General features: G+C 43.1%; 50 protein-coding genes and 1 other annotated feature (2 of these 51 running past the window's edge). Of the genes, 32 read left to right on the forward strand and 18 right to left on the reverse strand.

Features of this window, described 5'->3' with window-relative positions; translation table 11 throughout:
- Window positions 1-307, forward strand: the 3' portion of a protein-coding gene (gene sltY / locus QS795_RS02765) for a murein transglycosylase (RefSeq protein WP_181477998.1). The gene continues 1,610 nt to the left of window position 1, outside the view; only the last 307 of its 1,917 coding nucleotides appear in the window; the start codon falls outside the window, past its left edge; the stop codon is at window positions 305-307.
- A gap of 130 nt (window positions 308-437) precedes the next feature.
- Window positions 438-755, forward strand: a complete 318-nt coding sequence (gene trpR, locus QS795_RS02770) for a trp operon repressor (RefSeq protein ID WP_036950344.1) — start codon at window positions 438-440, stop codon at window positions 753-755.
- Window positions 756-859: 104 nt separating this feature from the next.
- On the opposite strand, the gene yjjX is transcribed toward trpR, so the two are convergent.
- Window positions 860-1,396 carry an inosine/xanthosine triphosphatase gene (yjjX, locus tag QS795_RS02775; protein WP_006657125.1) on the reverse strand — a complete coding sequence of 179 codons (537 nt, stop codon included), beginning with the start codon at window positions 1,394-1,396 and terminating at the stop codon, window positions 860-862.
- Window positions 1,397-1,448: 52 nt separating this feature from the next.
- Between yjjX and gpmB the strand changes: the two genes are divergently transcribed.
- Window positions 1,449-2,096, forward strand: a complete 648-nt coding sequence (gene gpmB, locus QS795_RS02780; protein WP_286272445.1) for a 2,3-diphosphoglycerate-dependent phosphoglycerate mutase GpmB — start codon at window positions 1,449-1,451, stop codon at window positions 2,094-2,096.
- 65 nt (window positions 2,097-2,161) lie between these two features.
- On the opposite strand, the gene QS795_RS02785 is transcribed toward gpmB, so the two are convergent.
- Entirely contained in the window at window positions 2,162-2,566 is a 405-nt protein-coding gene (locus tag QS795_RS02785) for a RidA family protein (protein WP_286272446.1), read from the reverse strand.
- A 396-nt stretch (window positions 2,567-2,962) separates the two neighbouring features.
- Between QS795_RS02785 and QS795_RS02790 the strand changes: the two genes are divergently transcribed.
- Together QS795_RS02790 and QS795_RS02795 are read left to right on the forward strand one after the other, a co-directional pair.
- Window positions 2,963-4,131 (forward strand): IS3 family transposase gene (locus QS795_RS02790; protein ID WP_166685554.1). Its coding sequence is split into 2 segments (ribosomal slippage): window positions 2,963-3,212 and window positions 3,212-4,131, totalling 1,170 coding nucleotides; the frame shifts between segments, so codons are not numbered across the junction.
- Window positions 4,132-4,190: 59 nt separating this feature from the next.
- Entirely contained in the window at window positions 4,191-4,628 is a 438-nt protein-coding gene (locus QS795_RS02795; RefSeq protein ID WP_286272500.1) for a GNAT family N-acetyltransferase, read from the forward strand.
- 202 nt (window positions 4,629-4,830) lie between these two features.
- Here the strand turns inward: QS795_RS02795 and robA are convergent, their stop codons facing one another.
- Window positions 4,831-5,733, reverse strand: a complete 903-nt coding sequence (robA, locus tag QS795_RS02800) for an MDR efflux pump AcrAB transcriptional activator RobA (protein ID WP_154637957.1) — start codon at window positions 5,731-5,733, stop codon at window positions 4,831-4,833.
- A 182-nt stretch (window positions 5,734-5,915) separates the two neighbouring features.
- On the opposite strand from robA, the gene creA reads away from it, so the two are divergent.
- On the forward strand, window positions 5,916-6,422 hold the full coding sequence (gene creA / locus QS795_RS02805) for a protein CreA (RefSeq protein WP_318626826.1): 507 nt from the start codon (window positions 5,916-5,918) through the stop codon (window positions 6,420-6,422).
- Between the two features lie 79 nt (window positions 6,423-6,501).
- Here creA and QS795_RS02810 read toward each other — a convergent pair whose 3' ends face one another.
- Both QS795_RS02810 and arcA read right to left on the reverse strand, forming a co-directional pair.
- Entirely contained in the window at window positions 6,502-7,458 is a 957-nt protein-coding gene (locus QS795_RS02810; protein WP_286272497.1) for an Abi family protein, read from the reverse strand.
- Window positions 7,459-7,711: 253 nt separating this feature from the next.
- Window positions 7,712-8,428, reverse strand: coding sequence for a two-component system response regulator ArcA (gene arcA / locus QS795_RS02815; RefSeq protein ID WP_004905684.1), 717 nt, complete (start codon window positions 8,426-8,428; stop codon window positions 7,712-7,714).
- Between the two features lie 1,123 nt (window positions 8,429-9,551).
- Here arcA and thrL point away from each other — a divergent pair.
- From thrL to thrC, 4 genes are all read left to right on the forward strand, one after another.
- Window positions 9,552-9,620, forward strand: a complete 69-nt coding sequence (gene thrL, locus QS795_RS17485; protein ID WP_418055372.1) for a thr operon leader peptide — start codon at window positions 9,552-9,554, stop codon at window positions 9,618-9,620.
- Window positions 9,559-9,680, forward strand: a sequence feature (Thr leader region). Its footprint overlaps the gene before it by 62 nt.
- Before the next feature lie 24 nt (window positions 9,681-9,704).
- Window positions 9,705-12,164 carry a bifunctional aspartate kinase/homoserine dehydrogenase I gene (gene thrA / locus QS795_RS02820; RefSeq protein ID WP_286272494.1) on the forward strand — a complete coding sequence of 820 codons (2,460 nt, stop codon included), beginning with the start codon at window positions 9,705-9,707 and terminating at the stop codon, window positions 12,162-12,164.
- A gap of 3 nt (window positions 12,165-12,167) precedes the next feature.
- Window positions 12,168-13,097, forward strand: a complete 930-nt coding sequence (thrB, locus tag QS795_RS02825) for a homoserine kinase (protein ID WP_286272493.1) — start codon at window positions 12,168-12,170, stop codon at window positions 13,095-13,097.
- A gap of 3 nt (window positions 13,098-13,100) precedes the next feature.
- Window positions 13,101-14,396, forward strand: a complete 1,296-nt coding sequence (gene thrC, locus QS795_RS02830) for a threonine synthase (protein WP_154637959.1) — start codon at window positions 13,101-13,103, stop codon at window positions 14,394-14,396.
- A gap of 69 nt (window positions 14,397-14,465) precedes the next feature.
- On the opposite strand, the gene QS795_RS02835 is transcribed toward thrC, so the two are convergent.
- The 4 genes from QS795_RS02835 to yaaA form a co-directional block, all read right to left on the reverse strand.
- Entirely contained in the window at window positions 14,466-15,128 is a 663-nt protein-coding gene (locus QS795_RS02835) for a hypothetical protein (protein WP_286272490.1), read from the reverse strand.
- Window positions 15,129-15,187: 59 nt separating this feature from the next.
- On the reverse strand, window positions 15,188-15,406 hold the full coding sequence (locus QS795_RS02840) for a hypothetical protein (protein WP_154602774.1): 219 nt from the start codon (window positions 15,404-15,406) through the stop codon (window positions 15,188-15,190).
- A gap of 226 nt (window positions 15,407-15,632) precedes the next feature.
- Entirely contained in the window at window positions 15,633-16,628 is a 996-nt protein-coding gene (locus tag QS795_RS02845) for an aldo/keto reductase (protein WP_154628336.1), read from the reverse strand.
- Window positions 16,629-16,835: 207 nt separating this feature from the next.
- Window positions 16,836-17,612: a peroxide stress protein YaaA gene (yaaA, locus tag QS795_RS02850; protein ID WP_154602772.1), complete on the reverse strand. Its 777-nt coding sequence runs from the start codon at window positions 17,610-17,612 to the stop codon at window positions 16,836-16,838.
- Between the two features lie 372 nt (window positions 17,613-17,984).
- On the opposite strand from yaaA, the gene tal reads away from it, so the two are divergent.
- Both tal and mog read left to right on the forward strand, forming a co-directional pair.
- Window positions 17,985-18,938 (forward strand): transaldolase, encoded by a 954-nt coding sequence (gene tal / locus QS795_RS02855; protein WP_036950279.1) that lies wholly within the window; start codon window positions 17,985-17,987, stop codon window positions 18,936-18,938.
- A 221-nt stretch (window positions 18,939-19,159) separates the two neighbouring features.
- Window positions 19,160-19,744 (forward strand): molybdopterin adenylyltransferase, encoded by a 585-nt coding sequence (gene mog / locus QS795_RS02860; protein WP_036950281.1) that lies wholly within the window; start codon window positions 19,160-19,162, stop codon window positions 19,742-19,744.
- A 108-nt stretch (window positions 19,745-19,852) separates the two neighbouring features.
- Here the strand turns inward: mog and satP are convergent, their stop codons facing one another.
- A complete protein-coding gene (gene satP / locus QS795_RS02865; RefSeq protein ID WP_132496150.1) occupies window positions 19,853-20,419 on the reverse strand; it encodes an acetate uptake transporter in 567 nt (188 codons plus the stop codon).
- A 351-nt stretch (window positions 20,420-20,770) separates the two neighbouring features.
- On the opposite strand from satP, the gene dnaK reads away from it, so the two are divergent.
- Both dnaK and dnaJ read left to right on the forward strand, forming a co-directional pair.
- On the forward strand, window positions 20,771-22,684 hold the full coding sequence (gene dnaK, locus QS795_RS02870; RefSeq protein ID WP_036950286.1) for a molecular chaperone DnaK: 1,914 nt from the start codon (window positions 20,771-20,773) through the stop codon (window positions 22,682-22,684).
- Window positions 22,685-22,794: 110 nt separating this feature from the next.
- Window positions 22,795-23,943, forward strand: coding sequence for a molecular chaperone DnaJ (dnaJ, locus tag QS795_RS02875; RefSeq protein WP_036950288.1), 1,149 nt, complete (start codon window positions 22,795-22,797; stop codon window positions 23,941-23,943).
- Window positions 23,944-24,004: 61 nt separating this feature from the next.
- Here dnaJ and QS795_RS02880 read toward each other — a convergent pair whose 3' ends face one another.
- Window positions 24,005-25,372, reverse strand: coding sequence for an amidohydrolase (locus tag QS795_RS02880; RefSeq protein ID WP_418055373.1), 1,368 nt, complete (start codon window positions 25,370-25,372; stop codon window positions 24,005-24,007).
- Window positions 25,373-25,510: 138 nt separating this feature from the next.
- Window positions 25,511-26,359: an EamA family transporter gene (locus QS795_RS02885; protein WP_286272479.1), complete on the reverse strand. Its 849-nt coding sequence runs from the start codon at window positions 26,357-26,359 to the stop codon at window positions 25,511-25,513.
- Window positions 26,360-26,753: 394 nt separating this feature from the next.
- Here QS795_RS02885 and nhaA point away from each other — a divergent pair, with 394 nt between their 5' ends.
- Window positions 26,754-27,941: a Na+/H+ antiporter NhaA gene (gene nhaA / locus QS795_RS02890; protein ID WP_036950295.1), complete on the forward strand. Its 1,188-nt coding sequence runs from the start codon at window positions 26,754-26,756 to the stop codon at window positions 27,939-27,941.
- A gap of 206 nt (window positions 27,942-28,147) precedes the next feature.
- A complete protein-coding gene (gene nhaR / locus QS795_RS02895; RefSeq protein WP_286272475.1) occupies window positions 28,148-29,071 on the forward strand; it encodes a transcriptional activator NhaR in 924 nt (307 codons plus the stop codon).
- Between the two features lie 77 nt (window positions 29,072-29,148).
- On the opposite strand, the gene rpsT is transcribed toward nhaR, so the two are convergent.
- On the reverse strand, window positions 29,149-29,409 hold the full coding sequence (gene rpsT, locus QS795_RS02900) for a 30S ribosomal protein S20 (protein ID WP_036950300.1): 261 nt from the start codon (window positions 29,407-29,409) through the stop codon (window positions 29,149-29,151).
- A gap of 599 nt (window positions 29,410-30,008) precedes the next feature.
- On the opposite strand from rpsT, the gene ribF reads away from it, so the two are divergent.
- The 9 genes from ribF to QS795_RS02945 all read left to right on the forward strand — a co-directional run bounded on the left by ribF (window position 30,009) and on the right by QS795_RS02945 (window position 42,884).
- Entirely contained in the window at window positions 30,009-30,947 is a 939-nt protein-coding gene (gene ribF / locus QS795_RS02905; RefSeq protein ID WP_286272471.1) for a bifunctional riboflavin kinase/FAD synthetase, read from the forward strand.
- A 28-nt stretch (window positions 30,948-30,975) separates the two neighbouring features.
- Complete coding sequence (gene ileS, locus QS795_RS02910) at window positions 30,976-33,786, forward strand: isoleucine--tRNA ligase (RefSeq protein WP_286272469.1); 2,811 nt, start codon at window positions 30,976-30,978, stop codon at window positions 33,784-33,786.
- Window positions 33,786-34,289: a signal peptidase II gene (lspA, locus tag QS795_RS02915; protein WP_036950306.1), complete on the forward strand. Its 504-nt coding sequence runs from the start codon at window positions 33,786-33,788 to the stop codon at window positions 34,287-34,289. The genes ileS and lspA overlap by 1 nt, the downstream gene beginning before the upstream one ends.
- Window positions 34,290-34,391: 102 nt before the next feature.
- Entirely contained in the window at window positions 34,392-34,862 is a 471-nt protein-coding gene (gene fkpB, locus QS795_RS02920) for an FKBP-type peptidyl-prolyl cis-trans isomerase (RefSeq protein WP_036950308.1), read from the forward strand.
- Window positions 34,843-35,796, forward strand: a complete 954-nt coding sequence (ispH, locus tag QS795_RS02925) for a 4-hydroxy-3-methylbut-2-enyl diphosphate reductase (protein WP_132496157.1) — start codon at window positions 34,843-34,845, stop codon at window positions 35,794-35,796. Before fkpB ends, ispH begins: the two co-directional genes overlap by 20 nt.
- A gap of 223 nt (window positions 35,797-36,019) precedes the next feature.
- Window positions 36,020-36,841 carry a 4-hydroxy-tetrahydrodipicolinate reductase gene (gene dapB, locus QS795_RS02930; protein ID WP_286272464.1) on the forward strand — a complete coding sequence of 274 codons (822 nt, stop codon included), beginning with the start codon at window positions 36,020-36,022 and terminating at the stop codon, window positions 36,839-36,841.
- 448 nt (window positions 36,842-37,289) lie between these two features.
- Window positions 37,290-38,453 carry a glutamine-hydrolyzing carbamoyl-phosphate synthase small subunit gene (gene carA, locus QS795_RS02935; RefSeq protein WP_286272462.1) on the forward strand — a complete coding sequence of 388 codons (1,164 nt, stop codon included), beginning with the start codon at window positions 37,290-37,292 and terminating at the stop codon, window positions 38,451-38,453.
- A gap of 14 nt (window positions 38,454-38,467) precedes the next feature.
- Complete coding sequence (carB, locus tag QS795_RS02940; protein WP_108479232.1) at window positions 38,468-41,689, forward strand: carbamoyl-phosphate synthase large subunit; 3,222 nt, start codon at window positions 38,468-38,470, stop codon at window positions 41,687-41,689.
- A 166-nt stretch (window positions 41,690-41,855) separates the two neighbouring features.
- Window positions 41,856-42,884, forward strand: coding sequence for a MerR family transcriptional regulator (locus tag QS795_RS02945; protein WP_286272460.1), 1,029 nt, complete (start codon window positions 41,856-41,858; stop codon window positions 42,882-42,884).
- 83 nt (window positions 42,885-42,967) lie between these two features.
- Here the strand turns inward: QS795_RS02945 and QS795_RS02950 are convergent, their stop codons facing one another.
- From QS795_RS02950 to metC, 3 genes are all read right to left on the reverse strand, one after another.
- Window positions 42,968-43,867: a PhzF family phenazine biosynthesis protein gene (locus tag QS795_RS02950; protein WP_286272459.1), complete on the reverse strand. Its 900-nt coding sequence runs from the start codon at window positions 43,865-43,867 to the stop codon at window positions 42,968-42,970.
- 138 nt (window positions 43,868-44,005) lie between these two features.
- Window positions 44,006-44,680 (reverse strand): DedA family protein, encoded by a 675-nt coding sequence (locus QS795_RS02955; protein ID WP_154602763.1) that lies wholly within the window; start codon window positions 44,678-44,680, stop codon window positions 44,006-44,008.
- 137 nt (window positions 44,681-44,817) lie between these two features.
- A complete protein-coding gene (gene metC / locus QS795_RS02960) occupies window positions 44,818-46,002 on the reverse strand; it encodes a cystathionine beta-lyase (protein ID WP_286272456.1) in 1,185 nt (394 codons plus the stop codon).
- A gap of 363 nt (window positions 46,003-46,365) precedes the next feature.
- On the opposite strand from metC, the gene exbB reads away from it, so the two are divergent.
- From exbB to yedF, 4 genes are all read left to right on the forward strand, one after another.
- Window positions 46,366-47,307 carry a tonB-system energizer ExbB gene (gene exbB / locus QS795_RS02965; RefSeq protein ID WP_154602761.1) on the forward strand — a complete coding sequence of 314 codons (942 nt, stop codon included), beginning with the start codon at window positions 46,366-46,368 and terminating at the stop codon, window positions 47,305-47,307.
- A gap of 5 nt (window positions 47,308-47,312) precedes the next feature.
- Window positions 47,313-47,744, forward strand: coding sequence for a TonB system transport protein ExbD (exbD, locus tag QS795_RS02970; RefSeq protein ID WP_036950331.1), 432 nt, complete (start codon window positions 47,313-47,315; stop codon window positions 47,742-47,744).
- Window positions 47,745-49,117: 1,373 nt separating this feature from the next.
- Window positions 49,118-50,332, forward strand: a complete 1,215-nt coding sequence (yedE, locus tag QS795_RS02975) for a selenium metabolism membrane protein YedE/FdhT (RefSeq protein ID WP_154602760.1) — start codon at window positions 49,118-49,120, stop codon at window positions 50,330-50,332.
- Complete coding sequence (yedF, locus tag QS795_RS02980; RefSeq protein ID WP_006657165.1) at window positions 50,329-50,568, forward strand: sulfurtransferase-like selenium metabolism protein YedF; 240 nt, start codon at window positions 50,329-50,331, stop codon at window positions 50,566-50,568. The genes yedE and yedF overlap by 4 nt, the downstream gene beginning before the upstream one ends.
- A gap of 205 nt (window positions 50,569-50,773) precedes the next feature.
- On the opposite strand, the gene QS795_RS02985 is transcribed toward yedF, so the two are convergent.
- Both QS795_RS02985 and rdgC read right to left on the reverse strand, forming a co-directional pair.
- The gene (locus QS795_RS02985; protein WP_154602759.1) at window positions 50,774-51,283 is read right to left on the reverse strand and encodes a GNAT family N-acetyltransferase; all 510 of its coding nucleotides are present in this window, start codon (window positions 51,281-51,283) and stop codon (window positions 50,774-50,776) included.
- A 236-nt stretch (window positions 51,284-51,519) separates the two neighbouring features.
- Window positions 51,520-52,425 carry a recombination-associated protein RdgC gene (rdgC, locus tag QS795_RS02990; RefSeq protein ID WP_132496167.1) on the reverse strand — a complete coding sequence of 302 codons (906 nt, stop codon included), beginning with the start codon at window positions 52,423-52,425 and terminating at the stop codon, window positions 51,520-51,522.
- 175 nt (window positions 52,426-52,600) lie between these two features.
- Between rdgC and mak the strand changes: the two genes are divergently transcribed.
- The 3 genes from mak to QS795_RS03005 all read left to right on the forward strand — a co-directional run.
- Window positions 52,601-53,506: a fructokinase gene (mak, locus tag QS795_RS02995; RefSeq protein ID WP_286272452.1), complete on the forward strand. Its 906-nt coding sequence runs from the start codon at window positions 52,601-52,603 to the stop codon at window positions 53,504-53,506.
- A gap of 630 nt (window positions 53,507-54,136) precedes the next feature.
- On the forward strand, window positions 54,137-56,086 hold the full coding sequence (locus QS795_RS03000; protein WP_181478013.1) for a bifunctional 2',3'-cyclic-nucleotide 2'-phosphodiesterase/3'-nucleotidase: 1,950 nt from the start codon (window positions 54,137-54,139) through the stop codon (window positions 56,084-56,086).
- A 485-nt stretch (window positions 56,087-56,571) separates the two neighbouring features.
- Window positions 56,572-57,671 (forward strand): IS3 family transposase gene (locus QS795_RS03005; RefSeq protein WP_166685554.1). Its coding sequence is split into 2 segments (ribosomal slippage): window positions 56,572-56,821 and window positions 56,821-57,671, totalling 1,170 coding nucleotides (it continues 69 nt past the right edge of the window); the frame shifts between segments, so codons are not numbered across the junction.

Raw genomic sequence — 57,671 nt, forward strand, 5'->3', positions numbered from 1 at the left:
AGGGCAACTGACTAACCCTGTGATGAACATTGAGTTAGGTACCGCGTATCTTGACGATGTTTATCAGCAATTTGGCAATAACCGTATTTTAGCCAGTGCGGCGTATAATGCCGGTCCATCGCGAGTGACTCGCTGGTTAGGTAACAGCGCAGGGCGTATCGATGCCGTGGCTTTTGTGGAAAGTATTCCGTTTGCAGAAACCCGTGGTTATGTGAAGAATGTTCTCTCTTATGATTTGTTTTATAAACATTTCTTAGGTGAAAAAGGCAATGTATTATCCGCGAACGAATGGAATATGAAGTATTAATTTGTATGGGATTTCATCTTGTTGGTCGGTTTGGTTTACCTTCAACAAGATGAGTTCTGTATTTTTAACTATACGAGATAGTGTTCTGTGCTATTATTTGTACTAGTTTAATAGTATGGAAGGGTAGATGATGACTGTAGAATATAAACCAGACCCGGCGTTAACCGCCGATGAAAATGCGGATTGGCAACGCTTTGTGGAACTACTGCAAATGGCCTTTGAGCAAAATATACAGGATTCGATTCTTCAGCTATTACTCACACCGGATGAACGGACGGCTTTAGGAACTCGCGTTAGGATTGTTCAAGAATTAATGCGCGGTGAAATGAGCCAGCGTGAATTAAAAAATGAGCTCGGCGTAGGTATTGCCACTATTACTCGCGGCTCAAACAGTTTGAAGTCAGCCCCTATTCCGGTAAAAGAGTGGCTGGAATCTAAGCTACTGTAGTTTTTGATTATCTTTTATAGCAGCCAATGATTATTCTCGAAAAATAAAAGTGGGGCTCTTATTGCTAAGAGCCCCACATGCATTTTAAATCGTTTTGAGTATAATTAGTCTTCTATGTGATTTAGCTCTTTATAAATTTCGTGTTTAATAGGAACTAAAGCCAGTATTAGCGCTTGCTGATAAACGCTGGTGCGCGTCAACACGCCGTTGGTGAAAAAGCCAATCGCGCCGCCTTGTTGTTTGATATTATCAATACCAGTAAGGTCAGCCATTTCATCACCCAGCTCACGGCCTTCACGGATCCCCGCAAGGACTTTTTCTGGGATCATAATACTGGCGGAGCGTGATTCTCCACGGATTTGATGGTGCTCAATCACAATCCATGCAAATGTCATGTCATCTTCAACACCCGCCTCAATACCTACCCAAAAGTCAGCTTCTGGGCGTACTTGGCGTGATGCCATCACACGTTGTCTTGCTCCTGTACGGGTTTCATTATTACCGATAGGTTGCTGTGGAACACTGCTATCGACATTAATATCTTCAATTTGATAACTGCCAGGCCCAAAAACGGCATCGAAAGCAAGATGAATCGCTTTAATTTTGGCTGGATTCGTCGTTGCAGCTATAACTTGGTACATTAATTATTTTCCTTTGAACACATACTTTGTACAGTAATAACGGAACACATCTATGTTACAGGTTTATCTTGTTCGCCATGGCGAAACTGAATGGAACGTTGCTCGTCGCATACAGGGACAATCTGATAGCCCTTTGACTGCTTTAGGTCGTCAACAGGCAATGCAGGTCGCTCAACGGGTTAAATCCGAAGGTATTACCCATATTATCACTAGTGATATGGGACGCACACTTGAAACTGCACAAATTATTGCACAAGTGTGCGGGTGTGAAATTATCACAGAACCGCGTCTGCGTGAATTAAATATGGGTGTCTTGGAGCAACGAGAAATTGGCTCACTGTCTGAACAGGAAGAACAGTGGCGCCAAAGCCTGATAAATGGCGCTGAAGGCGGCCGAATTCCTGAAGGGGAATCGATGGACGAACTGTTCACGCGCATGTTTGCGGCGTTGAATCAGTGTCTTGAGCTCCCCGAGGGAAGCCGCCCATTATTAGTTAGCCATGGTTTAGCGCTTAGTACATTATTAAGTCGTATCTTGGGCGTTCCAGCCAATTCTCCGCGTCGCTTACGTCTGCGTAACTGTTCGCTGTCTCGCGTGGATTATCAAAACAGCCCATGGTTAGCCAATGGTTGGATTGTAGAAACGGCGGGGGAAGTTACTCACCTTTCTCAGCCAGCTCTTGATGAGCAACAAGGCTAAGAACTCAAACAGCGAAAAAGGCGTTTCAGTGTATGAAGCGCCTTTATTAGGGGTAGTCAATGTCTCTAGTCTAAAACTGCATGGGCCTCTACCTCTATCAACCATTCGGGTAATGAAAGCCCTGAGACGATTATCCAAGAGGACGCTGGTGGAAAATCACCAAATTTTTCTTTTAGTGCATTTGCAATATCAAGTTGCTCTTCATGGCTATTAAAACCATCCTTAATATAAATACGCAACATTGTTACGTTGGATAAATCACCGCCAGCTTCACGTAATACATGCTCAATATTAATCAACGATTGAACTGTTTGCTCATACATTCCACCTGCCACGGTTTCTTGTTGTGCATTAACACCAACCTGCCCAGAAAGGAACAATTGGCGTGTTCCTGTTGTTTCTATTGCTTGGCTAAAGCCATACTGTAACGAGTTAAATACAGAGGGAGGGTTTATTAATTTTTTAGTCATTGTATATTCTCGGAATAAAAATAGAGGATAAGCATAAGCCCACATAATTCTCTCTACTAGCGTCAACCCTCACACTCCAATGCATTCAATGTTTTTTGAGAGCTGGGCCAGTCATTGAGCCACTAAATAGGAATTTTTAGTTGGCGAATAAAAATGCATGACTGATTTTTTGCGTAAGTGAAGAGAATGTCTCTTATTTTAAGGTATATTCAAAGGCTGAGTTTTGCTTTTTAGTTGCAAAGTCCTTGTCTATTTGAATTGTGGCTAACGCGATCATTTTTATGTTGTTAGCTCCAAATGTGCTACTCCTACCGTTCACAATTGTGTAGTGGTTTAATAAATTTGGCCACCTGAACAGAGGTGATATGCTCACCTCAGAACAACACAGGTGCCTTAATGAAAAAACGAAATTTCAGTGCAGAATTCAGACGTGAATCAGCCCAGCTGGTTGTGGATCAGAACTATACAGTTGCAGATGCCGCGAAAGCCATGAATGTCGGGCTTTCCACCTTGACGCGGTGGGTAAAGCAATTACGGGACGAACGGGCAGGCAAAACACCGAAAGCATCCCCTATCACGCCGGAACAAATTGAGATACGTGAGCTGAAGAAAAAAATTCAACGTATTGAAATGGAAAACGAAATATTAAAAAAGGCTACCGCGCTCTTGATGTCAGACTCCCTGAACAGGTCTCGGTGATCGGGAAACTCAGAGCGCATTATCCTGTGGCCACTCTTTGCTGCGTGTTCGGAGTTCACCGCAGCAGCTATAGATACCGGGAAAACCGGCCTGACAATCCGGACGGCAGGAGAGCCGTATTACGTAGTCAGGTTCAGGAGCTGCACGGCCTCAGTCATGGCTCAGCAGGTGCAAGAAGTATCGCTGTAATGGCAACACACAGGGGCTTCCGGATGGGACGATGGCTTGCCGGACGGCTAATGAAGGAGATGGGGCTGGTGAGCTGTCAGCAGCCTGTTCACCGGTATAAACGTGGCGGTCATGAACACATTGCTATCCCGAACCACCTTGAGCGACAGTTCGCAGTGACAGAGCCCAATCAGGTATGGTGCGGCGACGTAACGTATATCTGGACCGGTAAACGCTGGGCATACCTGGCCGTTGTACTCGACCTGTTCGCAAGGAAACCCGTGGGCTGGGCAATGTCATTTTCTCCGGACAGCAAACTGACAACCAAAGCGCTGAAAATGGCATGGGAAATACGAAATAAGCCATCCGGGCTCATGTTCCACAGTGATCAGGGTAGCCACTATACAAGCAGGCAGTTCCGACAGTTACTGTGGCGATACCGGATAAAACAAAGTATGAGTAGGCGTGGTAACTGCTGGGATAACAGCCCGATGGAGCGCTTCTTCAGAAGTCTGAAAAATGAGTGGGTGCCGGTGACCGGCTACATCAGCTTCAGTGAAGCAGCCCATGCAATAACGGATTATATCGTCGGGTATTACAGCGAAGTCAGGCCGCATGAATATAACGGTGGATTACCACCAAACGAATCAGAAAACCAATACCGGAAAAACTCTAAAACCGTGGCCAATTTTAGTTGACCACTACATTGATCACCTTAAAACGGCTTGATAGAGTAAAGAATTTGAGGGAGATAACTATGCATATCCACCTAAAGCCTATAGATAAATCAAACTATGAATCTATTATCATGCTTGAAGTCACTGAAATCCAGGAAGATTTTGTTGCTTCTAATATGTTTTCTTTGGTAGAGGCGGCTTATGATGAAACCCTTACCGTTCGAGGCATCTACAATGGAGATATACCTGTTGGCTTTTTAATGTGGAAAAAGGCCTCAGATCTTAAAACAGAGATTTGGCGTTTCATGGTGGATAAATCACATCAGCAGCTTGGAATTGGGCGAAAGGCGTTAGAGTTAGCTTTAAATGAGATTAAACAAGATACATTGATAAATGAAATTGAAATCTGTTATGACCCATTAAACCCTATAGCGAAACCTTTTTATGCTTCTTTTGGATTCAAAGAAATTGGATTAGATGACGAGGGAGAAGAAATGCTCGCTGTTATTTTGTTTTAGCTTTCTTTTTCTTGTTAGGCTGTACACAACATCACATCAATTGTTGGGCTGACAAAAAGCAACAACAGCCTGTGTCATTTCTCCTCATGCCTCGACTGAGAGGGAGCTGAAGTAGCCTTCACGTTAATAAATCAAACAGCGAAAAAGAAAAAGGCGTTTCAGTGTATGAAGCGCCTTTGTTTTGGGTATTGGTTATGATTGTTTAGTTAGCTTCAGGCTTTTTGATTGGAACATAATAGCTGAATGCTTCAATATGAGTTCTTGGATCCGTATCCGTTATCTCATTGTGCGTTACATTCTTGATTTTGTAGTTTTCTACATCATAGCCTGGGCGGCGAGTGAGATTCAGTTTTGGCAAGTAGACCCCATAAACATGGTAAAGGAACTCTTGCATTCTTTCTCTCGTCGTTTCGCCACGATAATTAAATTTCACATATTCGCCTGCGGGGATCGTAACATGGCTATATTCGGTGTTACTAAAGCTCGCATCTTCCGGTTTCACCGCGGTGGTGTAAAACACCGTTTGCTCATCATCTTTCTCGGCACTATGAATCGCATGATGCAAACCAAATACTTCGGAAGCCACTTTGGTGGTGTGTTCTAAATAATAGCGCCAGAAAGATTGACGCATTTGCGAGCAAGCGGTTGACCACTCTTCAAGCACATAGGAACAACTTTGCTCCAAACCAACCAATGGCTGCTCGACCATCGTGACAAATTCATAATCTAATGGAGAATGTTCATCTAATACAATCGGCGGGCAGATACCAGTCGCGCACCACTCTTCAGTGCGACGATAAAACGCCGGCGTCAGATTGAACTGCTTTTTAAAAGCGCGAGTGAAAGTTTGTTGTGAATCAAATCGATACTGTAATGCAATATCAAGAATGGGACGGCTCGTTAAGCGCAGTGCAACCGCGGCACGAGATAGGCGTCTAGCGCGAATATAAGCACCAATTGCTTGGTCGGTCACATCCTTGAACATTCTCTGTAAATGCCACTTTGAATAACCCGCTCTTGCGGCAACATTATCTAATGATAATGGTTTATCAAGGTTATCATCTATCCAACGAAGAAGGTCGCGAATAATATTTGTTTGATCCATGGATATCCCCAGGCAATACGACTCATAGAACCGATATGAGTAATCAATGAGTGGCTATTCTATAACAAGTTACCTTTTTCGTTTATAGTAAATGAGTTGTATTTAAGAATTAGTTAATAAACAGAATTATTGCCGTTTAGGTTATTTAAAATTCAGATGTTAAGCTGAAAAGGGAATACTGTATGCGTTCTTCCAAATTTAAAAAAGGTATTGCGAAAGGTAATACGCTGAAAAACCTCATTTTAGGATCAATGTTGTCTACACTATCTTTTATGGCAGTCGCAGAAGAAATCGGCTCGGTGGATACGGTATTCAAGGTGCTTGGCCCTGACCATAAAATAGTCGTTGAAGCCTTTGATGACCCAGATGTGGACAATGTGACTTGCTACCTAAGCCGTTCAAAAACGGGCGGGATTAAAGGCGGGCTTGGATTAGCGGAAGATACCTCGGACGCGGCCATTTCCTGCCAACAAGTGGGTCCTATTGAGTTAAATGACCGAGTGAAACGTAATCCGAAAAAAGGGCAGGTAGTTTTCCAAAAGAGAACGTCACTGGTATTTAAAAAGCTCCAAGTGGTTCGTTTTTACGATCCAAAACGTAACGCGCTCGTCTATTTGACCTATTCCGATAAGATGATCGACGGCTCGCCTAAAAATGCGATAAGCGCCGTGCCGATTATGCCGTGGTGATGAGATAAGATGCCAGTAACATGCTTTACTGGCATCTTATTTAAAACGGTTCATGCTGATAATTAGTTCTCTTTTATGATTATGACCAGAAAGGATCTGCATGCCATTTTTCTGGAAATCCTGCGCTACCTAAATAGCTTTTTACGCAGTGGTATTTTCCTATTAAGGTTGTTAAATCATCGTATAAATTAATATCTTGTATATCTAAGGATAATAATATTCTGTGAGTCATTGCAAGTGAGGTATAGATGCGATTGTTATTCGTTGGTGAGGTATTAAGTAATGGAATGATACTTGAAGGTGCCCGTAAGTTTGCGTTCCATAATCGGCTATGGTGAGCACAACGATTTCTTATATCTCTAAGTGTTTTAGCCCAAGAGCAAAGGATTTTAAAACTAGGGGCTCCAAATTCTAATGCCATTGAATCTAATGGAGCACCAGAGCGTTGGTTGATAATCGGTGTGTTTAAGTTATCGTATATCTTTAATATTGTTCCAATACTGAGAAACTCACAGGCTATCCAAAATGGCGGTAAAAATTTAAAGTTATCATGGGTAGTATTGTAGTACTTTGATTTATAGTGAGAGGCATACTCTTCTTTTGTATTTGAAAATTCATTACTTATTTTGTTACGAATAGAGTCAATAGAGTAGGTATTATTATTTTTTATATTGAACCATTGATTATCAAGATACCAAAAAGGGGTACCACTAATAGAGGACATGACCTGATCTAAGCGGCTTCTTAATTTTATTTCAATTCTCGCAATAGCCTTGAAAAGAATAAATCTAATTTGTTCATCAAATCGATATATATCAACAGCATCTTCAAAATACTCACCTGGCCTATAGTTTTTCCCTATAGGGCAATTAGGATCTAACAAAGGGTGAAGGTAAATTTTAAAGTGGTAGTAGTTTATTTGAGATAATATTTTCTCTGCGATATTTTCATCAATAAAACTAAGCTGCTTTGTTTTTAGATCTGAAATGATGTCCGAAGGTGTTTTATACGGCTTTATATAAGGGGTATAAGGCATATTCTTGCGGTTCCATCGCGATTTTTATTAATAAAAAAGCTCATTACATTCCTAAAAAACGTATGAACGTTATGAAAGGAGCATAATGAGCGTTGTTAGCCTCAATTATGCTTATCTATTTTTTTGTGTCAATATTTTTTCTTATTACTAGATTGAGCTTTAAATTGTTTTATTAAAATTAACAAAAACAATTAATTGCTTTATTGAAACAAAAAAACCGGCTTGCGCCGGCTTTTTATTAATCAGAACAAAATCACTCGTCTAAATCACCGCAGAAACGGTAGCCTTCACCGTGGATGGTAGCAATGATTTCCGGGGTATCTGGTGTCGACTCGAAGTGTTTACGAATGCGACGGATAGTCACATCGACTGTTCTGTCATGAGGTTTTAACTCACGACCAGTCATTTTCTTCAGTAAGTCTGCACGAGTTTGGATTTTGCCTGGGTTTTCACAGAAGTGAAGCATTGCACGGAATTCACTACGTGGTAATTTGTAGTGCTCACCAGCAGGGCTCACTAATGAACGGCTATTAATGTCTAATTCCCAGCCATTGAACTTATAGCTCTCAACCAGACGGCGTTCTTCTGTACCACCCGCTAAATTCATAGTACGGGACAGTAAGTTACGTGCACGGATAGTCAATTCGCGTGGGTTGAATGGTTTGGTGATATAGTCATCAGCACCGATTTCAAGACCAAGAATCTTATCAACTTCGTTATCACGACCAGTTAAGAACATTAATGCGATACTTTCTTGCTCACGTAATTCACGAGCCAGCAGTAAGCCGTTTTTGCCTGGTAAGTTAATATCCATGATCACTAAGTTGATGTCATGTTCCGAAAGAACATTGTTCATCTCTTCACCATCGGTGGCTTCGTGAACAACATAACCTTCCGCTTCAAAGATACTTTTCAGCGTATTACGTGTGACAATCTCGTCTTCAACGATCAAAATGTGTGGGGTCTGCATATTTGCTACCTAAAGTATTAAAATAAAAATACTGAACCCATAGGCCGTTTCCAGTTAGGTGGTTGTTGGTATGGTTATCTGGAAAAACACGTCTATGAGTATAAATTTGTCTTTACATTTTTCAGTGACTTAACGTTGCCTATCCATTAGGCTGAAGGTCATAAAACTCACCAAAACTTAAGCACTTTCCCAATATTGGGCTGTTAACAGCAATATAACAGCTAATACTGCATTTACCACCTAAAAAACTAACTTTTGTTGATACATATCAAAATCAATTGTAGCACGTTAACAATGATTGTTAGGTAGATAATTATACCAAAATTATTTGTTATAGAGATATCGAATAGACGATAAAAATAAGAGAAAAAAGGAGAGATAATGCACGTTTTTCATTGTGATACCGTAAAGAAAGGTAGATGTGAATAGGGATCAAGATATTTGGATTTAACTTAAGCTAAGTCACGTAAGTGGTTTTTGCGTCTCCAGAACACCTTAAAATTGTCAGAGAGTAAAATTTCGTTTAGCACATCAAAATCGCGTAAAAAAAGTATTTTTGGTTTTTTATAAGAAAAACTAGGTGATTACACTTACTCGCTTTGCGTGAATCTATTTTGTTTTACAAAAAAATAACAAGACTCCTCAGAAATATCTGAATTAATATTTGCATGCTTATAATTAACGAGATGGCTATTCAGTTTATTATGTGCAATTTTGATCTGAAACTAAGTAGGATTTTTTAAGGTTGGCGCGAATATTGATCAAGATTAATGAAAGAGAGATAGATAGGACAGCAATGGCAATTTATTTCAAATTTACAGCTGAAAAATACGGTTAAAATATCACCATCAAATTTGAGATTTGATTGTTTTTTATGCAGATAGTGTGGTTGTTTTTTAAATAAAATTAAAATCTATTAATTTTAGAATGAATGAATTTTACAACTAGAATTTCAAGGCTGGCTCTCTTTTTATGAAGATATTTTTGACGAATGTAGTGGATCTCTGAGCTGAATTGCCGCTTATTTTGGGGGCATAAATGCAAATAAATTTGACATTATTGTGTGATTACTTTAACCGTATAGGGAGAAACCTAAATGTTCCCTACGAGATAAACAAATTTTATGCGTAACATCAGCCTGGCTACGATTATTACCACCACCACCGTGACCACAGGAAACGGGGCGGGCTGACGCATCCAAAAAATAAAAATGAAAAAGCCCGCATCCTAAAAAGATGTGGGCTTTTTTTTGGCGCTAATTCAGGAGAGAAATACCATGCGTGTGCTTAAATTTGGCGGTACTTCAGTCGCAAATGACGAACGGGTACTTAATGTTGCTGATATCGCGGAAAGCAAGTTGGCAGATGGGCAAGTTGCGTTGGTGCTATCTGCACCGGCGAAAATCACTAACCATTTGGTGGCGATGATTGAAAAAACGGCAGCAGGTCAGGATGTCATCACGCATGTGAGTGATGCAGAAATGATTTTTGCTAATCTCTTAAAGGGATTGAAAGAAAAGCAGCCCGGCTTTGAATATGACAAACTGAAAAAGCTGACTGAACACGAATTCGCGCAAATCAAACAAGTACTGCATGGTATTACTCTTCTAGGACAATGTCCTGATAGCATCAACGCCTCTATTATCTGCCGTGGTGAGAAGCTCTCTATCGCCATCATGGAATCTGTATTAAAAGCTCGCGGTCATAAAGTCACGGTGATTGATCCGGTGAAAAGCTTGCTGGCCAAAGGTCACTATCTTGAATCCACCGTCGATATCAATGAGTCTACTAAACGCATTGCGGAGCTGAACATTCCTAAAGACCATTTCGTATTGATGGCGGGCTTTACAGCTGGAAATGAGAAGGGTGAGCTGGTGGTGCTAGGCCGTAATGGTTCCGACTACTCGGCTGCGGTATTAGCGGCATGTTTACGTGCAGATTGTTGTGAAATTTGGACAGATGTTGATGGGGTTTATACTTGTGACCCGCGTTTAGTGCCTGATGCCCGTTTACTCAAAGGGATGTCATACCAAGAAGCGATGGAGCTTTCCTATTTTGGCGCGAAAGTTCTGCACCCTCGAACTATCGCCCCAATTGCACAATTCCAAATTCCTTGCCTGATCAAAAACACCACTAACCCAAGTGCGCCGGGTACGCTGATTGGTGATGGTCAAACGGATGCTAGCACGCCAGTGAAAGGGATCACTAACCTGAATAATATGGCGATGATCAACGTCTCAGGTCCGGGTATGAAAGGCATGGTCGGTATGGCCGCGCGTATTTTCTCGGTCATGTCCCGTAAAGGGATCTCTGTGGTGCTGATCACGCAATCATCGTCGGAGTACAGTATCAGCTTCTGTGTGCCGCAAAATGAGCTACAGCGTGCTCGCGGGGCATTAGAAGAAGAGTTTTATTTAGAGCTTAAAGATGGGGTATTAGACCCGTTAGATGTGATGGAGCAACTGGCTATCATCTCCGTTGTTGGGGATGGTATGCGTACATTAAAAGGCATCTCCGCACGTTTCTTCTCAGCATTAACTCGCGGCAATATCAACATCGTTGCTATCGCACAGGGCTCGTCTGAGCGTTCAATTTCTGCGGTGATCGCCAATGAGTCAGCCACTTCAGCGGTGCGTTTATGTCACCAAATGCTGTTTAATGCAGAGCAAGTGATTGAAGCCTTTATAGTCGGTGTAGGCGGTGTAGGTAATGCGTTGATCGAACAGATCCATCGCCAACAACAATGGCTGAAACAAAAACATATTGATCTACGTGTCTGTGGGATCGCTAACTCAAGAGCGATGCTGATCAATATGCAAGGCATTGATTTAGATAATTGGAAAACAGAATTAGCCGACGCCAAAGATGCGTTTAGCCTCAGTCGCCTGATCCGTTTAGAACGTGAATATCACTTTTTAAACCCAGTGATCATCGACTGTACGTCTAACCAAGAGATTGCTGAGCAATATGCTAGCTTCTTAAAAGACGGCTTTAACGTTGTTACGCCGAACAAAAAAGCCAACACATTGTCGATGGATTATTATCATCAACTTCGTGCCGCGGCTGAAAGTTCGAAACGTAAATTCCTTTATGATACCAACGTAGGGGCGGGTTTACCGGTTATCGAAAACCTACAAAACTTACTGAACGCTGGGGACGAATTAGTTCATTTCAGTGGAATTTTGTCAGGCTCCTTGTCATTTATTTTCGGTAAATTGGATGAAGGAATGTCCTTATCAGAAGCGACAACGTTAGCGAAGGAAAAAGGCTTCACAGAGCCAGACCCACGCGACGACTTATCCGGTATGGATGTGGCGCGTAAGTTACTGATTTTAGCTCGTGAGGCGGGTTATGAATTAGAACTTAGCGACATCAATATTGAATCTGTACTTCCTGCTGATTTCGACAGTTCAGGCAGTGTTGCCGAGTTTATGGCGCGTTTACCACAACTTGATGCCCAGTTTGCTGCGCGGATAAAAGCGGCAGAAGCAGAAGAAAAAGTGTTACGCTATGTGGGTCTTATTGAAGAAGGTCGCTGTCAGGTGAAAATGGTTGCTGTTGACGGAAATGACCCACTGTTTAAAGTAAAAAATGGCGAAAACGCACTGGCATTCTACACGCGCTACTATCAACCAATTCCTTTAGTTCTCAGAGGTTACGGTGCTGGTAATGATGTAACTGCGGCGGGTGTATTTGCGGATATGCTGCGTACCCTATCATGGAAATTGGGAGTTTAAGAAGTGATCAAAGTTTATGCACCCGCTTCAATTGGTAATGTGAGCGTTGGATTTGATGTGCTAGGCGCAGCAGTCTCTCCGGTTGATGGTTCACTGCTTGGTGACTGTGTCAGTATTGAAGCGGCAGAGACATTTTCATTAGAAAACCAAGGTCGATTTGTTTCTAAGCTACCGAAAAAAATGGAACACAACATTGTTTACCAATGCTGGGAACTGTTTTGCGAGCGTCTGGGTAAAAAACTGAACGTGGCGATGACCCTTGAAAAGAATATGCCAATTGGTTCGGGTTTAGGTTCAAGTGCTTGCTCCGTTGTCGCTGCGCTGATGGCGCTGAATGAGTTTGCGGATAAGCCATTTGACCAAACCGCACTGCTTGGCATGATGGGCGAGCTGGAAGGGCGTATTTCAGGCAGCATTCACTATGATAACGTCGCGCCTTGCTATTTGGGTGGTTTACAGTTGATCATCGAGCAAAATGGCATTATTTCTCAGCCTGTCCCTGCGTTTGAAAATTGGTATTGGGTGATGGCCTATCCGGGGATTAAAGTTTCCACCGCGGAAGCGCGAGCCATTTTACCCGATAGCTATTCTCGTCATGACATTGTGAATCACGGACGCTATTTATCGGGCTTTATCCATGCATGCCATACTAACCAGTCAACGCTCGCTGTCACGATGATCAAAGACGTCGTGGCAGAGCCATACCGTACTCAGTTGCTGCCGGGTTTTGCGAAGGCGCGTGAACATGCGAAGCAAATTGGTGCGCTGGCATGTGGCATTTCGGGGTCAGGACCAACAATTTTTACCATTTGCGATGATAAAAGAATTGCAGAAGAAATGGTGCAGTACCTACAACAACATTACATTCAAAATGATGAAGGCTTTGTGCATATCTGTCGTTTAGATATGGCGGGTGCAAGGACAATAGGGTAAACGATGAAACTGTATAATTTAAAAGATAACAATGAACAAGTCAGCTTCGCGCAAGCCGTGAAACAAGGGTTAGGTAAGCAACAAGGGTTATTTTTCCCTCAAGACTTACCTGAGTTTAGCGCCAGTGAAATTGATGAATTACTGAAGTTGGATTTTGTCACTCGTAGCAGCCGTATTTTAAGCGCGTTTATTGGAGATGAAATCCCTGCTGAGCAGCTAGCTGAACGTGTTAAAACCGCTTTTGCATTCCCAGCACCTGTTTCCAAAGTTGAAGATGATGTGGCTACGTTAGAGCTGTATCACGGCCCAACACTGGCATTTAAAGACTTTGGCGGCCGTTTTATGGCACAAGCGCTAGGTCAAGTGGCAGGCGGCGCGCCAGTCACTATCTTAACCGCAACGTCTGGTGATACCGGTGCAGCCGTAGCCCATGCATTCTATGGTTTGGATAATGTTCAAGTCGTTATCTTATACCCAGAAGGCAAAATCAGCCCACTGCAAGAAAAGCTATTCTGTACGCTGGGTAAAAACATCCATACTGTGGCTATCAAAGATGATTTCGATGCATGTCAGGCGATGGTTAAACACGCTTTTGATGATGAAGAACTGAAAAAAGCCCTGTATTTGAACTCTGCGAACTCCATCAATATTAGCCGTCTGTTAGCGCAGATTTGCTATTATTTTGAAGCGGTTGCTCAGATCCCAGCAGAAAAACGCGATCAACTGGTGATCTCTGTGCCAAGTGGTAACTTTGGGGATTTAACAGCGGGCTTACTGGCGAAATCTATGGGGTTACCAGTGAAACGCTTTATCGCTGCCACTAACGTTAATGACACTGTTCCGCGTTATTTAGTCGATGGAAAATGGGCGCCGCATCAAACCGTTGCGACGCTATCTAACGCAATGGATGTCAGCCAGCCAAATAACTGGCCGCGTATTGAAGAATTATTCCGCCGTAAAGGTTGGTCATTAAAAGAGCTGGGTTACGGTGCAGTGAGTGATGAAGTGACTCAAGAGACTGTACGTGAATTGGATAAAAAAGGTTATTTATCCGAGCCTCATGCGGCGGTTGCTTATCGTGTCCTGCGTGACCAACTGCAAGATGGCGAATATGGTCTGTTCTTAGGAACGGCTCATCCAGCGAAATTTAAAGAGAGCGTGGAAGCTATCTTAAATAAACAAATTTCACTGCCAAAAGAGCTGGCGGAACGTGCTGATTTACCACTGCTTTCTCACTTCTTACCATCTGATTTCGTTCAATTACGCGAATTTTTAATGAAGTTAGCACCGAAGCAGTAATTGAAGTTCACTGTTAAAGGAAATGTTAACAACGGAAGCTGAATTGGCTTCCGTTTTTTGATGAGGGAATTAATAACTAACACCATCCGCGCCATCTTGCCCGCCATCGGGTCCACCTTTGCCACCTTTACCTGCTTGTCCCCCAATACCTGCATTCCCACCATTCCCACCATTTCCACTACCGTCACCATCTCCTCCATTACCACCGTGGCCACCATGACTTCCTCCGTGTCCGCCATTGCCACCACTACCATTGACGGATCCATTTCCGCCGTTGCCCCCGTTACCTAGGCCATCTCCGTTGCCTCCGTGTCCACCGTCACCACCATGTACACCACCATTTCCGCCATTTCCTCCATTTCCATTACTGCCGGGAGTTGCGTGACCTCCGTGGTTGCCATGACCATGACTGCCGCCGTTGCCGCCATTTCCACCATGTTGACCATTACCTCCTCTGCCGCCATTGCCTCCAACTCCGCCATTACCACCGTTTCCGCCACTACCATGTTGTCCATGGGTGCCATTAACGCCATTCTCGGAATGATGAAAATAATAATTTCGGCAATAAAAAGGAATACAAAAATATGACTGTGAAATATTATCGATAATAATGGATTTATTTAAATGGAATGAATGAGGTTTATTAATATGAAGATTATTGGAGTGACTTAATATTGGTGTTGTTGTGAAAATTAAAATAGAGAAAAATTGAAATAGAGATTGATTAACCATTGTTTCCTCCATCCCCCTTCATGAATGAAGGGGGGAAATAATTAAATAATCGGGTTTATTTAATTTCCATTACCGCCGTTTCCACCATTGCCTCCATGCCCGCCGCTACCACCACTTCCCCCGTTACCACCATTGCCGCCATGTCCACCATTACCCCCATTACCGCCGTTACTCCATAGATATTCGGTGGCGGTTTGCTGAGAGTCGGTCGGTATAGTCATAGAAAGAGCGGATAAAGGGAATAATAAGGTGATTAAGAGAGTAGAGATTTTACGCATATAAATTCCTCGTTATAAAGTGAATTAATTAAACTGCAAATAAAGCTTAAATGACTCACTTAAATAATTAAAGAATGTTATCGGGTAATTAATAGATCAAATTTGGTTTGAATAAATATAAAATAATAAGCTGTGATTTTATTCGTTCGTTTGTATTTAAATTAAAGGTAATAAATAGAAAGCTATCCCTTAAATATATTTTAAGAGATAGCGATAGGGGAAGGGCTTAGATTGCGTCTTCGAGGATCAGCTCAATGGCTTTTAACTCATCTTGGCTAAAATCACGATTTTCCATCATGCCGAGAGCATCATCGATTTGGCTGATACGGCTTGCGCCAATAAGCACGGAAGTAATACGGTCATGGCGTAGCAACCAAGCTAATGACATTTGACTCAATTTTTGCCCACGATTTAAGGCTAATTCATTGAGTTTTTTCACTTTTGCTAAAATAGCGGATGTGAGCCTTTCTGGCGGTAATGATGGATTACCTGCTGCACGAGAATCAGCGGGAATACCATTGAGATAGCGATCCGTTAAAATCCCTCCGGCCAGTGGGGAGTAGGCAATCGAACCGACACCTTCTTCTTCGAGCAAATCGAGGAGACCTTCTTCAGGGGTACGTTCTAGCATGGAGTATTTAGGTTGGTGAATAAGGCAAGGGGTGCCCAGTTGATCAAGTATACGGATAGCTTCTTGCGCTGTTTCTGCGGGATAGTTCGAAATTCCCACATAAAGCGCTTTACCTTGTCGAACGATCAAATCAAGGGCTGCCATGGTCTCTTCTAACGGAGTTTGAGGATCGGGTCTGTGGTGATAGAAAATATCCACATAATCGACGCCGATTCTTTTTAAACTTTGATTGAGGCTGGCAACTAAATATTTTTTACTGCCCCAATCACCATAAGGCCCTTCCCACATGGTGTAACCTGCTTTGGAGGAGATCACCATTTCGTCGCGATAAGGACGAAAATCTTGTTGTAGGATGCGACCAAATTGCTGTTCAGCAGAGCCTGGAGGAGGTCCGTAATTATTGGCGAGATCAAAATGGGTGATCCCATGATCAAACGCATGCCTTAACATGGCTCGGCAGTTATCAATTGGCTTGTTGTCACCAAAATTATGCCAGAGTCCTAAAGAGACAAGGGGGAGCTTTAATCCACTCCGACCGCACTGACGATATTCCATATCTGTGTAACGATGTGACGCAGCAGAATATGGCATGGCTCACCTCCAAAATAAATGGCAAAGATTTACTCGAATTTTGGCATAACTCTGTCGAGCTCACTGGTGAAAGAATGCTATACAGCTTAAGAAATGATTATTTTATCGCCAGATTGTGACGGGGATTTGAAATAAGATATCGCATGTTGAGTATGAGGCTTATAGGGTGTGATGCATTCCCCATAAGCCAACAAAGTGAGCCTATGATTAGGCTTGTTCAGGGCGAGTAAAGACTAATTCATTCCCTTTCGACTGCGCTTTATCAAATTGGTAGCCTTCTAAATTAAAGTCAGATAGCTGTTCGGATTTAGTCAGTTTATTTTGAATAATAAAACGGCTCATTAATCCGCGAGCTTTCTTTGCATAAAAACTGATGACTTTATATTTACCATTTTTCTCATCTAAGAAAACGGGTTTAATAATTTCAGCGTCCAGCTTTTTGGTATTCACAGACTTAAAATATTCATCAGATGCTAAATTAACAAGGATATTATCCCCTTGCGCCGCCAGTGCTTTATTTAAATGCTGAGTGATGATATCTCCCCAGAATTCATATAAGTCTTTACCACGGCTGTTTTTAAGGCGAATTCCCATTTCCAAGCGATAAGGCTGCATTAAGTCTAATGGACGCAGCACACCATACAGGCCGGACAACATACGTAAATGTTGCTGAGCAAATTCAAAATCAGCGGGCGAAAACGTTTCGGCTTGCATGCCGGTATAGACGTCCCCTTTGAAGGCGAGGATGGCTTGGCGTGCATTTTCTGGGGTAAAGTTTGGCTGCCATTCACCAAAGCGTGCTGCATTCAGCCCTGCAAGTTTATCGCTAATTTTCATTAAGCTTGCGATATCTGCTGGCGTGAGTTTTCGGCATGTTTTAATCAGTTTTTCAGACTCAGCGAGGAGCTCGGGTTGAGTAAACGTGTCGATGGCGAGCGGGCTTTCGTAGTCTAATGTTTTGGCAGGTGAAATAGTAATCAGCATAACTTAACCCTTGTGATAGTAAATTTACCCACTACTTTAACAAAAAATCAGATGAAATGGCGAATCGCTGTAATAAGTCGCGATTATGATGGTTATCTGGTTTACTGATGAGATTATTCAACCTAGCTAAATGCATTCAGTCCCTAAGGATGCTGCGAAAACGATTGCTGATCAAATAGTTGCTTTCAAGGATATTTCCTCGCTTGCAGCAATGTAGATGCGTGATATTATCATGGGACGGTGCGGCGCTAGCCTCAATTCCTTAATAATACACAAAGTAGTTTAAGTTGCAGGTAGATGGCAAGGGTGAGTGAATGTAGTCAACACCCCTACAACTTGAAGTATGACGGGTATAACAACGAGATTAAAGAAATGACCGACAAACTAACCTCCTTACGTAGTCTGACAACTGTTGTTGCCGACACTGGCGACATCGAAGCGATGAAGCTGTACAAACCACAAGATGCGACGACTAACCCATCGCTGATTTTAAATGCTGCACAAATTCCTGAGTACCGTAAATTAATTGATGAAGCGGTAGAGTGGGCGCGTAAGCAAAGCAATAACCGTGAACAACAAGTTGTCGACGCATGTGACAAACTGGCTGTTAATATCGGTTTAGAAATTCTGAAATTAGTCCCTGGTCGTATTTCAACAGAAGTTGATGCGCGTCTTTCTTATGATGAAGAAGCGTGTATTACTAAAGCTCGCCGTCTGATGAAAATGTACAACGAAGCGGGTATCAGCAACGATCGTATTTTGATCAAATTAGCCTCTACTTGGCAGGGTATCCGCGCGGCGGAAAAACTGGAAAAAGAAGGCATCAACTGTAACTTAACGTTATTATTCTCTTTTGCTCAAGCGCGTGCTTGTGCGGAAGCTGGTGTTTACCTGATCTCTCCATTCGTAGGTCGCATCCTTGACTGGTACAAAGCAAACACAGATAAAAAAGAGTTTGCTGCACATGAAGATCCAGGCGTGGTTTCTGTGACTGAAATCTACAACTTCTATAAAGCACATGGTTATAAAACTGTCGTGATGGGCGCAAGCTTCCGTAACGTAGGTGAAATCATTGAGCTGGCAGGTTGTGACCGTTTGACTATCTCTCCAGCGCTGCTGAAAGAGCTGTCTGAATCACAAGGTGAATTGGTTTGTAAACTGAAAGATGAAGGTAAAACTCAAGAGCCAGGCGCTAAACTGACTGAAGCTGAGTTCTACTGGCAGCATAACCAAGATCCAATGGCGGTTGATAAACTGTCTGACGGTATCCGTAAGTTTGCTGTAGACCAAGAAAAACTGGAAAAAATGATCGCAGCTCTGCTGTAATTTCTTTTTTCTTAGAAAACCCAGTCAATCGGCTGGGTTTTTTTATGCTGTTTTTTCATTGATTAAACTCTCAATTCCACATTTCGACACAAACACGACGCTGTCAGGCATTCGACCTCATGGTATGATGCACCATGTTTATCATTATTGGCTTGGTATTAATTAAGTTAGTATTTTCTCGCCAAATGAACGAATTTAAATGATTAATTTTTGAGGTTTGTATGAATGAGTTGCGCATAGGTCTGGTGTCGGTTTCTGATCGTGCTTCAGGCGGTATCTACGAAGATAAAGGGATCCCAGCACTGGAGGAGTGGCTAACGAAAACCATTACCACCCCTTTTCGTTTAGAAACTCGTTTGATCCCTGATGAGCAAGTCATGATAGAACAAACGTTGTGTGAGCTGGTGGATGAATTTTCATGTCATTTAGTCCTGACCACTGGTGGTACGGGGCCTGCTCGCCGTGATGTCACTCCGGATGCAACGCTTGCGGTTGCCGATCGCGAAATGCCTGGCTTTGGTGAGCAGATGCGCCAAATTAGTCTAAAGTTCGTGCCAACAGCGATTTTATCTCGCCAAGTTGGCGTGATCCGCAATCAGTCACTGATTTTAAACTTACCAGGGCAACCAAAAGCGATCGCGGAAACCTTAGAAGGGCTGAAAGATAAAGAGGGAAATGTATTGGTGTCAGGTATTTTTGCGAGTGTGCCATACTGCATTCAATTACTTGATGGCCCTTATATTGAAACAGACGAAAGCATCGTTAAAGCTTTCCGTCCAAAATCTGCGATTCGTACTGCCGAGTAATTCCTTCTAAAAAATCAGGCAGAGCATGATGTCTGCCTGATAATTCTTGTTACAGTTTTCTTTCTGTCTATTTAGCTTAACAGTCTATCAACTTAGCCGTATATAAATTTAGCTGCGTTGACCAATTGGCAGGATCGTTCTGCCATATTGCTCATTTAAGATCTCAGCGACAGCCAGATAGAACGCGCTCGCTCCGCAGATAATTCCTTCATAGCCCGCATATTGAAGTAGCGTGGCATCGTTGGTCAAATTACCCACCGCTAACATTGCAAACAGTACGGTTAAGCTGCCGAAAATAAATTGCAGCACGAAATTTGCTTTGAAGGTGCCTAAGAACATAAAGAAAGTAAAGATCCCCCATAAAAGCAGGAACATCCCTAAAAACGCAGGGTCAGTTGCTTCGGCTAATCCCATGGTCGGTAAAAACAGCAGACCGACTAACGCAAGCCAAAAGAAGCCGTAAGAGGTAAATGCAGTCGCGCCGAACGTATTGCCTTTCTTATATTCAATAAGCCCAGCAATCACTTGCGCGATACCACCATAGAAAATTCCCATACTTAAAATCACAGATGAGAGAGGGAAAAAGCCTGCATTGTGAATATTCAGCAGGATTGTTGTCATACCAAAGCCCAATAAACCGAGTGGGCCTGGATTGGCAAGCGAACTAGATTGCATATAACCTCTGGTAAAGTGTTTAAAAATCAAATAGATACAATGAATATTTATATCCCCATAAGACGGGGAGGCGCATAATACGCAGTTTTAATTGTCGAAACAATGATCAAGAGACGGGTTTTTTTGCATTAAATGTAAAACTTTTTTAGTTTTCCCCCTTGATGAATGAATTTGTGACCCCATCTTTAAGACATCAACAGTTATCAATCTAAATTATTGCGAATTGCAAAAGATGTAAGGTTGCAAAAAAAATCAAGGTTGAAGTAAAAACTCCCTTGAAAATGAAATATTGAGCCTTATATAGATTGATATCGAAATTAAATGAAAAGAATTCCTTTGGAGGCGTTTTAAATGGGTAAAATTATTGGTATCGATTTAGGTACAACTAACTCATGCGTTGCAATTATGGATGGCACTACTGCGCGTGTTCTTGAGAACAGCGAGGGTGATAGAACTACTCCTTCCATCATTGCGTATACACAAGATGGTGAAATTTTAGTTGGTCAGCCAGCAAAACGTCAGGCTGTTACTAACCCAGAAAATACATTATTTGCGATCAAACGTTTGATCGGTCGTCGTTTCCAAGACGAAGAAGTTCAGCGCGACGTATCTATCATGCCATACAAAATTGTAGCGGCTGATAACGGTGATGCGTGGTTAGATGTGAAAGGCCAAAAAATGGCACCGCCACAAGTTTCTGCTGAAGTGCTGAAAAAAATGAAAAAAACAGCGGAAGACTATCTGGGTGAGCCAGTGACTGAAGCGGTTATCACTGTTCCAGCTTACTTTAACGATGCTCAGCGTCAAGCAACCAAAGATGCGGGTCGTATCGCTGGTTTAGAAGTAAAACGTATCATCAACGAACCAACAGCAGCAGCGCTGGCTTACGGTTTAGATAGAGAAGTTGGCAACCGTACTATCGCGGTTTACGACTTAGGTGGTGGTACATTCGACTTATCAATCATCGAAATCGATGAAGTTGATGGCGAAAAAACCTATGAAGTTCTGGCAACCAACGGTGACACTCACTTAGGTGGTGAAGATTTCGATACTCGTTTAATCAACTACTTAGTTGATGAGTTTAAGAAAGAACAAGGTGTTGATCTGCGTAACGATCCACTGGCAATGCAACGTCTGAAAGAGTCTGCTGAAAAAGCAAAAATTGAGCTGTCTTCTGCTCAACAAACTGACGTTAACCTGCCATACATCACTGCAGATGCCACAGGTCCAAAACACATGAACATCAAAGTGACTCGTGCAAAACTGGAGTCACTGGTAGAAGATTTAGTTAAACGTTCTATGGAGCCAGTTAAAGTTGCTCTGCAAGACGCTGGTTTAAGCGTAGGTGACATCAACGACGTTATCTTAGTTGGTGGTCAGACTCGTATGCCAATGGTTCAGAAAGTTGTTGCTGATTTCTTTGGTAAAGAGCCACGTAAAGATGTTAACCCAGACGAAGCCGTTGCAATGGGTGCAGCAGTACAAGGTGGTGTATTAGCGGGTGATGTTAAAGACGTTCTGTTACTTGACGTAACTCCACTGTCTTTAGGTATCGAAACCATGGGTGGCGTGATGACTTCGTTAATTTCGAAGAACACCACAATCCCAACTAAACACAGCCAAGTGTTCTCTACTGCAGAAGATAACCAAGCAGCCGTGACCATTCACGTACTGCAAGGTGAGCGTAAACGTGCGAGTGATAACAAATCACTGGGTCAGTTTAACTTAGATGGTATTCAAGCAGCGCCACGCGGTATGCCGCAAATCGAAGTGACTTTTGACATCGATGCGGATGGTATCCTGCATGTTTCTGCGAAAGACAAAAACAGCGGTCGCGAGCAAAACATCACCATTAAGGCATCTTCTGGTCTGAATGACGAGGAAATCGAAAAAATGGTACGTGATGCAGAAGCTAACGCTGAAGCAGACCGTAAATTTGAAGAGTTAGTACAGGTTCGCAACCAAGCAGACCAGCTGATTCACGGTACTCGTAAACAAATCGAAGAAGCAGGCGACAAATTACCAGCTGAAGATAAAGCGAACATCGAAAAAGCAACTTCAGAATTAGAAGTCGCTTCTAAAGGTGAAGATAAAGCTGAAATCGAAGCGAAAATCCAAGCGCTGGTAACGGCATCTGCGAAACTTCTGGAAATTGCACAGCAACAAGCTCAAGCGGGCGCTGCGGGTGCAGGTGCAGAAGCGAAGAAAGATGACGATGTTGTTGACGCTGAATTCGAAGAAGTTAACGACAAAGACAAAAAATAAGGCCCTTAGCGGGCGCAGTGACTATCGCAATAATGTTAAATAGTGACTGATACCGGACACGGGCGTTGAGGGAACTCTGCGCCCGTGTCTGCATGTTAAGGGAAAAATAAATGGCGAAAAGAGATTTTTATGAGGTTTTAGGCCTCGAAAAAAATGCTTCAGAGAAAGATATCAAGCGAGCGTACAAGCGCTTAGCAATGAAATACCATCCTGACCGTAATCAGGAAAACAAAGATGAATCTGAAGAGAAATTTAAAGAGATAAAAGAAGCTTACGAAGTCCTGTCCGATGAGCAAAAACGCGCCGCTTACGACCAATATGGTCATGCTGCGTTTGAGCAAGGCGGTATGGGTGGCGGCGGTGGATTCGGCGGCTTTGGTGGCGGCGATTTCAACAGTGATATTTTTGGTGACATCTTCGGTGACATTTTTGGTGGCGGTCGTCGTCAACAGCGCCCAAGCCGTGGTTCTGATCTGCAATACAACATGGAACTGACTCTTGAAGAAGCAGTCCGTGGAGTGACCAAAGAGATCCGTATTCCAACGCTTGAAAGCTGCGACGTGTGCCACGGTAGCGGTGCAAAACCAGGTACTAGTGCAGATACGTGCCAAACCTGTCACGGTATGGGCCAAGTACACATGCGCCAAGGTTTCTTCTCGGTACAACAACCTTGCCCAACCTGTCACGGTCGCGGAAAAGTCATCAAAGACCCATGCAACAAATGTCATGGTCAAGGTCGCGTTGAGAAATACAAAACCTTATCCGTTAAGATCCCTGCAGGGGTTGATACAGGTGACCGCGTTCGTTTATCCGGTGAAGGTGAAGCCGGTGCGAATGGTGCACCAGCAGGGGATTTATTCGTTCAAATGCATGTTTTACCTCACGATATTTTTGAGCGTGATGGTAATAACTTACATTGCGAAGTGCCAATCAACTTCGCAGCAGCAGCGCTGGGCGGCGAAATTGAAGTCCCAACCCTGGATGGTCGCGTTAAACTGAAAATTCCTGCGGAAACCCAAACGGGCAAAACATTCCGTATGAAAGGTAAGGGCGTGAAATCAGTACGTGGTGGTATGCAAGGTGACTTAATGTGTCACATTGTTGTCGAAACCCCAGTCAAACTGAATGAGAAACAAAAAGAGTTACTCAGAGAGTTTGGTGAGTCGTTAGGCGGTACGGGTGGCGAGAAAAATAGCCCACGTTCAAAACGCTTCTTAGATGGCGTGAAAAAATTCTTTGATGATTTAACCAATAAATAATGGTTGATCGCTAAGTTAAGAATCATGGCTGATCCAGTGAAATACTGAATCAGCCATTTTTTTATTTCACTGTTTCACCGCTAGCAACCACGGTTTTACGAACTTGATCAGCAAATTGCAGGGCTTCTTTCACAATCGCATTCTCATCAACGGTGAGCACTTTGCGGTCTTCCATTAATAGATTTCCGTCCACAATGGTATGGCGTACATTAGAAGCATTCGCCCCATAAACCAGTGCGGCATAAGGGCTATACATCGGTACCATATTTGGTGATTTTGTATCGACAACGATGATATCCGCCAATTTCCCCACCTCTAAAGAGCCTAACTTATCTTCCATGTGAATGGCTTTCGCGGAGCCTTTGGTCGCTAATTCAACCACGGTAATGGGCGGCATTGCAGCTCTATCTTTATTTTCGAGCTTATGAATTTTACCCACCAAATTTAGTTCGTTCATGGTCGTTAAGGTATTGCTGGACATCGGGCCATCGGTTCCTAAGCCTACACGTACCCCTTTCGCTAACATCGCAGTCACTGGAGCAACACCTTTAGCTGATTTGGTATTCGCACTGACATTATGAGCCACACCGACATCATACTGTTTGAGCAGGTCGATATCGGTTTCATCAACCATAATGGCATGAGCGGCAATCACTTTATTATTCAGGGCGCCGATATCTGCCATATATTGAACCGGGCTTTTGCCGCCAGTACGTTTGGAAATTTCTTCTTGTTCTCGATCGGTTTCTGCTAAGTGGATCATCACTGGAACATTAAGTTCTTGAGAAAGCTTAGCGATTTTTTGTAGATGCTCAGTGGTGTTGGTATAAGGTGCGTGAGGAGCAAAAGCTGGCGTAATGCGAGGGTGGTCTTTGTATTGGTTGATAAAACTCACGGCATAAGCGATACCTTCATCTGCATTTTTAGCATCAGCAACAGGGAATTTGATCACAGATTCCCCAAGGATCGCACGCATACCAATTTTATCGACGGTTTTTGCCACCTCGTCTTCGAAATAGTACATATCCACGTAAGTCGTGACACCACCTTTGACCATCTCGACGTTGGCTAAGTTAGCGCCTACTCGCACCATTTCACGGGAAACCATCTTGCTCTCTAATGGAAAAATATAACGGTGTAAACGGTCGGGAACATCATCGGCGAGGGAACGAAATACGGTCATGGATGCGTGAGTATGGGTGTTGATTAACCCGGGCATGACAATATCGCCATCAACATTTAGCTGTTTTTTTGCGGTATATTGCGTGGCAAGCTCAGGGCCACCGACTGCGATAATTTTATTTTTATCAATAACAACGGTTCCATTTTCAATAACTTGATTATTGGCATCCATCGTCAAAACGGTACCATCAACAATCATTAAATCCGCTGGAGTGGTGGCAAGTGCCGCGATAGGTGCTGCCATCATAGATATAGCAACGAGAGATCGGAGTAATGTCATTCTTACCTCATGACTCAATGAAAAATAGGGCTAAAAGGTTATTGGTATCAAACATTATGGATATCAAATATAGGATGTAAAACTCATATTCTAAGCCCCACTATCTTAACTGGATAGTTTCGCCAGTAACACCCCAAGTAAGATGACAATACAGGCGAGGACTCGCATTCCATTAAATTTCTCTTTAAGAAATACAATGGAAAGAAACATAGCGAAAAGGACGCTAGTTTCGCGAATAGCAGCAACGAGTACGATTGGCGCTTGGCTCATTGCCCAGATTGCAATGCCGTAACTAATTAGCTGCATTAACCCACCAAGCAAACCTGAGCGCCAATATTGTCCAAATCCGTGCAGTAGCGAACGTTTGTATTTCATCACACCGGGAATGGCGAGTACTGCGCCATTTAATAAAAACAGCCATAGGGTATAAACAACAGGATCTTGGCTGGCTCTCGCGCCATATCCATCCGAGAGGGTATAACAGGCGGTAAAGAAGGCGGTACACAGCGCAAAGATAAGGGCTTTACCTTTGATGTTCAAAGAGAATTTTCGACCTGCAAACGCGATGGCTACCACCCCTGAAATAATAAAAATAATCCCTACAAAACTCATAAATGGTAAGGATTCATTAAATAAAACAATACTTAATAACGCAGTGATTAAAGGGGCTGAGCCGCGAGAAATAGGGTAAATCTGGCTGAGATCACCATGGTTGTATGCTTGGCTGAGAAAATAGATATAACCGATGTGAAATAGTACTGACAAAGCTAACCATGGGACGGCATCAGGAGACGGTAGCCCAAACCAAAAGAGGGCTGGAATAGTTAAAACCCCAGAAAAAATGGCAATCATCACCAAACCAAAGAAGCGGTCATTACCAAATTTCACCAGAGCATTCCAACTGGCATGGCAAAACGCGGCAAACAGCACAGAAAGCAGAACGTATAGGGACATAATATAGAGAGATAGTGATTGCCTAAGGGTGGCTCGAGTATCACATAAAGCGTCTTTTTTATGAAGCGGCACGCAAGAAAGAGAGGGAGGGGGTTTTTATTTTTGCGAAGGGCTTCGAAAATAAAAAAATAAACGATTTTTTTGACTATCTGTAAAGGTCATTTTTCATTAGTCTCTAAAAAAGTTGAATATTTAAAGCGCTTTACCCAGTAAATTTATTGTTGGTTTTTAGAATAGTTGCCTATAGTTAAATTAACGATTTATTATCATTCGTCGTGATCTCGATTGCTAAATATTCGGAAATTACGATCATTAATGGATAAATAAACGATTTTTTACGAATTAATGATTATCATAATATTAACATTCAAAAATATTTTTTGAGGTTATTCATATGACAGCAATTATTCGTAAATTTTTAAAGTTAGAAGCAGCAGGAGGGCTACTCCTAATTATTGCTGCCATTGTCGCTTTAATAATGGCTAATACGCCATTACAGGGAGCTTATCAGCAATTTTTAGATATTCCGGTAGCTATTAAAATCTCAACATTTGAATTAGATAAACCTCTGATTCTATGGATTAATGATTTCTTAATGGCCGTGTTTTTCCTGGTTGTTGGTTTAGAGGTAAAGCGCGAGTTATTGGAAGGATCCCTGGCAGGACGTGATAAAGCGATATTTCCGGCAATTGCAGCTGTGGGGGGAATGATTGCACCGGCGTTAGTTTACTTAGCGTTTAATGGTGCGGATGATATTACTCGTCAAGGGTGGGCTATCCCTGCAGCAACAGATATTGCGTTCGCGTTGGGTGTGATGGCGTTATTAGGTAAGCGTGTTCCTACGGAGCTCAAAGTATTTTTATTGGCATTAGCTATCATTGATGACCTTGGTGTCATTGTGATTATTGCCTTTTTCTATACCAGCTCAGTTTCTGTCGTTGCATTGAGTTTAGCGGCACTGTGTGTGGCAATACTGTGTCTAATGAACTGGCGACGAGTTGAAAACACCGCAGCTTACTTAGTGATTGGCTTAATCTTGTGGGTCTGTATTTTGAAATCAGGTGTTCATGCCACTCTGGCTGGAGTGATTGTTGGTTTCTTAATTCCATTAAGAGGGACTAATAATACAAAACCGTCGGAAGAATTAGAGCATGTGCTGCACCCTTGGGTTGTTTATCTCATATTGCCTATCTTTGCATTTGCAAATTCAGGCGTACAACTCAATGGCGTCACCTTTGATGGTTTAATGAGCCCATTACCACTTGGCGTCGCAGCGGGTTTGATACTGGGCAAACCAGTCGGTATTTTCTTATTTAGTTGGATTTCGGTAAAAGTAGGGTTGGCTAAATTGCCAGCATCGATTAACTTGAAGCAAGTGTTTGCTGTTTCTGTGCTTTGTGGGATCGGTTTTACTATGTCTATTTTTATCACCGGCCTCGCTTTTGAAGGGCTTGATGAAGTGTATAGTACCTACTCGAGACTGGGTATTTTAATCGGTTCCACAACAGCAGCATTGTTAGGGTACTTTATGTTAAGGGTAGTGTTACCGAAACCAAAAGTTTCGCACAGCGATGCAAAATAAACATAATAGACGTAATTATTAGTAAGAATTTTCGAGTTAATCTTCTATGATATGCCCGCGGTATGAGTTGCATACTGCGGGTATTTTAACTTATAACTCCCGATTACGGGGTACGGGTAAAGCGTATGGTCAGTATGTACTGTGGTCATTAAGTACTGCGGTCATTAAGTACTGCGGTCATTATTGGCGATACAAAAGGAATCGATATGCGGGTTTCACATCTTAATTTTAACCACCTTTACTATTTCTGGCATGTTTGCAAAGAAGGCTCTGTTGTCGGTGCCGCTGAGGCTCTTTACCTGACTCCACAGACAATTACTGGGCAAATTAAAGCACTCGAAGAGCGGTTAGGTGGAAAATTATTTAAACGCCAAGGTCGAGGGCTAGTGCCTTCTGAACTGGGACAACTGATTTTTCGTTATGCTGACAAAATGTTTATGCTCAGCCAAGAAATGCTGGATATCGTCAACTACAGCCGAGAATCTAACCTGCTGTTTGATGTAGGTGTGGCTGATGCATTATCGAAACGTTTAGTCAGTCGTGTACTAGAAACGGCAGTTGTCGAACATGAGCAGATTCATTTACGTTGCTTTGAATCGACTCATGAGCTGTTGCTGGAGCAATTAAGCCAGCACAAGCTGGATATGATTTTATCGGATTGCCCTGTGGACTCTTCACAGCAAGAGGGCCTGTTCTCCGTTAAATTAGGTGAATGCAGCGTCAGTTTTTTCTGCCGTCAGCCAGTACCGAAGAAACCATTTCCTGAATGTCTAGAAGAGCGCAGGTTATTAATTCCAGGGCGTCGCTCGATGCTTGGTCGCCATTTATTAACATGGATCCGCAATAAAAACCTGCAAGTTGAAGTACTTGGTGAGTTTGATGATGCAGCATTAATGAAAGCATTCGGGATGTATCACAATGCAATTTTTGTGGCGCCATCTTTATATGTAAAAGACATTTTTGCTGATAATGAAGTGCAAGAAATTGGCCGCTTAGATAGCGTTAAAGAAGAGTATTACGTGATTTTTGCGGAAAGAATGATCCAGCACCCGGCAGTACAACGTGTCTGTAACAAAGATTTTTCTGAGTTATTTTCCGCGCCGTTCGATAATTTAGAACAGAAAGTTTAGAGCACAAAGGTGTAAGGCAGGAAATTAGCAGACAAAAAAACCGGCCTAAGCCGGTTTTTTATAATCAAGAAGCGAAATTACATTGCTTTGATTTGAGCAACTAAGTTAGCTTTATGACGTGCTGCTTTGTTTTTGTGGATCAGGCCTTTGCTAGCGTGGCGATCAACAAGAGGTTGCATGTCATTGAATGCTTTCTGAGCTGCTTCTTTATCGCCTGCAGCGATAGCAAGGTAAACTTTCTTAATAAAAGTACGTACCATAGAGCGACGGCTAGCGTTGTGCTGGCGACGTTTCTCTGATTGAACGGCACGTTTCTTAGCTGATTTGATATTAGCCAAGGTCCAACTCCCAAATGTATTCTATTGAGGACAATTTAAAGGTCAAGGAATATGCCCTTTCGCCCTTCATTTGTCAATGGATTTGTGCAAATAAACATCGTGTACTTCGATGTCAATGCGTTGTGAATGGTGCAAGATTCTATCAGCAAATATCAGAAGAATACAGATCTGCGCGTGAAAAAAAGCATAATTGATAGAAGATATTTTAAATCATTTTTCAGAAAAAATTTTTTTAGTGATATCAAACGTGCATCAAGATGAAATTGAATTATAAATAGAGTGTTTTTTATACACTTGGGTTTGTTATACAAAATGGATGATAAGAAAACTATAAAAATTAAATATTTTTAGAGATCTCCGCGTCAATTTGTTGTATTGATAATCTATTGGTTATCCAAACTTTTTTGATTTACCTATCGACAATGATCAGATTCAGCAGCGCAGTGTCGTGCAGAAAGATGCTTAGCAGTGTAAAATCATCTGATTAAATAGTGTAGTGATCAAAAAAATAGGGTTTAATGAAAGCTTTTACGAACTTAGGTTAACCTTATGCGTCGTACAAGGTATAATCCTGCAATTTCCTCGGTATTGAGCCAGTTATGGAGCTAATTCGCGGTATACAAAATATCCGGTCGTACCATCATGGTTGCGTACTGACTATTGGTAATTTTGATGGTGTTCATCGTGGGCACCAAGTATTACTTCAAAATTTGAAGCTCAAGGGTAAACAGTTAGGTTTACCAACTGTTGTGATGATCTTTGAACCACAACCCCTTGAATTTTTTACGGGTGATAAGGCTCCTGCGCGTTTGACACGCCTAAGAGATAAAGTGAAGTACCTTGCTGATAGCGGGGTCGATTATCTGTTATGTGTGGAATTTAACCAGCATTTTGCCTCATTAACACCCGATGCTTTTGTGTCTGACTTGTTAGTTGACAAACTCGGTGTGAAATATCTTGCCATCGGTGATGATTTCCGGTTCGGAAAAAATCGGATGGGTGATTTTTCTTTTTTACAGCAAGCCGGTCAAAAGTTTGGTTTTGAAGTCGCAGACACCGAAAGCTTTTGTGATTCAGGTGTGCGCGTCAGCAGCACTGCAATCCGTAAAGCGATACAAAACAATGATCTGACATTAGCTGAAAATTTATTAGGTCACACATACCGCATTAGTGGGCGTGTGGTTCACGGTAATCAGCTAGGTCGTACGATAGGTTTTCCGACAGCAAACCTACCGTTAAAACGTTTAGTCACACCGGTGACTGGCGTGTATGCTGTAGAAGTTCATGGTCTGGGCGATAGGCCTGTACCGGGCGTGGCAAACATTGGCACACGCCCAACGGTATCTGGAAAAGGTACCCAGTTAGAAGTCCATCTGATTGATGCACATATGGATTTATATGGGCGTCATATTGATGTTGTGTTACGTAAAAAATTACGTGACGAACAGCGGTTTGCTTCGTTGGACGCGCTGAAGGAGCAAATTGCTAATGATGTAGTTGCAGCTAGAGAATATCTCGCAGCAATTGGAATCAGATAATTTAGCGGAAAATTGGAACTGAGAATCGATGAGTGACTATAAAAATACCCTGAATCTACCAGAAACAGGGTTCCCAATGCGTGGCGATCTCGCTAAACGCGAACCACAGATGTTAGAGCGCTGGTACAAAGAAGGTTTGTATCAGGCAATCCGTAAAGCAAAATCGGGCAAGAAAACCTTTATTCTGCACGATGGTCCTCCGTATGCTAACGGCAGTATTCATATTGGTCACTCAGTAAACAAAATTCTCAAAGATATTATTATTAAATCCAAAGGGCTGGCGGGCTTTGATTCCCCATACATCCCTGGTTGGGATTGCCATGGATTACCTATTGAACACAAAGTTGAACAAATCGTAGGTAAACCAGGGGAAAAAGTTTCCGCCGCTGAATTTCGTGCAAAATGCCGTGAATATGCTAAAGAGCAAATTGAAGGGCAAAAAGCTGATTTTATCCGCTTAGGTGTGTTGGGTGAGTGGGACAAACCTTACCTGACCATGGATTTTAAAACCGAAGCGAACATCATCCGTGCGTTGGCGAAAACCGTTGCAAATGGCCACTTAGTGAAAGGGGCAAAACCCGTTCACTGGTGTACCGCATGTGGTTCTTCATTGGCTGAAGCGGAAGTCGAATATTACGACAAAACATCTCCATCTATCTACGTTCGCTTTCCTGCGGTAGATAGCAAAGCCGTTTGCGAAAAATTTGGTGTTTCTAGCGATAAAACGCCATCTTTAGTGATCTGGACGACAACGCCTTGGACATTACCAGCTAACCGTGCAATCTCTCTAAACCCAGAGTTCAAATACTCTCTGGTGGATGCGAATGGCGATTTAGTCATTCTGGCAACTGACTTAGTTGAAGAAGTCATGAAGACTGTCGGTGTTGAGTCGTGGACAGTATTAGGCGAGTGTGAAGGTAGCGCATTAGAGTTACTGCGTTTCGCTCATCCATTTATGGGCTTTGATGTGCCTGCAATTTTAGGCGACCACGTTACGCTAGATGCGGGTACAGGTGCGGTACATACAGCGCCAGGCCATGGTCCTGAAGACTATGTTGTTGGACAAAAATATGGTTTAGAAACAGCGAACCCAGTAGGCCCAGATGGCTGCTTCTTGCCAAATACCTATCCAGGTTTAGATGGTTTATTTATTTTCAAAGCTAACGATGTGGTGCTGGAAATTCTGAATGAGAAAGGCTTACTGATGTACAAGAAAGCTATCTCTCACAGCTACCCATGCTGCTGGCGCCATAAAACCCCAGTTATTTTCCGTGCGACACCACAATGGTTTATCGGCATGGATAAAAACGGTCTGCGTGAACAATCTCTGAAAGAGATCGATATTGTTCAGTGGATCCCAGGTTGGGGTCGTGCACGTATCGAGTCAATGGTAGAAAACCGTCCTGACTGGTGTATTTCACGTCAACGTACTTGGGGTACTCCAATGTCGTTATTCGTGCACAAAGAGACTGAAGAACTGCATCCGCGTACTTTAGAGCTGATGGAAGAAGTCGCTAAGCGCGTTGAAGTTGATGGTATCCAAGCATGGTGGGATTTAGATCCCGCTGAATTGCTGGGTGCTGATGCTGAAACTTATCGTAAAGTGCCAGACACATTAGACGTTTGGTTCGATTCAGGATCCACCCACTTTGCAGTGGTTGACGCGCGTCCTGAATTCCATGGCAACTCTGCGGATATGTATCTGGAAGGTTCTGACCAACACCGTGGTTGGTTCATGTCTTCTCTGATGCTGTCTACTGCGATGAAAGGCAAAGCCCCTTACCGTCAAGTTCTGACCCACGGTTTTACCGTTGATGGTCAAGGCCGTAAGATGTCTAAATCTTTAGGTAATACGGTTAGTCCGCAAGATGTGATGAATAAACTGGGTGCAGATATCCTGCGTCTGTGGGTGGCATCAACCGACTATACAGGCGAAATCGCGGTATCTGATGAAATTTTAAAACGTGCTGCAGACTCTTATCGCCGTATCCGTAATACCGCGCGTTTCTTACTGGCAAACTTAAATGGTTTCAATCCAGAAACCGATATGGTGAAACCAGAAGATATGGTGGTGTTAGATCGCTGGGCGGTTGGTCGTGCATTAGAAGCACAGAAAGAGATTACGAAAGCGTATGATGAGTATGATTTCTTAGGTGTTATCCAACGCTTAATGCATTTCTGCTCTATCGAGATGGGCTCGTTCTATCTGGATATTATCAAAGACCGTCAATACACCGCGAAAAGTGATAGCGTTGCTCGCCGTAGCTGCCAAACTGCACTGTTCCATATCGTGGAAGCATTGGTTCGTTGGATTGCACCGGTTCTGTCCTTCACCTCCGATGAAATCTGGAACGAATTACCGGGCAAACGCGCTCAGTTCGTTCTCACTGAAGAGTGGTATAACGGTTTATTTGGTTTAGACGAATCTGAAGCGATGAATGATGGTTTCTGGTCTGAACTGTTAGCCGTACGTGGTGAAGTGAACAAAGTTCTGGAACAAGCGCGTACAGACAAGCACATTGGTGGTTCGTTAGAAGCCTCGGTAACGTTATATGCAGATAGCACATTAGCCGTTAAGTTAAATAGCTTAGGTGATGAACTGCGTTTTGCGCTGTTAACATCTCAAGCGAATGTGGCTGATATTGCAACGGCACCTGCGGATGCACAAGACAGTGAACTGAAAGGCCTGAAAATTGCCTTCAGAAAAGCGGCTGGGGAAAAATGTCCTCGTTGCTGGCATTATGCAAGTGATATTGGTGCAGCGGCAGAACAACCTGAAATCTGTGGTCGCTGTGTGACTAACGTAGCCGGAAACGGTGAATTACGTAAGTTTGCTTAATGAAGACACCTATTTGTTCTACTGGTTTGCGTTGGCTGTGGCTGACGGTTGTGATTATCGTTGCAGATTTAGCAATTAAGCAATTGGTCTTAAAAGAGCTAACTCTGTACGACCCACACCCTTTAATTCCGTACTTTAACCTTATGTACGCTCAAAACTTTGGTGCGGCATTCAGTTTTCTGGCGGATAAAGGCGGCTGGCAGCGCTGGTTCTTTGCTGGAATAGCTATTGCCATCTCCATTACGTTAATGGTGATGATGTATCGTCAAAGCGTGAAAAAACGCCTGAGCAATATTGCTTATGCGTTAATTATTGGTGGTGCGATCGGTAATTTATTTGACCGTTTAGTGCATGGCTTTGTGGTTGACTACATTGATTTTTATGTTGGCAACTGGCACTGGCCGACCTTCAACTTGGCGGATATGGCCATTTGTATCGGTGCGGCGTTGGTGATTTTTGAAGGCTTTTTGCCGGATAAACCCAAACAGCAAGATGCTAAATAGAACAGATAGTGCGATAGGTTAATAAAACCCAATATTGCATATTAATCATCTCAGCCCGACGATAGTCGGGCTGAACTTTATGATAAAAAACAGGTTTAGATTATGTCTACTCAAATACAGGCGCAGAGTTCTGTTTTACTGCATTTCACTCTGAAATTAGAGGATGGCTCCACGGCGGATTCTTCTCACGCACAAGGAAAGCCTGCGTTGTTTGCTCTTGGAAATGATTCACTGTCGCCAGAATTAGAAGCGCAACTGATTGGGCTATCTGAAGGTGAAAAGAAAACATTTTCCTTAGCAGGGGATACGGTATTCGGGAAACATAATCCAGACTTAGTGCAATACTTTTCATTGCGTGATTTTATGGAAACAGGGATCCCTGAAATTGGTACCATCATGCTGTTTACGGGCATGAATGGGAGCGAAATGCCGGGCGTCGTGAAAGCTATTGAAGGGGAATCAATTACTGTTGATTTTAACCATCCTCTTGCTGAGCAACAAATCACCTTTGAAATTGAAGTTCTAGAAATAGACCCACAATTGGAGAGTCACCATGCAAATATTAATGGCTAATCCTCGTGGATTTTGTGCGGGTGTTGACCGTGCAATCAGTATTGTTGAACGCGCCTTAGAAATTTATGGTGCACCGATTTATGTTCGCCATGAAGTGGTGCATAACCGCTATGTGGTTGATGATTTACGTCAGCGTGGCGCTATCTTCATTGAAGAAATCTCTGAAGTTCCTGATGGCTCTATTCTGATTTTCTCAGCGCATGGCGTTTCACAAGCCATTCGTCAAGAAGCCCGTTCCCGCGATTTAACCATGCTATTTGATGCGACCTGCCCATTAGTGACTAAAGTGCATATGGAAGTGGCTCGTGCAAGCCGTAAGGGCAAAGAGGCGATTTTAATCGGTCACGCAGGACACCCTGAAGTGGAAGGGACAATGGGGCAATACAATAACCCTGAAGGGGGAATGTATCTTGTTGAAAGTCCAGAAGACGTTTGGAAGCTACAGGTAAAAGATGAAAACAACCTGAGTTTTATGACGCAAACAACGCTTTCAGTGGATGATACCTCCGATGTGATTGATGCACTCACCCGTCGATTCCCAAATATTGTGGGGCCTCGTAAAGACGATATTTGCTATGCGACGACGAACCGCCAAGAAGCGGCGCGTGAGTTAGCAGAGAAAGCCGATATTGTGTTAGTCGTCGGTTCGAAAAACTCGTCCAACTCAAACCGTTTGGCGGAATTAGCGTCTCGAATGGGAAAAGCGGCATTTCTGATTGATGGTGCAGAAGATATTCAAACCGAGTGGTTAAAAGATAAGAAAATTATCGGATTGACAGCGGGGGCATCCGCGCCGGATATTTTAGTCCGCCAAGTGATTGATAGACTTAAAGAGCTGGGTGCAGACTCTGTGGTTGAGCTACAAGGACGAGAAGAGAATATCGTTTTTGAAGTGCCAAAAGAGTTGCGTGTAGACGTTAAAGAAATTAACTAATACATTGATTTACTTATTATAGTGGCGGCTAATTTAGCCGCTGCGGTTTTCTGTTTTTTTGCATTTTACCTGCCTCCGTACAATTTTTTCTGATAATCATCCCCCTCTCTACGGTTTTATTAATATCTCCAGATTAGTGCTGGCGTCCCGATTCAAGTTTCTTTAAGGTATAACCAAGATTTTATTTTGGTTTTCGCCTCAAAAATTTACGAAAGGATCAAAAATGGCAGATTCAACTGTACGCGTTGCGATTGTCGGTGCGGGTGGGCGCATGGGACGCCAATTAATTCAAGCAGCACAAGAACAAAACGGAATTCAACTTGGCGCAGCCATTGAGCGTGAAGGCTCTTCGCTTATTGGCACAGATGCGGGTGAACTGGCGGGAATTGGACTAATTGGTGTGAAAGTCGTTAGCGATCTAAATTCCGTGGTTAATGATTTTGATGTACTGATTGATTTCACTCGCCCTGAAGGCACCTTACAGTACTTAGCATTCTGTCAATCTCACCAAAGAGGCATGGTCATCGGAACTACAGGGTTTGATGAAGAAGGAAAATTGGCGATTGCAGAAGCTGCAAAATCTATCCCAATTGTCTTCGCTGCCAATTTTAGCGTTGGTGTAAATTTGGTGCTGAAATTACTGGAAAAAGCGGCGAAAGTGATGGGAGATTACACCGATATTGAAATTATCGAAGCGCATCATCGTCATAAAGTTGATGCCCCTTCTGGCACTGCACTGGCGATGGGGGAATCTATCGCGGATGCATTAGGAAAAGATCTGAAAGAGTGTGCGGTTTACGTACGTGAAGGCTATACCGGAGAGCGTGAACCGGGCACGATTGGTTTTGCTACGGTACGTGCTGGCGATATTGTTGGTGAGCACACTGCGATGTTTGCTGATATTGGCGAACGTGTAGAAATAAGCCACAAGGCTTCCAGTCGTATGACCTTTGCTAAAGGTGCGGTAAGAGCATCATCTTGGGTTAATGCTAAGAAAGATGGTCTATACAATATGAAGGATGTCCTTAATCTTGATAATTTGTAGTTTTTTATAAAATAATTTATTGTTTAAAATCAGATGGTTTCATTTGAAGCCTCTGATTTATTGTTGTTTGTTTATTTAATATGATTATTGCTCTTATTTTTCATTGTCATTGTGTTGTTTTATCTCTTTTTTACTCAAAAATTGCACTTTAGATCCTCCCTTGTCTGCGCTATTATCCATTTTGCACTTTTCTTCGCTATTAACCGTTTGCTTTTTTACCCATGAATAGTTATTTCATTAGCCTTCTATAGAAAAAATAGGTAAGAATGCAAAAAAGTAAGCTAAAAGTGAAAAAAATGCATTTTTTTCTAGACAAGACTCTATCCCATCATTAGAATGCGCGCAATTTGCCAAAAATTTGCTTAAAAACTCATTTTGGCATTGATTTAGATCGTAAAATCTGAATTAATATGCAAAAAATATGATTGATTATTCTCCGGAGGATGTTTTGATAAAGTCAGCTATATTGGTTCTGGAAGACGGAACCCAATTCCACGGGCGTGCCATTGGTGCTGAAGGGGCCGCTATTGGAGAAGTCGTTTTCAATACTTCAATGACCGGATATCAAGAAATAATTACTGACCCTTCCTATTACCGCCAAATTGTTACTCTCACTTATCCCCATATTGGTAATGTCGGCACTAATGCTGATGACGAAGAATCTCCTAACGTACACGCTCAAGGCCTTATCATTCGCGACTTACCATTAATCTACAGTAACTTTCGTGGTCAGGAAGGCTTGTCTGAATATCTGAAACGCCACAATGTGGTGGCTATCGCCGATATCGACACGCGCAAATTAACCCGCCTGTTAAGAGAAAAAGGCGCGCAAAACGGTTGTATCATCGCAGGGGATAACCCAGATGCGGCGCTGGCTTTAGAAAAAGCACGCAGCTTCTCAGGTTTAAATGGTTTAGATTTAGCAAAAGAAGTTTGCACCAAAGAGATTTATAGCTGGACTCAACGCTCTTGGAACTTAGAAGAAGGGCAACCTGCTGCAAGTAAAGAAGATGAGCTGCCATTACACGTCGTTGCTTACGATTTTGGTGCAAAGCGCAATATTCTGCGTATGTTAGTTGACCGTGGATGCCGCTTAACCGTAGTTCCAGCAACAACGCCAGCAGAAACGGTGTTAGCGATGAACCCAGATGGAATTTTCTTATCAAACGGCCCTGGCGACCCAGCCCCTTGTGACTACGCTATCAACGCTATCCAAGAATTCTTAGAAACTGAAATCCCAGTATTTGGCATCTGCTTAGGTCACCAATTGCTAGCATTAGCAAGCGGCGCGAATACCGTGAAGATGAAGTTTGGTCACCACGGTGCTAACCACCCAGTTAAAGATTTAGACAAAGACGTGGTGATGATCACGGCTCAAAACCACGGTTTTGCGGTTGATGAATCCACACTACCCGACACATTGCGTGTGACACACAAATCGCTGTTTGATGGCACCTTACAAGGCATCCATCGCACAGATAAACCGGCATTCAGTTTCCAAGGTCACCCAGAAGCCAGTTCTGGTCCTCATGATGCCGCAGGTCTTTTTGACCACTTCATTGATTTAATCAACGAATACCGTCAAAACACACCACGTTCAAACGCAAAATAATCGGGAGCAAGAAAATGGCAAAACGTACAGATATTAAAAGCATTCTGATCCTCGGTGCGGGCCCGATTGTTATCGGCCAAGCGTGTGAGTTTGACTATTCAGGTGCACAAGCGTGTAAAGCGCTGAGAGAAGAAGGCTACCGCGTTATTCTGGTGAACTCGAACCCAGCGACTATCATGACTGACCCAGAAATGGCGGATGCAACCTACATCGAGCCAATTCACTGGGAAGTGGTACGTAAAATCATTGAAAAAGAGCGCCCAGATGCAGTATTACCAACCATGGGTGGACAAACTGCGCTGAACTGTGCCCTTGAGCTTGAACGCCAAGGTGTACTGGCTGAATTTGGTGTGACCATGATTGGTGCGACTGCGGACGCGATTGATAAAGCAGAAGACCGCCAGCGCTTTGATAAAGCGATGAAAAAAATCGGTTTAGGCACAGCGCGTTCAGGTATTGCACACACAATGGAAGAAGCTAACGCCGTCGCTGATGATGTTGGTTTCCCGTGTATCATTCGTCCATCTTTCACCATGGGTGGCTCCGGTGGTGGTATCGCGTATAACCGTGAAGAATTTGAAGAAATCTGTACTCGCGGTTTAGATTTATCCCCAACTAACGAACTGTTAATCGATGAGTCATTAATTGGTTGGAAAGAGTACGAAATGGAAGTGGTACGCGATAAGAAAGATAACTGCATCATCGTCTGCTCCATTGAAAACTTCGACGCAATGGGCATTCACACTGGTGACTCCATCACCGTCGCGCCTGCGCAAACACTGACAGATAAAGAATACCAAATCATGCGCGATGCCTCGATGGCAGTACTGCGTGAAATCGGTGTTGAAACTGGTGGTTCTAACGTTCAGTTCGCCGTTAACCCGAAAGATGGTCGCTTAATTGTTATCGAGATGAACCCGCGTGTTTCTCGTTCATCCGCACTCGCGTCAAAAGCAACAGGCTTCCCAATTGCTAAAATCGCTGCAAAATTAGCGGTCGGTTACACTCTCGATGAGCTGATGAATGACATCACAGGCGGTCGTACTCCTGCGTCATTTGAACCATCTATCGACTACGTTGTAACCAAAATTCCTCGCTTTAACTTCGAAAAATTCGCAGGCAGCAATGACCGTCTGACCACCCAAATGAAATCCGTGGGTGAAGTGATGGCTATCGGTCGCACATTCCAAGAATCTATGCAAAAAGCGCTGCGTGGACTGGAAGTGGGCGCAACTGGCTTCGACCCGAAAGTGAGCCAGGACGACCCAGAATCGTTAACTCGCATTCGCCGTGAGCTGAAAGATGCTGGCTCTGACCGTATTTGGTACATCGCTGATGCATTCCGCGCAGGCTTATCTATCGATGGTATCTTCAACCTGACCAATATCGACCGCTGGTTCTTAGTGCAAATTGAAGAGCTGGTGCGCTTAGAAAACGAAGTGGCAGAGTTAGGTATCAACGGTCTGACTAAAGATTTCTTACGCCAACTGAAGCGCAAAGGTTTTGCGGATGCACGTCTGGCAAGTTTAGTGGGTGTGTCTGAAGCTGAATTACGTAAGTTACGTCAAGGTTATGATTTACATCCAGTTTATAAGCGTGTAGATACCTGTGCGGCAGAGTTTGCAACCGACACCGCATATATGTACTCCACTTATGAAGACGAATGCGAATCCAATCCGAACAACGACAAGCCAAAAATCATGGTATTAGGTGGCGGTCCAAACCGTATCGGACAAGGTATCGAATTCGACTACTGCTGCGTACACGCTTCATTAGCACTGCGTGAAGATGGTTATGAAACCATCATGGTCAACTGTAACCCAGAAACGGTTTCAACAGACTACGACACGTCTGACCGCCTCTATTTCGAACCAGTGACACTGGAGGATGTGTTAGAAATCGTCCGCATCGAACAGCCGAAAGGGGTGATTGTTCAGTACGGTGGTCAAACACCACTGAAATTAGCGCGTGCATTAGAAGCTGCGGGTGTGCCGGTTATTGGTACTAGCCCAGATGCGATTGACCGTGCAGAAGACCGTGAGCGTTTCCAACAAGCGGTTAACCGCTTAAACTTGAAACAGCCACAAAACGCTACTGTTGCAACTATCGAGCAAGCTGTTGAAAAAGCAGCGGGTATCGGTTATCCGCTGGTGGTTCGTCCATCTTATGTACTGGGCGGTCGTGCGATGGAAATCGTCTATGACGAAGTTGACCTGCGCCGCTACTTCCAAACGGCGGTGAGCGTCTCTAACGATGCACCAGTGCTGTTAGACCGCTTCCTTGATGATGCGATTGAAGTGGACGTGGATGCTATCTGCGACGGCGAAATGGTGCTGATTGGCGGAATTATGGAGCACATCGAACAAGCGGGTGTTCACTCCGGTGACTCAGCATGTTCACTGCCAGCTTATACATTAAGCCAAGAAATTCAGGATGTGATGCGTGAACAAGTGCGTAGCCTCGCATTCGAATTGCGTGTTCGCGGTCTGATGAACGTCCAGTTTGCGGTGAAGAACAACGAAGTTTACCTGATTGAAGTAAACCCGCGTGCAGCACGAACTGTCCCATTCGTTTCTAAAGCAACGGGTGTGCCTTTAGCGAAAGTGGCCGCGCGCGTTATGGCGGGTCAAACACTGACTCAGCAAGGCGTGACTGAAGAAGTCATTCCTCCTTACTACTCAGTCAAAGAAGTGGTTCTGCCATTCAACAAGTTCCAAGGTGTTGACCCAATCCTCGGGCCAGAAATGCGCTCAACGGGTGAAGTGATGGGTGTTGGCCGCACATTTGCTGAAGCGTTTGCTAAAGCGATGTTAGGCAGCAACTCAACCATGAAGAAATCCGGTCGTGCACTGCTGTCTGTTCGTGAAGGGGATAAAACCAAAGTTGTTGATTTAGCGGCGAAACTGCTGAAACACGGTTTTGAGTTAGACGCGACTCATGGAACGGCGATTGTACTGGGTGAAGCGGGCATCAACCCTCGCTTAGTTAACAAAGTGCATGAAGGTCGTCCACACATTCAAGACCGTATTAAGAATGGTGAGTATAACTACATCGTGAATACCACGGCCGGTCGCCAAGCGATTGAAGATTCAAAACTCATTCGCGGTAGCGCACTGCGTTACAAAGTTCACTATGATACAACCCTCAACGGTGGCTTTGCGACGGCGTTATCTCTGAGTGCAGACCCAACGGATAAAGTGATTTCTGTACAAGAGATGCACGCATTAATTAAATAATCATTGATTCGATGATTATTAACCCCAGTGGTGTTATCGCCTCTGGGGTTTTTTTATGGTTAGCGAAAAATGGAATAAATTAAAATAAATGAAAAATAGTGCACAATAGTGATTGACCCTCACGTAACGTGAGGCACTAACCTGCATTTCAGGATAGGAGGCGCAGATGCTATTTCAAGTGGGTGAGATCGCAGAGAAAACAGGATTAACCATTCGTACCCTTCACCATTATGAAGAGATTGGTTTATTACTGCCGACTGCCAGAACCGATGCAGGTTATCGACTCTATAATATGCAATGTATTGAACGTTTGACGCAAATTCAGATGCTGCGTCAGGTGGGAGTCAAACTGAAAGACATCGGTGAGTTACTTAATGGTCACAGTGGCGATATCTCTCTTTTGCTGCAAGAGCGTATTAGTCTGTTAACCGAGCAGATGAAGCAGATTGAAAAACTGCGTTCACGTCTCGAGCGGTTACAGCAGCAAATGCAACAGGGAGATAACCCCACTCAGGCTGATTGGTTTTCCTTATTGGAGATGATGTCGATGTTTGATAAATATTTTACCCCTCAAGAGCTTGAGCAATTGCCGTTATACACGGCGAATACATTGAAAAATCAAGAGTGGCAGCAGCGGGTCGCCACAGTAAAATCGTTAATGGAAAAAGGTAAATCACCGAAATCGGCCACAGTACAAGCTGTCGCTGTTGAGTGGATGACGGCCTTGGAAAGAGATACGGGCGGAAACCCTGATTTCTTTGCACGTTTAAATCAAATTCACTTAACCGACAATGAGCTAATGTTCTCGACGGGGATCACTGAAGCGATGATTGACTTTGTAGCTCGGGGCTTTAGCGAGTACCAACTATCACGTTTTAAACCCCATTTAACTGCTGAGCAATTTGCTGTTGTTAGCCAGCATTACTTTGAGTCAGGCAAAGTGTGGCCTGAATTTATTTCAGGAATTTATAATGCTTTGAAAGCGGGGGATGCCCCAGATTCGCCGAATGTGCAGAAATTGGCAGGAATGTGGTTAACCATGTTTAACCAATTTACTGGGGGCGATCCGCTATTACAGGAAAAAATCCGCACGATTTATCGCGAAGATCCGGTTATTTCTCAAGGAACATGGATGACGCCAGAAATTGGGCAGTATCTGTTTTCCGCCATTAGTTTCTTATTGGCGAAGCAATAACAGCGTAAGTTAGCAATCCATTCTTGATATCAAAGTCGCGACAGAATATGCCGCGACTTTTTTGTTTTAGGTGCGTTAGTAGACTAAAAATGGACGGTTTGGATACCCATTATTGCGGCTTGTCCACCCACATAAACTCGACTGATAGCCTGATCTTGATGAGAGATTTCCACTTGAATTTGCGAGGAACACCCCATTGCTCGCCCTTGCTCTAACAGAAAATGGGTTTCTGTGGGGAAGACATGTTTCACCAGATAGCAGCCAAGAGTACCACTGGCGCTACCGGTTGCGGACTCTTCATTAATTCCGTAGAGCGGAGCAAAGTTTCGGCAATGAGCAGTAAAAGAAGGCGACTGGCTTAACTCAAAAACATGAAAACCAATCGAGTCAAATTCACGGCTCAGCTGTGCGATAGCATCATAATTAGGTTTTAAATTATCCAATTGATTGGATTGCACGGGGACTAAAATATCAGGTAATCCAGTGGAGATAATTTCAATAGGTAAGCCTGTTTCTGTGATTGTCTCAGCTGGGATACCTAATGCGGCAGCGGCGGCATTCACATCAGGCCCTTGGCGAGTAGCGGGGAGTGTTTGTTGCATAATGACCCCATCAGCACTGACCGTAACATTTAAAATACCTGCTTTGGTTTTTTGGGAGTAGGTACCAGCGCTCAACTGGTTCAGTGAAAATAGGGTAAAAAAGACAGCCAATGTCGCGTGCCCACAAAAGTCGACTTCACTTTCAGGGGTGAAAAAATCCACTTTAAAATCTGTTTCTTCACCCGCACTTTCTCCGGTATAGACAAATGCCGTTTCGGAAAATCCCACTTGGCGAGCAATCGCAATTTTTTGTGCATCACTGAGTTTCGGGGGATTGAGTACGACTCCTGCAGGGTTTCCGCCTGTGTTATTTCGAGTAAATGAGTTTACAAGGTGAACATTGAGCGTACGCTCATCTATAGGCATAGCTGTGTTATGCATGGTGACTCCAAGGTAATTAAGCGCTTTTTTTATTATTTATGGGGATGAAATGGGCGCATATTGAGAGGTTAGATGTCGATTTTGCCGCAGCGACCAAGCACGTAAATGTGTATTGGTCGCGTTAGCTTTGAGAGAAAATTAGCTTTCTTTACTGCCTTTTAAGGCTTTACGGTGTTTCCAGTAAACAATAATGGAACCAATCAAACCACTGACCAACAGTACAACAGGGATGATCATCAGTGCGGTGATCACGACTTGTTCATGCTCTTTAACGAAAGGAATTTGGTTAACGGCATAGCCCAAAGTCACAATAATACCGACCCACAATAACCCGCTAAGCCAGTTGAATAACTGGAAACGGCGATGGCTTAAATCGGATAATCCCGCTAACAATGGCAGTAGTGTTCTTACGAATGCCAGAAAGCGTCCGATTAATAATGCATATAAACCTTGGCGGTTAAACATATCATTGGCTTTTTTATGATATTCCTCAGGGAGTTGAGAAAGCCAGCGTTTAACTATCTTCGTTTCGCTTAACCAACGTCCTTGAACAAATCCAAGCCAGCAGCCTAAACTCGCAGCCGTCGCCAGCAGCAAGATTGTGGGGACAAAGTGCAAAACACCCTTGGCAATCAGTGCGCCAGAAAGTAGTAAAAGGGTATCACCGGGTAAAAATGCGGCAGGGAGCACGCCATTTTCTAATACAATCACCACAAAGAGTACGGTGTAAATGACCCAGAGAACTTCTGGGTTGGCGAGCTTCATAAAATCGTGGTGCCAAAGTGCCAGTACGATTTCGCGTATGACTTCCATAATCGTTCCTGTATCTGCATAAAGCGAATTATTGGGCTCTATATTACAGGAAAAATTTCAGCCTAGTTTGATTTGTTTGGGTAATTATCTAAAAGGCAGTGATTAACTGCCTAATAGTAAGGAGGAAATGTTGGTGCTTAAATACGAGTGAAGGCGCGTTGTAAATCATCAATGAGATCTTGCGGATGCTCTAAACCGACATGTAGACGGAAAAATGACCCATTATCAGGTTGATAATCGTATTGGCGCATACTGAGTAAATCTTCGGTTTGATAACCAAGAATCAGCGATTCAAACCCGCCCCATGAATACCCCATTTTAAAATGGCTAAAGTGGTCAAGAAAATCACTGAACTGTTTAGGGGATAACCGCGAATTTAATTGAAATGAAAACAAACCGTTGCAGCCACTAAAGTCGCGTTTAAAAAATTCATGCCCAGGGTGGCTTGGAAGTGCAGGGTGAAAAACACGTGCCACAGCGAGGTGCTCCGCTAACCAGTTTGCGACGGTTAAACTGTTTGCTTCATGTTGTTTGAGGCGGGTTGGTAGGGTGTGAAGCCCTCTACCTGCCATGTAAACGGTATCAGGATCGGCGGTTTGCCCCAATAAATAGGAGTTTTCTCGCAGGGTTTCGATGCAGCGTTGGTTGGCAACAGCGACCCCTAACATGCCATCCGAATGGCCATTAATGTATTTTGTCGCGGATTGAATAGAGACATCCACATCAAATAAAAGAGGTTTAAGTAAGACTCCCGCAGCCCATGTATTATCGATCATGATAATGATTTCTGGGGATTTTTGGCGAATGGCTTTTACGATAGCGGGCAGGTCGTGCACTTCCATGGTGATAGAACCTGGTGATTCCAAAAAGACAATTTTCGTATTTGAACGAATTAAATCGGCAATTTTGGCACCAATCAATGGGTCGAAATAATTCGTTTCAACATTCAAATTAGTGAGAATTTTGTCGCAGAAGTTTTGTGTCGGATCATAGGCAGACCCTGTGACCAGAATATGATCCCCCGCGCTAATAAACGACATAATGGCATTAGTGATTGCAGCGGCACCTGAAGGATAAAGAACACAACCAGCCCCACACTCCAATTCGGTCATCGCTTCTTGGAAAGCAAAATGGGTCTGTGTGCCTCGGCGACCATACATTAATACGCCATTCGCACGATTGCGTACCGCGTGCTTTTTATCTTCTACCGAATCAAAAATCACGGAAGAGGTGCGCTGAATGACAGGGTTTACCCCTTTTTGAGTGAATTTAGGGTTTCTACCAAGATGCACGAGCTGGGTTTCTGGTTTTATGTTTGCCATTGAGCTATCCCTTATTTACCGATAGAAAATCAAATGATTGGCTAAGTTATCACCTGACGTTAAATGATTTTGGTCTACCAGAGCAAGAACAAAAGTGGTTAGCTGAATTTTCTTCATTATCAAGTCGTAAATCGTGTTGTCTTGCAATCACATTATGAGGGTAATATTGATGAGCGACAAAAAATTGCGAATACTAATGATAATTACTATCAATTCGTGGTGTGTTTGATATTATCTGACATCTTGACGAAAAGAGATGAATGCGTGAATCAAATTTCGCTTTTAATGGTTAGTCGATGAATGGCACAATCATCGATATAAATTTTTTTATACAACACAAAATAAGAGAGTAAAGGCCAACTGATGCGTAAATTAACAGCTTCTATTCTATTGGCGATCGGCTTAATGGGCACGGCATCCGCAGAAACAACACCCGCTGTCACACCTACTACACCAGTAGCTAACCAAGGTTCAACAGCAGCTCCTGCAAATACACCTTCCACAACGGAAGTGACTGCGACTCCTGCAACGACAACTCCAGCAGCAACACCGGAATCTGTCGTGACAAATACGGTAGTGACTGAAAATGTTGAGATTGCGACTGAAGCTCACGGTGGCGGTTTTGATCAGGATTTATCGGTTTGGGGTATGTACCAAAACGCAGATGTTGTTGTAAAAACGGTGATGATTGGTCTGTTACTCGCATCTGTGATTACATGGGCGCTATTCTTATCCAAAGGAAGTGAGATTTTAATTGCACGTCGTCGTTTAAAAGATGAAGCAAAAGCAATTGCAGAAGTAAAATCTCTTGATGAAGCGGTATCTATCGCGGAAGGGTTTAAAGCGGGTAGCATTACGCGCATGTTATTAGCTGAAGCGACAACAGAAAGAGCGCTTTCGGCGAACAGCCAAGATCTTGCTGGTATTAAAGACCGTACAGGTTTCCGTTTAGAAAGAGCGGTTGCTGCAATCAGCCGTTATATGGGACGTGGAAATGGTTATTTAGCAACAATTGGTGCGATTTCTCCATTTGTCGGTCTATTCGGTACCGTGTGGGGGATCATGAACAGCTTCATTGGTATTGCTCACTCTCAAACCACAAACTTAGCGGTTGTTGCTCCAGGGATCGCAGAAGCGCTGCTGGCAACGGCAATCGGTCTTATCGCCGCGATTCCTGCGGTGGTTATCTATAATATTTTTGCTCGTATGATCAACAACTATCGTGGTCAAGTGGGTGATGTTGCTGCACAAGCAGCGTTGTTACTGGGGCGTGACCTCGATCTGGCAAACAGCAAAGCAAGGTAATTATTATGGCAATGCGTTTAGGTGACGAACAAGACGATAGCGGTGAAATGCATGAGATCAACGTAACACCGTTTATCGATGTTATGTTGGTTCTGCTGATTATCTTTATGGTTGCAGCGCCATTGGCTACCGTTGATATTAAAGTCGACTTACCTGCTTCCACTGCGAAGCCTCAGCCTCGACCAGAAAAGCCAGTATTCTTAACTGTGAAATCAGATAGTCAGCTATTCATCGGCGAGCAAGCGGTCAGTAAAGAACAATTAGGTTCAACTCTTGATCAAGCGACAAACACCAATAAAGAAACCACAATTTTCTTCCAAGCGGATAAAAGTGTGGATTATGAAACGATGATGGATGTAATGAATGCATTGCGTCAATCGGGATATCTTAAGATTGGCTTAGTCGGAATGGAAGCAACAGCAGCTAACGCTAAATAGCTAAGTTGTTTCACGTAATAATGCGTTTTATCTCTGTATCTCGGGTGATATTTTCACGTTGATGCTTTGAGATAAAACGCATTTTTTTATGCCTATCAATTTTTATACACCCTATCTTTTGCATATTCTTGCAACATTTTTGCTAAAAAAATGCTCTCTCTTTATAGTTTCACAAACAAAAGGTTTAATTTTATTCGGAATTTCTTCTGATTTTATTTAAGTTAGAGTAATTTTAAATTCTGCTCACATAAAATCACTTTTAAAAAAGGCTTGATAAGGTTAATTGAAAATAAACCATCCATATTGTACGGGATTATTCACATACAGAGTAATTTCACCAAATACTCCAATTGAGAGTATTCATTTTGGAGTATTTGGTGTGGGTTACTATGGAACTTGCTGATTATTAGAATAATCATGAATAAAGGTGATATCATCGTTCAAAATAACAGCAGAGTTAAGCTGTTAGATGAAGTTCAGACAAAAAGAGAGAATAATAAAAATTATTAATACATTTAACTCTAATTGAAATGATAAAAAAAGCGAGTAAATAAGCTAGGTAATTTTATTAATATAAGTGTTATTAATAAAATTATTTTAAATGTACTTGAATAATGAAATATAAATATGTAATTACTGTTATAAATACCAAACTGATGTTTTTATTGGTAATTTTAAGTCTAATTTGTTGTTATTTAATGTGTTTTTTACCATCCATTAATAATCCTTAAATAAAATAAAAAAACACTTGCGCAACATTTCATGAGCGCTATAATGCAGCCAATAACATTTAGAAATACTTTTTAATAACTTTTCATCTCGAGTTTTTTATTTTTCAATTTACTAATGCTAGGGAATAAATAAAGTACTAGTTGATACTTGATTAGGCTTTATATTAAAAATAAATATAATCAATCATACTCGAGTGTACGATGTTTAGTTGTTAGATGTAAGTTCGAATGTTATTACTGAAGTCAAATGGGCTGACTTTAGACGACACACAGCAAAATGATGTAATAAAAATATTTCATATTATACTCCTCTATAAATAAGATAAGACTATACTTCCATGCGCCATCATTATGATGGCGTTTTTTTTGTATGTTTATTTATCTTTTAAGCATCAACTGTGCCATCAGAATTTATGTAAAGAATAGACGATATGCTGTGTGATGAAGCATGTGGCTAAATCAATCTTTCTGAGAATATTCATAATTTATTATTTAATGATAAAAAGTATCAGAGTATGATGTGCACCTCTTCGCTGTGGGGCATTTAGCTATATATCATGTAGCAATACATCATGTAGCAACACATCATACAACGGCGAAATTCTTTGCCAGGTGCTGGCTTGAATCATTCTGGAAGTAAAAATGACTTGGTCTGAGTTTAAATCTCACTATCTCATCGGTTTTTGGAAACCGTTACCTGCGGTGATTGCGGCAGGTATCTTATCGACTTATTATTTTGGTTTAACGGGCACTTTTTGGGCTGTAACCGGTGAATTTACCCGCTGGGGTGGGCATATCATGCAGCTATTTGGTGCGCATCCAGAAGAATGGGGCTATTTCAAAGTTATTGGTTTTCAAGGTTCGCCACTTGATCGAATTGATGGTGTGATGATTATCGGTATGTTTGCTGGCTGTTTTGCTGCGGCACTTTGGGCAAATAATGTGAAAATTCGTATGCCGCAGCATCGGGTTCGAATTTTTCAAGCCATCCTCGGCGGGATTATAGCTGGATTTGGCGCTCGTCTCGCCATGGGATGTAACTTAGCCGCATTCTTTACGGGTATCCCTCAATTCTCGTTACACGCTTGGTTCTTTGCTGTAGCGACTGCCGTCGGCTCCTACTTTGGTGCCAAATTCACCCTGCTGCCGATGTTCCGTATCGCGGTAAAATTGAAAAAAGTCTCAACAGCATCGCCATTAACTCAAAATCCGAATACAGCTAAAAAACGCTTTAAGTTAGGCATGGCTATCTTTGCTGTCGCGCTTGCGTGGGGCTTTTATACTCTGCTGGATGCGCCAGTCATGGGCTTTGCTATCTTATGTGGGATTGGTTTTGGTTTACTGATTGAACGCGCCCAAATTTGTTTTACTTCAGCGTTTCGTGATTTATGGATCACGGGTCGTACTCATATGGCGAAAGCGATTATCATTGGTATGGCGGTTAGTGCGATTGGTATTTTCAGTTATGTGCAATTGGGCGCGACACCTAAGATTATGTGGGCAGGCCCAAATGCTGTGATTGGTGGGTTACTGTTCGGATTTGGTATTGTCTTAGCTGGTGGCTGTGAAACTGGCTGGATGTACCGTGCCGTTGAAGGTCAAGTTCATTACTGGTGGGTTGGTTTCGGTAATATTATCGGTGCGACTATCCTTGCGTATTACTGGGATGATTTAGGCCCATGGTTAGCTACAGACTTTGACAAAGTGAACTTGCTCGAGACATTTGGTCCGCAAGGTGGCTTGCTCGTCACATATGTTTTATTAGCTATTGCATTTATTTTGATGCTGGTATGGGAAAAATATTTCTTCCGTAAACGAGCCCAAAAACTGGCGAATACATCCATGGAGGCCGCATGAGCCATAAAGAAATAGTACCAGATTATCGATTAGATATGGTGGGCGAACCTTGCCCGTATCCTGCGGTTGCGACGTTAGAAGCGATGCCATCGTTAAAACCTGGAGAGATATTAGAAGTGGTGAGCGATTGCCCACAATCTATCAATAATATCCCTTTAGATGCAAAAAATTATGGTTATAAAGTGTTGGATATTCAGCAGGATGGGCCGACTATTCGTTATTTAATTCAGAAATAACAAATACGCGTCATATTTTGCACTGTCGCGGTGTTGGCTTCATGCGTTTAGCTCTAGTCACATACTTGTGTATGCTCCTAGGGTCTAACGCATTTGCCGCCTTGCGACAGCACAAACTATTTAGCGTATTTCAGTGATACCCTAAAATATTAAAGCTACCAATCAGTCGTGAAATTACAACTGATTGTTATAGGTGATAGTTCGGTTACTCATCCTGCCAGTTAGCAAGATCTAGCACTAATTCACACTCGTCATCGATATAACCGCCAGTCGGAATAAAGCCAAGTTTCTGGTAAAACTCAAATGGGCTCTCTTCCCCTTCACCACAACTATTATACAGCCGTGGGTAACCTTTCTTTTTCAAGTAACGGATCACTTGAATTAATGCTTCACGCCCAAATCCTAATTTTTGGTAGGGCTCGGCTATCATAAATCGCCATAGCATAATGCCATCGTATTCAAGCTCATCATCATCTAGCCCGGAATGCAGCATAATGAATCCTACAGGGATATCATCCGCATAAATGCCTCGGTACCAAGCACAGTCAGAGAATTGTGCCTCAACCATGGAATAGGCATTATCTGCCACCATGCTACGTTGTGCTTCACTGAGTGTATGGCTCAGCAAACAAATTTCCGAAAAGTTTTCAGCTGTTACCTTCTGCAAGGAGACAACGGAATTTTCATCCACTTCTGGCTCGATGAACTCTATCATAACCATTCCTTCGCTCGAATATTGACCAAAGCTTCACGAGGAAGCTGCTTGAGTTGTTATTATTGAATAATCAAAATTGCTACTGATTTGTTACATGGATGTAATTTAATCAACCAGAGATCGGGTAGGCAGTCAATGACTTAATTGTGGCTATGCAAGCGGGGTCTAAAAAGAAAATGGCAACTTGCGTAAATGCCTGTTGCCATCGTGAAGTCAGGATAAAAAGCTAAATAATATTAATGTTCGGCTTCGCCGCCCAGAACATCAATTAGGCGGGCGATTAAGGCGCTGAGTTCGCCTGTCATCAGAATATAATCAGCATCAAATTTCTGAGCGAAATCTTCTTTAGGGATATCGTCATTTTGCTCTTTTAGTTTTTCACTGAATTTTAGTTTCTTCAGGGAGCCGTCATCTGACAGCATAAACTGAACGCGCTCTTCCCAATCTAACGATAATTTCGTCACTAATTTTCCAGCTTCAATATGGGTGGCAATTTCATCAGAAATTAAGTCTTGTTTCTTACAACGGATGATCCCGCCTTCTTCTAAAATCGCTTTTAGCTCCGCTTCATCCATAGCAGCAAAACCTTGAGGTAATGCGCCAGAACGTACCCATTCAGTCAGCGTTAATTCAATCGGGTCTTTAAAGGTCAAGGGAACAACAGGAAGCGAGCCTAAGCTTTTGCGTAATAACGCTAAATTATCTTCAGCGCGTTTAGCACTAGCAGCATCGACTATAATCAGTTGATTAACGGTATCAATCCAAATGTAGGTTTTACTGAATTTACTGAATGCGCGCGGAAGTAAGTCATGAACCACTTCATCTTTTAGCGAGGCTTTTTCCGTTTTTTTCAGTTGGCGACCTTGGTCTGCTTCTAATTTTTCAATTTTCTCTTGTAATGCTTGCTTGATCACGGGGGATGGCAGCATCTTATCTTCTTTCTTGGCACAAATAAGAATTTGATTATTTGCAGCATGGGTAAGTGCATCTGCCCCACGCATTGGCGGAACCCAGCCCGTTTTCATCATGTCTTGGCTTCCACAAGGGGTATAAGCTAGCGGCGCAAGTTGTCTTTCCAGATCATCCGCGGAGAGTGCCAAATCCCGATTCAGGCGATAGACCAATATATTCTTGAACCACATGAAAAACCTACCTTTGTCATTAAAAACATGTTTAGCAAGGCGGACATGATAGCGAATTGTCCGTTATTAAGCGAAAAAAAATGCCCGCCATTTTGCGGGTTTTACTTTCTATAAAGGTCGTCTAATAATGTAAGCAGGCAATTAAATGAAAAATCGATAATAAGCGAGTGCCATTATGAGAATAGGGATTGATTTAGGCGGTACAAAAATTGAAGTGGTCGCGCTGGATGATGGCGGCAATATTCTATTTCGTCAGCGTATGCCAACGCCGAGAGGCGATTATCAAGGCACTCTTGATGCAATTAAGCATTTAGTTGATGAGGCAGAAACCGCAACAGGGCAAGTCGGGAGTGTGGGGTTAGGGATACCCGGAACACTTTCTCCAGTGACGGGAAAAGTGAAAAATGCCAATTCCACATGGTTAAACGGACAACCATTCGATAAAGATCTCGCTGAATGTTTAGGTCGCCCTGTCAAAATGGCGAATGATGCCAATTGCCTTGCCGTTTCAGAAGCCGTCGATGGCGCAGGGGCAGGGGCCAAAGTGGTGTTTGCCGTGATCATCGGAACGGGTTGCGGTGCGGGAATAGCCATCAATGGGCAAGTTCATTCTGGTGGAAATGGCGTAGCAGGTGAGTGGGGACACAACCCTTTACCATGGCAAGATGACCAAGACCGGCTATTTCTGGCAGACGAAAAATGTTATTGCGGACTGACTGGCTGTACTGAGCAATTTGTTTCCGGTACCGGTTTTATGGCGGATTATAAAAAACTGGCCGGAGAATCTAAAACAGGCACCGAAATTATTCAATTAGCAAAAAATGGCAATAAACACGCGATAAAAGCCTTTGAACATTACCAAAATCGCCTAGCAAAAGCATTAGCACAAGCCGTCAACATGCTAGACCCAGACGTCATAGTGTTAGGGGGTGGAATGAGCAATGTCGATGAACTCTATGAAAATCTGCCAGAAAAGATTCGCCAATGGGTGTTTGGTAGAGAGTTTGATACGTCAATTCGGAAGGCGGAGCATGGGGATTCGAGTGGGGTGCGAGGTGCGGCCTGGCTATGCTCTTCCTAATTTGCCCCATGACGTTGTTAGCTGCTCTCTCTAGCCCTAGTCACATACTTATGTATGCTCCTAGGGTCTAGCTCGTTGGCTGCCTAGTCATGAGGTAAATTAGTTTGAGCATGAATGAAGATTGCTCGTCATACTTCACGCCGTAGCTGCGTTGGCTTCGCTCGCTAACCCTAGTCACATACTCGTGTATGCTTCTAGGGTCTAGCTTCATTTGCCGCCTTGCTCGTCATACTTCACGTCGTAGCTGCGTTGGCTATGCTTACTAGCCCTAGTCACATACTAATGTATGCTCCTAGGGACTAGTTTCACTTGCCGCCTTGCCACAACGCGAATTATTTAGAGCAATAGTTAATAGTGGCTTTTGTCGATAACTCAAATAATAGCGGTGATTTTTATCGGATAAATCTATTTTTGTGAGCTATATAAAAGTCGGGATTCATAAATGGACTAAAACCGTGATTTAGTCACAAAAAATGGTTACTGTTTGCAGGCATTATCATTAAAACTTGATATCCAACACACAGTGACAGACTCTATTTCGGGTATGGTTGGGTTTTTGACCAATAACCATGAAATGAATCTGGACTTTATGAGAGGCATTCTCTCAAAAGGCAACAAAGGGGATTTAACGTGAAAAAGGCTCTAAAACTTTCATCTTTGGCACTGCTGGTGGCATTTAATGCCAACGCTGCCACAGTTGACTTGCGTGTTATGGAAACATCCGATGTACACAGCAACCTCATTGACTTCGACTACTACAAAGACAAATCTACTGAACAATTTGGACTGGTACGTACTGCGACATTAATCAAAGCTGCGAAAAATGAAGCCACCAACGCTATCCTGGTGGATAACGGTGACTTAATCCAAGGTAGTCCACTGGCTGACTATATGGCCAACAAAGGCTTGAAAGAAGGGGAATCTCACCCTGCTCATAGCTTAATGAACACCATGGGCTACACCGTCGGTAACTTTGGTAACCACGAGTTCAACTTTGGTTTAGATTACCTGAAACAAGCCATTGCAGGCGCGAAATTCCCTTACGTCAACGCCAATATCGTTGATGCTAAAACGGGTGAAAACTATTTCAAACCGTACATCATCGTTGATACTCCGGTAAAAGACCGTGATGGCAAAACGCACACCATTAAAGTCGGTTATATCGGCTTTGTTCCGCCACAAATCATGATTTGGGATAAACCAAACTTAGAAGGCAAAGTGAAGGTGAATGACATCACTGAAACTGCTAAAAAGTTTGTGCCACAAATGAAAAAAGAGGGCGCTGACCTGATTGTGGCAATTCCTCACTCAGGATTCTCACAAGAGCCATACAAAGCGATGGCAGAAAACTCGGTTTACTATCTCAGCGAAGTGCCGGGCATCAACGCCATTATGTTTGGTCACTCACACGGTGTGTTCCCAAGCAAAGAATTTGCCGATATTAAAGGCGTCGATGTGGCAAAAGGTACCGTCAACGGTATTCCAGCAGTTATGCCTGGGCAATGGGGCGACCATTTAGGCGTGGTTGATTTGGTGGTTAACAATGACAGCGGCGATTGGAAAGTGGTTGAAGCTCAAGCCCATGCCCGCCCTGTTTATGATAAAGCCAACAAGAAAGCACTGGTTGAGCGCGATGAATCGCTTGTGAAAATCATCCAAGAGCAGCATCAAGGTACCCGTGATTTCGTGGGTAAACTGATTGGTAAAGCCTCTGAAAACATGTACAGCTACTTGGCATTAGTTCAAAGCGATCCAACGGTTCAGATTGTGAATGATGCTCAGATGGATTACACCCGTAACTTTATCCAAGGTGACCCAGACTTAGCTGACCTACCAGTATTAGCGGCAGCGGCACCATTCAAAGCTGGTGGACGTAAAAATGCGCCTTCTGAGTTTGTTGAAGTGGAAAAAGGGGATTTAACTTTCCGTAATGCGGCTGACTTATATCTCTATCCAAATACCTTAGTGGTAGTAAAAGCAACAGGTGCGGATGTGGTTGAATGGTTAGAGTGCTCTGCGGGCATGTTCAACCAAATCGATGCACAATCAACTAAACCACAAAGCCTAATCAACTGGGATGGTTTCAGAACCTATAACTTTGACACCATTAGCGGTGTCAATTACCAGATTGACCTGACTCAGCCAGCTAAATATGACACCGATTGCCAAGTGGTCAATAAAGATGCTAATCGTATCAAAAATGTGACTTACCAAGGCAAACCAATCGATCCTAAAGCGGCATTCTTAATCGCGACTAATAACTATCGTGGTTACGGCGGTAAATTTGCAGGTACTGGTGATGCGCATATTGCGTTTGCTTCGCCAGATGAAAACCGTGCAATTTTAGCGGCGTATATTGCTAAAGTGTCTAAAGAGAAAGGCGAAGTGGTTTCGAAGGCGGATAATAACTGGTCCTTCACGCCAATTAAAACCGATAAAAAACTCGATGTACGCTTTGAAACTTCACCAAGTGAAAAAGCCGCCGAGTTTATTCAGCAACATGCTCAATATCCAATGAAAAAAGTGGGTACTGACGATATCGGTTTTGCTATTTACCAAGTTGATTTAACCGCTAAGTAATAGCAGTCATAAAATATTGATAACCGAAAGCCTGCCACTTGTGTCAGGCTTTTTTTTCATAGAAAGAAATGTATGTGTGATGACATTTATGTGAAAAAAATAATTAGGGAGAGTGTCATAAAGGAACGAGGTACCGAGGTATCGAAAATAGCTGATTGGCAATGTGCCAGCAAAAGCGGATTAATACAGAAATAAAATTCGGGGAGTTTAAACTTAAGAGTAAATGGCAGCTCCCCGAAATATTATGCTTATTACATCTTCAATTAACTTATTCATAAGTCACGTTTAACATAGGTAATTTACTGTATTTGTCATATTCAACTTTGACATACTCGGATTCCACTTTTTTACCATTTTGCAATGAACCTGAAGCGGTGACTGTTTTACCATTACGATAACAATCAATATTTACGTGTAGTGGTTTAATAAATTTGGCCACCTGAACAGAGGTGATATGCTCACCTCAGAACAACACAGGTGCCTTAATGAAAAAACGAAATTTCAGTGCAGAATTCAGACGTGAATCAGCCCAGCTGGTTGTGGATCAGAACTATACAGTTGCAGATGCCGCGAAAGCCATGAATGTCGGGCTTTCCACCTTGACGCGGTGGGTAAAGCAATTACGGGACGAACGGGCAGGCAAAACACCGAAAGCATCCCCTATCACGCCGGAACAAATTGAGATACGTGAGCTGAAGAAAAAAATTCAACGTATTGAAATGGAAAACGAAATATTAAAAAAGGCTACCGCGCTCTTGATGTCAGACTCCCTGAACAGGTCTCGGTGATCGGGAAACTCAGAGCGCATTATCCTGTGGCCACTCTTTGCTGCGTGTTCGGAGTTCACCGCAGCAGCTATAGATACCGGGAAAACCGGCCTGACAATCCGGACGGCAGGAGAGCCGTATTACGTAGTCAGGTTCAGGAGCTGCACGGCCTCAGTCATGGCTCAGCAGGTGCAAGAAGTATCGCTGTAATGGCAACACACAGGGGCTTCCGGATGGGACGATGGCTTGCCGGACGGCTAATGAAGGAGATGGGGCTGGTGAGCTGTCAGCAGCCTGTTCACCGGTATAAACGTGGCGGTCATGAACACATTGCTATCCCGAACCACCTTGAGCGACAGTTCGCAGTGACAGAGCCCAATCAGGTATGGTGCGGCGACGTAACGTATATCTGGACCGGTAAACGCTGGGCATACCTGGCCGTTGTACTCGACCTGTTCGCAAGGAAACCCGTGGGCTGGGCAATGTCATTTTCTCCGGACAGCAAACTGACAACCAAAGCGCTGAAAATGGCATGGGAAATACGAAATAAGCCATCCGGGCTCATGTTCCACAGTGATCAGGGTAGCCACTATACAAGCAGGCAGTTCCGACAGTTACTGTGGCGATACCGGATAAAACAAAGTATGAGTAGGCGTGGTAACTGCTGGGATAACAGCCCGATGGAGCGCTTCTTCAGAAGTCTGAAAAATGAGTGGGTGCCGGTGACCGGCTACATCAGCTTCAGTGAAGCAGCCCATGCAATAACGGATTATATCGTCGGGTATTACAGCGAAGTCAGGCCGCATGAATATAACGGT

Source organism: Providencia zhijiangensis, from assembly GCF_030315915.2.
GTDB lineage: Bacteria > Pseudomonadota > Gammaproteobacteria > Enterobacterales > Enterobacteriaceae > Providencia > Providencia zhijiangensis.

What these genes read in the sequence shown, in the direction of transcription:
- trpR (WP_036950344.1), top strand. Translation starts at nt 438, where the DNA reads ATGACTGTAGAATATAAACCAGACCCGGCGTTAACCGCCGATGAAAAT.
- yjjX (WP_006657125.1), bottom strand. Translation starts at nt 1,396, where the DNA reads ATGTACCAAGTTATAGCTGCAACGACGAATCCAGCCAAAATTAAAGCG.
- gpmB (WP_286272445.1), top strand. Translation starts at nt 1,449, where the DNA reads ATGTTACAGGTTTATCTTGTTCGCCATGGCGAAACTGAATGGAACGTT.
- QS795_RS02785 (WP_286272446.1), bottom strand. Translation starts at nt 2,566, where the DNA reads ATGACTAAAAAATTAATAAACCCTCCCTCTGTATTTAACTCGTTACAG.
- QS795_RS02795 (WP_286272500.1), top strand. Translation starts at nt 4,191, where the DNA reads ATGCATATCCACCTAAAGCCTATAGATAAATCAAACTATGAATCTATT.
- robA (WP_154637957.1), bottom strand. Translation starts at nt 5,733, where the DNA reads ATGGATCAAACAAATATTATTCGCGACCTTCTTCGTTGGATAGATGAT.
- creA (WP_318626826.1), top strand. Translation starts at nt 5,916, where the DNA reads ATGCGTTCTTCCAAATTTAAAAAAGGTATTGCGAAAGGTAATACGCTG.
- QS795_RS02810 (WP_286272497.1), bottom strand. Translation starts at nt 7,458, where the DNA reads ATGCCTTATACCCCTTATATAAAGCCGTATAAAACACCTTCGGACATC.
- arcA (WP_004905684.1), bottom strand. Translation starts at nt 8,428, where the DNA reads ATGCAGACCCCACACATTTTGATCGTTGAAGACGAGATTGTCACACGT.
- thrA (WP_286272494.1), top strand. Translation starts at nt 9,705, where the DNA reads ATGCGTGTGCTTAAATTTGGCGGTACTTCAGTCGCAAATGACGAACGG.
- thrC (WP_154637959.1), top strand. Translation starts at nt 13,101, where the DNA reads ATGAAACTGTATAATTTAAAAGATAACAATGAACAAGTCAGCTTCGCG.
- QS795_RS02835 (WP_286272490.1), bottom strand. Translation starts at nt 15,128, where the DNA reads ATGGTTAATCAATCTCTATTTCAATTTTTCTCTATTTTAATTTTCACA.
- QS795_RS02840 (WP_154602774.1), bottom strand. Translation starts at nt 15,406, where the DNA reads ATGCGTAAAATCTCTACTCTCTTAATCACCTTATTATTCCCTTTATCC.
- QS795_RS02845 (WP_154628336.1), bottom strand. Translation starts at nt 16,628, where the DNA reads ATGCCATATTCTGCTGCGTCACATCGTTACACAGATATGGAATATCGT.
- yaaA (WP_154602772.1), bottom strand. Translation starts at nt 17,612, where the DNA reads ATGCTGATTACTATTTCACCTGCCAAAACATTAGACTACGAAAGCCCG.
- tal (WP_036950279.1), top strand. Translation starts at nt 17,985, where the DNA reads ATGACCGACAAACTAACCTCCTTACGTAGTCTGACAACTGTTGTTGCC.
- mog (WP_036950281.1), top strand. Translation starts at nt 19,160, where the DNA reads ATGAATGAGTTGCGCATAGGTCTGGTGTCGGTTTCTGATCGTGCTTCA.
- satP (WP_132496150.1), bottom strand. Translation starts at nt 20,419, where the DNA reads ATGCAATCTAGTTCGCTTGCCAATCCAGGCCCACTCGGTTTATTGGGC.
- dnaK (WP_036950286.1), top strand. Translation starts at nt 20,771, where the DNA reads ATGGGTAAAATTATTGGTATCGATTTAGGTACAACTAACTCATGCGTT.
- dnaJ (WP_036950288.1), top strand. Translation starts at nt 22,795, where the DNA reads ATGGCGAAAAGAGATTTTTATGAGGTTTTAGGCCTCGAAAAAAATGCT.
- QS795_RS02880 (WP_418055373.1), bottom strand. Translation starts at nt 25,372, where the DNA reads ATGATGGCAGCACCTATCGCGGCACTTGCCACCACTCCAGCGGATTTA.
- QS795_RS02885 (WP_286272479.1), bottom strand. Translation starts at nt 26,359, where the DNA reads ATGTCCCTATACGTTCTGCTTTCTGTGCTGTTTGCCGCGTTTTGCCAT.
- nhaA (WP_036950295.1), top strand. Translation starts at nt 26,754, where the DNA reads ATGACAGCAATTATTCGTAAATTTTTAAAGTTAGAAGCAGCAGGAGGG.
- nhaR (WP_286272475.1), top strand. Translation starts at nt 28,148, where the DNA reads ATGCGGGTTTCACATCTTAATTTTAACCACCTTTACTATTTCTGGCAT.
- ribF (WP_286272471.1), top strand. Translation starts at nt 30,009, where the DNA reads ATGGAGCTAATTCGCGGTATACAAAATATCCGGTCGTACCATCATGGT.
- ileS (WP_286272469.1), top strand. Translation starts at nt 30,976, where the DNA reads ATGAGTGACTATAAAAATACCCTGAATCTACCAGAAACAGGGTTCCCA.
- lspA (WP_036950306.1), top strand. Translation starts at nt 33,786, where the DNA reads ATGAAGACACCTATTTGTTCTACTGGTTTGCGTTGGCTGTGGCTGACG.
- fkpB (WP_036950308.1), top strand. Translation starts at nt 34,392, where the DNA reads ATGTCTACTCAAATACAGGCGCAGAGTTCTGTTTTACTGCATTTCACT.
- ispH (WP_132496157.1), top strand. Translation starts at nt 34,843, where the DNA reads ATGCAAATATTAATGGCTAATCCTCGTGGATTTTGTGCGGGTGTTGAC.
- dapB (WP_286272464.1), top strand. Translation starts at nt 36,020, where the DNA reads ATGGCAGATTCAACTGTACGCGTTGCGATTGTCGGTGCGGGTGGGCGC.
- carB (WP_108479232.1), top strand. Translation starts at nt 38,468, where the DNA reads ATGGCAAAACGTACAGATATTAAAAGCATTCTGATCCTCGGTGCGGGC.
- QS795_RS02945 (WP_286272460.1), top strand. Translation starts at nt 41,856, where the DNA reads ATGCTATTTCAAGTGGGTGAGATCGCAGAGAAAACAGGATTAACCATT.
- QS795_RS02950 (WP_286272459.1), bottom strand. Translation starts at nt 43,867, where the DNA reads ATGCATAACACAGCTATGCCTATAGATGAGCGTACGCTCAATGTTCAC.
- QS795_RS02955 (WP_154602763.1), bottom strand. Translation starts at nt 44,680, where the DNA reads ATGGAAGTCATACGCGAAATCGTACTGGCACTTTGGCACCACGATTTT.
- metC (WP_286272456.1), bottom strand. Translation starts at nt 46,002, where the DNA reads ATGGCAAACATAAAACCAGAAACCCAGCTCGTGCATCTTGGTAGAAAC.
- exbB (WP_154602761.1), top strand. Translation starts at nt 46,366, where the DNA reads ATGCGTAAATTAACAGCTTCTATTCTATTGGCGATCGGCTTAATGGGC.
- exbD (WP_036950331.1), top strand. Translation starts at nt 47,313, where the DNA reads ATGGCAATGCGTTTAGGTGACGAACAAGACGATAGCGGTGAAATGCAT.
- yedE (WP_154602760.1), top strand. Translation starts at nt 49,118, where the DNA reads ATGACTTGGTCTGAGTTTAAATCTCACTATCTCATCGGTTTTTGGAAA.
- yedF (WP_006657165.1), top strand. Translation starts at nt 50,329, where the DNA reads ATGAGCCATAAAGAAATAGTACCAGATTATCGATTAGATATGGTGGGC.
- QS795_RS02985 (WP_154602759.1), bottom strand. Translation starts at nt 51,283, where the DNA reads ATGATAGAGTTCATCGAGCCAGAAGTGGATGAAAATTCCGTTGTCTCC.
- rdgC (WP_132496167.1), bottom strand. Translation starts at nt 52,425, where the DNA reads ATGTGGTTCAAGAATATATTGGTCTATCGCCTGAATCGGGATTTGGCA.
- mak (WP_286272452.1), top strand. Translation starts at nt 52,601, where the DNA reads ATGAGAATAGGGATTGATTTAGGCGGTACAAAAATTGAAGTGGTCGCG.